This window comes from Bradyrhizobium sp. 63_E2_N1_3 (assembly GCF_052076005.1).
Lineage (GTDB): Bacteria > Pseudomonadota > Alphaproteobacteria > Rhizobiales > Xanthobacteraceae > Bradyrhizobium > Bradyrhizobium barranii.
In genome coordinates this window covers 397697-454496 of sequence record NZ_CP197235.1, presented here as the reverse complement: position 1 = coordinate 454496, position 56800 = coordinate 397697, and the positions used below count along the sequence as shown (strand labels likewise).

Annotated in this window: 53 protein-coding genes, 1 tRNA gene and 2 pseudogenes (1 of these 56 only partly in view); 25 read left to right on the top strand and 31 right to left on the bottom strand. The window is 64.8% G+C overall.

Going from position 1 to position 56800, the window contains the following annotated elements; all coding sequences use genetic code 11:
• Window positions 1–52 precede the first annotated feature (52 nt).
• Window positions 53–841: a hypothetical protein gene (locus tag AB7531_RS02120; RefSeq protein ID WP_063980377.1), complete on the top strand. Its 789-nt coding sequence runs from the start codon at window positions 53–55 to the stop codon at window positions 839–841.
• Window positions 842–998: 157 nt separating this feature from the next.
• Complete coding sequence (locus AB7531_RS02115; protein ID WP_028158592.1) at window positions 999–1385, top strand: hypothetical protein; 387 nt, start codon at window positions 999–1001, stop codon at window positions 1383–1385.
• Window positions 1386–1542: 157 nt separating this feature from the next.
• Here AB7531_RS02115 and AB7531_RS02110 read toward each other — a convergent pair.
• From AB7531_RS02110 to leuB, 3 genes and pseudogenes are all read right to left on the bottom strand, one after another.
• Window positions 1543–1761, bottom strand: a pseudogene (locus AB7531_RS02110) (CatB-related O-acetyltransferase); the annotation flags it as partial.
• Window positions 1686–2093 (bottom strand): hypothetical protein, encoded by a 408-nt coding sequence (locus AB7531_RS02105; RefSeq protein ID WP_371496990.1) that lies wholly within the window; start codon window positions 2091–2093, stop codon window positions 1686–1688. The gene AB7531_RS02105 and the pseudogene AB7531_RS02110, both read right to left, overlap by 76 nt.
• A 141-nt stretch (window positions 2094–2234) precedes the next feature.
• Window positions 2235–3347 carry a 3-isopropylmalate dehydrogenase gene (gene leuB, locus AB7531_RS02100; protein WP_231143761.1) on the bottom strand — a complete coding sequence of 371 codons (1113 nt, stop codon included), beginning with the start codon at window positions 3345–3347 and terminating at the stop codon, window positions 2235–2237.
• 131 nt (window positions 3348–3478) lie between these two features.
• Here leuB and AB7531_RS02095 point away from each other — a divergent pair, with 131 nt between their 5' ends.
• Window positions 3479–4681, top strand: a complete 1203-nt coding sequence (locus AB7531_RS02095) for a YbfB/YjiJ family MFS transporter (RefSeq protein WP_063980375.1) — start codon at window positions 3479–3481, stop codon at window positions 4679–4681.
• Between the two features lie 120 nt (window positions 4682–4801).
• On the opposite strand, the gene AB7531_RS02090 is transcribed toward AB7531_RS02095, so the two are convergent.
• From AB7531_RS02090 to AB7531_RS02075, 4 genes are all read right to left on the bottom strand, one after another.
• Window positions 4802–5584, bottom strand: coding sequence for a molybdopterin-binding protein (locus AB7531_RS02090; protein ID WP_063980374.1), 783 nt, complete (start codon window positions 5582–5584; stop codon window positions 4802–4804).
• Window positions 5585–5598: 14 nt separating this feature from the next.
• Entirely contained in the window at window positions 5599–6228 is a 630-nt protein-coding gene (locus AB7531_RS02085) for a cytochrome b/b6 domain-containing protein (RefSeq protein ID WP_014490675.1), read from the bottom strand.
• A gap of 183 nt (window positions 6229–6411) precedes the next feature.
• Window positions 6412–6966 (bottom strand): fasciclin domain-containing protein, encoded by a 555-nt coding sequence (locus AB7531_RS02080; protein ID WP_063980373.1) that lies wholly within the window; start codon window positions 6964–6966, stop codon window positions 6412–6414.
• Between the two features lie 321 nt (window positions 6967–7287).
• A complete protein-coding gene (locus AB7531_RS02075; RefSeq protein ID WP_063980372.1) occupies window positions 7288–8049 on the bottom strand; it encodes an SDR family oxidoreductase in 762 nt (253 codons plus the stop codon).
• Between the two features lie 95 nt (window positions 8050–8144).
• On the opposite strand from AB7531_RS02075, the gene AB7531_RS02070 reads away from it, so the two are divergent.
• Complete coding sequence (locus tag AB7531_RS02070; protein WP_063980371.1) at window positions 8145–9674, top strand: malonate--CoA ligase; 1530 nt, start codon at window positions 8145–8147, stop codon at window positions 9672–9674.
• A gap of 192 nt (window positions 9675–9866) precedes the next feature.
• Here AB7531_RS02070 and AB7531_RS02065 read toward each other — a convergent pair whose 3' ends face one another.
• Window positions 9867–10727 (bottom strand): sulfite exporter TauE/SafE family protein, encoded by an 861-nt coding sequence (locus AB7531_RS02065; RefSeq protein WP_063980370.1) that lies wholly within the window; start codon window positions 10725–10727, stop codon window positions 9867–9869.
• Window positions 10728–11235: 508 nt separating this feature from the next.
• On the opposite strand from AB7531_RS02065, the gene sdhC reads away from it, so the two are divergent.
• The 10 genes from sdhC to AB7531_RS02015 all read left to right on the top strand — a co-directional run bounded on the left by sdhC (window position 11236) and on the right by AB7531_RS02015 (window position 23092).
• Window positions 11236–11634, top strand: a complete 399-nt coding sequence (gene sdhC / locus AB7531_RS02060) for a succinate dehydrogenase, cytochrome b556 subunit (protein ID WP_028151914.1) — start codon at window positions 11236–11238, stop codon at window positions 11632–11634.
• Complete coding sequence (gene sdhD / locus AB7531_RS02055; RefSeq protein ID WP_063980369.1) at window positions 11631–12035, top strand: succinate dehydrogenase, hydrophobic membrane anchor protein; 405 nt, start codon at window positions 11631–11633, stop codon at window positions 12033–12035. The genes sdhC and sdhD overlap by 4 nt, the downstream gene beginning before the upstream one ends.
• A 3-nt stretch (window positions 12036–12038) precedes the next feature.
• Entirely contained in the window at window positions 12039–13874 is a 1836-nt protein-coding gene (gene sdhA, locus AB7531_RS02050; RefSeq protein WP_063980368.1) for a succinate dehydrogenase flavoprotein subunit, read from the top strand.
• Window positions 13875–13899: 25 nt separating this feature from the next.
• The gene (locus AB7531_RS02045; RefSeq protein WP_028151918.1) at window positions 13900–14682 is read left to right on the top strand and encodes a succinate dehydrogenase iron-sulfur subunit; all 783 of its coding nucleotides are present in this window, start codon (window positions 13900–13902) and stop codon (window positions 14680–14682) included.
• Between the two features lie 165 nt (window positions 14683–14847).
• Window positions 14848–17004 (top strand): hybrid sensor histidine kinase/response regulator, encoded by a 2157-nt coding sequence (locus AB7531_RS02040; protein WP_063980367.1) that lies wholly within the window; start codon window positions 14848–14850, stop codon window positions 17002–17004.
• 52 nt (window positions 17005–17056) lie between these two features.
• Window positions 17057–19015: an ABC transporter ATP-binding protein/permease gene (locus AB7531_RS02035; RefSeq protein ID WP_063980366.1), complete on the top strand. Its 1959-nt coding sequence runs from the start codon at window positions 17057–17059 to the stop codon at window positions 19013–19015.
• A 165-nt stretch (window positions 19016–19180) separates the two neighbouring features.
• Window positions 19181–20005, top strand: coding sequence for an FkbM family methyltransferase (locus AB7531_RS02030; protein WP_063985985.1), 825 nt, complete (start codon window positions 19181–19183; stop codon window positions 20003–20005).
• Window positions 20006–20027: 22 nt separating this feature from the next.
• Entirely contained in the window at window positions 20028–20414 is a 387-nt protein-coding gene (locus AB7531_RS02025) for a VOC family protein (RefSeq protein WP_028158603.1), read from the top strand.
• A gap of 83 nt (window positions 20415–20497) precedes the next feature.
• Entirely contained in the window at window positions 20498–20740 is a 243-nt protein-coding gene (locus tag AB7531_RS02020; RefSeq protein ID WP_063980365.1) for a hypothetical protein, read from the top strand.
• Window positions 20741–20926: 186 nt separating this feature from the next.
• Window positions 20927–23092: an OmpA family protein gene (locus AB7531_RS02015; RefSeq protein WP_084794918.1), complete on the top strand. Its 2166-nt coding sequence runs from the start codon at window positions 20927–20929 to the stop codon at window positions 23090–23092.
• Window positions 23093–23146: 54 nt separating this feature from the next.
• Here AB7531_RS02015 and AB7531_RS02010 read toward each other — a convergent pair whose 3' ends face one another.
• From AB7531_RS02010 to AB7531_RS01975, 8 genes are all read right to left on the bottom strand, one after another.
• The gene (locus tag AB7531_RS02010; protein ID WP_063980361.1) at window positions 23147–24103 is read right to left on the bottom strand and encodes a homocysteine S-methyltransferase family protein; all 957 of its coding nucleotides are present in this window, start codon (window positions 24101–24103) and stop codon (window positions 23147–23149) included.
• A gap of 104 nt (window positions 24104–24207) precedes the next feature.
• Entirely contained in the window at window positions 24208–25965 is a 1758-nt protein-coding gene (locus tag AB7531_RS02005) for an alkaline phosphatase (protein ID WP_441279875.1), read from the bottom strand.
• Between the two features lie 163 nt (window positions 25966–26128).
• Entirely contained in the window at window positions 26129–27466 is a 1338-nt protein-coding gene (gene argG / locus AB7531_RS02000) for an argininosuccinate synthase (RefSeq protein ID WP_063980359.1), read from the bottom strand.
• Between the two features lie 93 nt (window positions 27467–27559).
• Window positions 27560–28336 carry a phosphatase PAP2 family protein gene (locus AB7531_RS01995; RefSeq protein ID WP_063980358.1) on the bottom strand — a complete coding sequence of 259 codons (777 nt, stop codon included), beginning with the start codon at window positions 28334–28336 and terminating at the stop codon, window positions 27560–27562.
• 54 nt (window positions 28337–28390) lie between these two features.
• Window positions 28391–28885 (bottom strand): hypothetical protein, encoded by a 495-nt coding sequence (locus AB7531_RS01990; RefSeq protein ID WP_063980357.1) that lies wholly within the window; start codon window positions 28883–28885, stop codon window positions 28391–28393.
• A gap of 169 nt (window positions 28886–29054) precedes the next feature.
• The gene (rlmN, locus tag AB7531_RS01985; RefSeq protein WP_063980356.1) at window positions 29055–30257 is read right to left on the bottom strand and encodes a 23S rRNA (adenine(2503)-C(2))-methyltransferase RlmN; all 1203 of its coding nucleotides are present in this window, start codon (window positions 30255–30257) and stop codon (window positions 29055–29057) included.
• Window positions 30258–30474: 217 nt separating this feature from the next.
• Window positions 30475–31122: an invasion associated locus B family protein gene (locus AB7531_RS01980; RefSeq protein ID WP_063980355.1), complete on the bottom strand. Its 648-nt coding sequence runs from the start codon at window positions 31120–31122 to the stop codon at window positions 30475–30477.
• Window positions 31123–31227: 105 nt separating this feature from the next.
• A complete protein-coding gene (locus tag AB7531_RS01975; protein ID WP_063980354.1) occupies window positions 31228–32067 on the bottom strand; it encodes an SDR family oxidoreductase in 840 nt (279 codons plus the stop codon).
• 235 nt (window positions 32068–32302) lie between these two features.
• On the opposite strand from AB7531_RS01975, the gene AB7531_RS01970 reads away from it, so the two are divergent.
• The 3 genes from AB7531_RS01970 (at window position 32303) to AB7531_RS01960 (ending at window position 35706) form a co-directional block, all read left to right on the top strand.
• Window positions 32303–33277: an NADPH:quinone oxidoreductase family protein gene (locus tag AB7531_RS01970; protein ID WP_014490699.1), complete on the top strand. Its 975-nt coding sequence runs from the start codon at window positions 32303–32305 to the stop codon at window positions 33275–33277.
• A 395-nt stretch (window positions 33278–33672) separates the two neighbouring features.
• Window positions 33673–34533 carry a hypothetical protein gene (locus tag AB7531_RS01965; RefSeq protein ID WP_063985984.1) on the top strand — a complete coding sequence of 287 codons (861 nt, stop codon included), beginning with the start codon at window positions 33673–33675 and terminating at the stop codon, window positions 34531–34533.
• Between the two features lie 18 nt (window positions 34534–34551).
• On the top strand, window positions 34552–35706 hold the full coding sequence (locus AB7531_RS01960) for a TAXI family TRAP transporter solute-binding subunit (protein WP_028152802.1): 1155 nt from the start codon (window positions 34552–34554) through the stop codon (window positions 35704–35706).
• A gap of 253 nt (window positions 35707–35959) precedes the next feature.
• Here the strand turns inward: AB7531_RS01960 and AB7531_RS01955 are convergent, their stop codons facing one another.
• Window positions 35960–36343, bottom strand: coding sequence for a YkvA family protein (locus AB7531_RS01955; RefSeq protein WP_063980352.1), 384 nt, complete (start codon window positions 36341–36343; stop codon window positions 35960–35962).
• Between the two features lie 91 nt (window positions 36344–36434).
• Window positions 36435–36737, bottom strand: a complete 303-nt coding sequence (locus AB7531_RS01950; RefSeq protein ID WP_028152804.1) for a 4a-hydroxytetrahydrobiopterin dehydratase — start codon at window positions 36735–36737, stop codon at window positions 36435–36437.
• Window positions 36738–36888: 151 nt separating this feature from the next.
• Here AB7531_RS01950 and AB7531_RS01945 point away from each other — a divergent pair, with 151 nt between their 5' ends.
• Window positions 36889–38334, top strand: coding sequence for a TAXI family TRAP transporter solute-binding subunit (locus tag AB7531_RS01945; protein ID WP_084794917.1), 1446 nt, complete (start codon window positions 36889–36891; stop codon window positions 38332–38334).
• A 165-nt stretch (window positions 38335–38499) separates the two neighbouring features.
• On the top strand, window positions 38500–40041 hold the full coding sequence (locus tag AB7531_RS01940) for an alkaline phosphatase D family protein (RefSeq protein WP_063985982.1): 1542 nt from the start codon (window positions 38500–38502) through the stop codon (window positions 40039–40041).
• Window positions 40042–40065: 24 nt separating this feature from the next.
• Here the strand turns inward: AB7531_RS01940 and AB7531_RS01935 are convergent, their stop codons facing one another.
• Window positions 40066–40500 carry a response regulator gene (locus tag AB7531_RS01935; RefSeq protein WP_231143759.1) on the bottom strand — a complete coding sequence of 145 codons (435 nt, stop codon included), beginning with the start codon at window positions 40498–40500 and terminating at the stop codon, window positions 40066–40068.
• Window positions 40501–40636: 136 nt separating this feature from the next.
• Between AB7531_RS01935 and AB7531_RS01930 the strand changes: the two genes are divergently transcribed.
• The 3 genes from AB7531_RS01930 to AB7531_RS01920 all read left to right on the top strand — a co-directional run bounded on the left by AB7531_RS01930 (window position 40637) and on the right by AB7531_RS01920 (window position 44993).
• The gene (locus tag AB7531_RS01930) at window positions 40637–41413 is read left to right on the top strand and encodes a Crp/Fnr family transcriptional regulator (protein ID WP_135213906.1); all 777 of its coding nucleotides are present in this window, start codon (window positions 40637–40639) and stop codon (window positions 41411–41413) included.
• Window positions 41414–41702: 289 nt separating this feature from the next.
• Window positions 41703–43529 (top strand): translational GTPase TypA, encoded by a 1827-nt coding sequence (gene typA / locus AB7531_RS01925; protein WP_063980349.1) that lies wholly within the window; start codon window positions 41703–41705, stop codon window positions 43527–43529.
• A gap of 216 nt (window positions 43530–43745) precedes the next feature.
• The gene (locus AB7531_RS01920) at window positions 43746–44993 is read left to right on the top strand and encodes a flavin monoamine oxidase family protein (RefSeq protein WP_063980348.1); all 1248 of its coding nucleotides are present in this window, start codon (window positions 43746–43748) and stop codon (window positions 44991–44993) included.
• Between the two features lie 12 nt (window positions 44994–45005).
• On the opposite strand, the gene AB7531_RS01915 is transcribed toward AB7531_RS01920, so the two are convergent.
• The 4 genes and pseudogenes from AB7531_RS01915 to AB7531_RS01900 all read right to left on the bottom strand — a co-directional run bounded on the left by AB7531_RS01915 (window position 45006) and on the right by AB7531_RS01900 (window position 48164).
• Window positions 45006–45413: a thiol-disulfide oxidoreductase DCC family protein gene (locus AB7531_RS01915; RefSeq protein ID WP_063980347.1), complete on the bottom strand. Its 408-nt coding sequence runs from the start codon at window positions 45411–45413 to the stop codon at window positions 45006–45008.
• A gap of 60 nt (window positions 45414–45473) precedes the next feature.
• A pseudogene (locus tag AB7531_RS01910) lies at window positions 45474–46792 on the bottom strand (SDR family oxidoreductase).
• Window positions 46793–46800: 8 nt separating this feature from the next.
• Window positions 46801–47268, bottom strand: coding sequence for a DUF2269 family protein (locus AB7531_RS01905; protein ID WP_063980345.1), 468 nt, complete (start codon window positions 47266–47268; stop codon window positions 46801–46803).
• Window positions 47265–48164, bottom strand: a complete 900-nt coding sequence (locus AB7531_RS01900) for an alpha/beta hydrolase family protein (RefSeq protein WP_063985981.1) — start codon at window positions 48162–48164, stop codon at window positions 47265–47267. Before AB7531_RS01900 ends, AB7531_RS01905 begins: the two co-directional genes overlap by 4 nt.
• A 261-nt stretch (window positions 48165–48425) precedes the next feature.
• Between AB7531_RS01900 and AB7531_RS01895 the strand changes: the two genes are divergently transcribed.
• Window positions 48426–48935: a GNAT family N-acetyltransferase gene (locus AB7531_RS01895; RefSeq protein WP_014490714.1), complete on the top strand. Its 510-nt coding sequence runs from the start codon at window positions 48426–48428 to the stop codon at window positions 48933–48935.
• A 178-nt stretch (window positions 48936–49113) separates the two neighbouring features.
• Window positions 49114–49650, top strand: coding sequence for an inorganic diphosphatase (gene ppa, locus AB7531_RS01890; protein WP_014490715.1), 537 nt, complete (start codon window positions 49114–49116; stop codon window positions 49648–49650).
• Window positions 49651–49835: 185 nt separating this feature from the next.
• On the opposite strand, the gene folD is transcribed toward ppa, so the two are convergent.
• The 3 genes from folD to AB7531_RS01875 are packed head-to-tail and all read right to left on the bottom strand — an operon-like array spanning window position 49836 to window position 51396.
• Entirely contained in the window at window positions 49836–50720 is an 885-nt protein-coding gene (gene folD / locus AB7531_RS01885; protein ID WP_231143756.1) for a bifunctional methylenetetrahydrofolate dehydrogenase/methenyltetrahydrofolate cyclohydrolase FolD, read from the bottom strand.
• A 1-nt stretch (window position 50721) separates the two neighbouring features.
• Window positions 50722–51090: a DUF167 domain-containing protein gene (locus AB7531_RS01880; protein ID WP_063980343.1), complete on the bottom strand. Its 369-nt coding sequence runs from the start codon at window positions 51088–51090 to the stop codon at window positions 50722–50724.
• 15 nt (window positions 51091–51105) lie between these two features.
• The gene (locus tag AB7531_RS01875) at window positions 51106–51396 is read right to left on the bottom strand and encodes a YggT family protein (RefSeq protein WP_007598721.1); all 291 of its coding nucleotides are present in this window, start codon (window positions 51394–51396) and stop codon (window positions 51106–51108) included.
• Between the two features lie 184 nt (window positions 51397–51580).
• Between AB7531_RS01875 and AB7531_RS01870 the strand changes: the two genes are divergently transcribed.
• Window positions 51581–51656 (top strand) — tRNA-Ala (locus AB7531_RS01870).
• A 242-nt stretch (window positions 51657–51898) separates the two neighbouring features.
• Here the strand turns inward: AB7531_RS01870 and AB7531_RS01865 are convergent.
• From AB7531_RS01865 to AB7531_RS01845, 5 genes are all read right to left on the bottom strand, one after another.
• The gene (locus AB7531_RS01865) at window positions 51899–52711 is read right to left on the bottom strand and encodes an enoyl-CoA hydratase (protein ID WP_063980342.1); all 813 of its coding nucleotides are present in this window, start codon (window positions 52709–52711) and stop codon (window positions 51899–51901) included.
• Window positions 52712–52823: 112 nt separating this feature from the next.
• Window positions 52824–53618 (bottom strand): glutamine amidotransferase, encoded by a 795-nt coding sequence (locus AB7531_RS01860; protein WP_063980341.1) that lies wholly within the window; start codon window positions 53616–53618, stop codon window positions 52824–52826.
• A 191-nt stretch (window positions 53619–53809) separates the two neighbouring features.
• On the bottom strand, window positions 53810–54589 hold the full coding sequence (locus AB7531_RS01855; RefSeq protein WP_063980340.1) for an SDR family NAD(P)-dependent oxidoreductase: 780 nt from the start codon (window positions 54587–54589) through the stop codon (window positions 53810–53812).
• Between the two features lie 231 nt (window positions 54590–54820).
• Complete coding sequence (locus tag AB7531_RS01850) at window positions 54821–55309, bottom strand: TerB family tellurite resistance protein (RefSeq protein WP_063980339.1); 489 nt, start codon at window positions 55307–55309, stop codon at window positions 54821–54823.
• A 121-nt stretch (window positions 55310–55430) separates the two neighbouring features.
• Window positions 55431–56800, bottom strand: partial view of an adenylate/guanylate cyclase domain-containing protein gene (locus AB7531_RS01845; RefSeq protein WP_063980338.1) — the 3' portion only. 40 nt of this gene lie beyond the right edge of the window; the window shows 1370 of its 1410 coding nt (coding positions 41–1410); its start codon lies beyond the right edge, outside the window — the gene reads right to left on this strand; it ends in the stop codon at window positions 55431–55433.

The following is a 56800-nucleotide window of genomic DNA, read 5'->3' as shown; positions in this document are numbered from 1 at the left end:
CTATGCGAGAACCGGCCTCAAGACAACGTTGGACCATGCCTGAAGGCCGTGGATGCAGTCGCCAGAGGCCAGCACGGCCGCAACCCCTACCCAGATCCATCTGGCGCTCGCAGCCCTCGCCGACGAAATCGTCGGCACGCTGGCGCGCCTGTTCGCCTATGTGGGGGCGCTGGTCCTGTTTGCCATCCTCGCCCTCGCCGCGCTCGACCAGCTGCCCAGCCTGCGTGACGATGAGCCCGCCGAGAAGCTGGGGTGGAGCGTGGCCGACCGCTCGCAACCGGCCTTCGCCCTCAGTCGGCTCGATTCATCAGAAAAAACAGCCTCTTACGTCATTCTCAGGCATCCCGAAGGCGGTCGCCGGGACGTGATGCGCTGGACCGGCGAGGCGGACAAGCCCGTGGCGGAGCTCGAGATCTACCGCGAAGGCGGCGAATTCGACGTGACCCGCCCGGCGACAGCGGACCTGGCGGTCCAAATGGGCCTGGGTGACGCAACGCCGCTCGAGCAGGCCGGCCTGATCGACACGAAATTCGGTCCCGTCGCCCTGTTCCGGCCCACCGGCACGGCGGAGGCCGCGCGGGCGTGCCTCGGCTACCTCAAGCGCAGCGAAGAGCCGGCGCTCCAGATCTCCGGCTTCTCCTGCCAGGGCGACACCCTGCCCGCCCGGCGCGCGGCGATCGCCTGCACGCTGAACCGGCTGACGCTCCTGACCTCGGGCAACGAGCCGAAGCTGGCGGAATTGTTCGCCCATGCGGAGCTGAAGCGCCGCTCCTGCGCTCCCCAGGGTTCGTCGGACTGGCTGCTGGGCGCGGCGAACGCGCAATTGCGCGGCGCGCTCTAACCGGCATCAAGCTCAAGTGGCTGGTATTGATGCAACTTTTGCCAGCGCGCACGATTATTCCGAGCTGGTGTGACCCAATAGACCTAGTTGCGGCCACCCTTGCCGGGCTAGTATGGGGATGAAATCGATTGGCGGCTTGCCGCCTGAAGGGGACGTGATGAGCTCGAATTTCTCCGCCGCGAACAAACTGGCGATGTGGCTTGCGGCCGGCGCCGTGGTTGCCATGTCCTCAGCCCTCGCGACACCCGCCTCGGCAGACACCAAGAAACAACGTTACGACAACAGCCGGCCCTATTACGGTCCGAGCGGCCCCAACGCGGTCTATCAGCAGGGTCGCACCCGCCTCTATGTGAGCAAGCGCTCCTGGCTCGACGGCGGCACCGAGGTCAATCCGGGCGACCGCAAGTTCTCCGACTACGCTTTCCCGCCGGCGATCGGCTATCCGACCTTCGCCCGCGAGAACAACAACCGCCCGATCGATCGCCAGCCGCTGAGCACGCCGGCCGACGTCGGCGGCTATCCGCGGAATTTCCCGCTGTACTGAGCGGAATGATCGACCGAATCAAAATGGCCGGGCTCGCGCCCGGCCATTTTTGTTTGTGAGAGATGCGTCCGCTTCAGGCGTTGGCTGCCGGGTCGTAGCGCCTGCAAAATTCTTCAATCGCCTCGGAGCGGAAATCGCCCAGGCGCTCGAAGATCAGTTCGTCCGGCCAATCCCACCAGGCTATGCGGCGCAGGCTTTCGGCGACCGAATCGTCAAATCGCTTGCGGATGGGGCGCGCGGGAACGCCACCGACGATCGTGTAGGGCTCGACATCGCGGCTGACGACCGCGCCCGCGGCAATCACCGCGCCGTCGCCGACCGTGACGCCCGGTAGCAGGATGGCGGCGTGCCCGATCCAGACATCATTGCCGACGATGACGCGGTCACTGCGGCGATCCGCGAAGAAGTCGCGGTCACGACTCGCAGTCGCGTCGTAATATTCAGGGCAATAGGTGAAGCGATGCTGGGACGGCCCATCGGATGATTGGGCGCGCCGATCCGCACCGAGTTAGCGATGGCGGTGAATTTTCCGATCACCGCGTCGGCGACCTCGCAGTTCTCGCCGAGATAGGAGTAGTCGCCGAGCGCGGCATATTCGATGCGGGTGTTGGCGAGGATTTCGCAGCGCCGCCCGATCTGGGCTTCGCGCTGGCGGACCGTTTCATGGATGATGGTTTCCGCGATCTTGGGGCGGGGCGAGGCATCCATGAGGTGGCTTCCCTGAGGTCGTCGGCAGAGCCGTAGGGTGGGCAAAGGCGCGAAGCGCCGTGCCCACCATCTCGCGGCAATCGCGATCGAAATGGTGGGCGCGCTATCGCTTAGCCCACCCTACGATTGCAGTGTTTGTGGCTACGCGTGCAGCTTCTGCAATTCCTTCAGGATCGCTTCGCCCATCTGCGTGGTCGAGGCGGCCGTGGTGCCTTCCGACTTGATGTCGGCGGTGCGCAGGCCACTCGCCAGCACCGCGGCGATCGCGGCATCGACCTTGTCGGCGAGATCGCCCATGTCGAAGGAATAGCGCAACGCCATGCCGAAGGACGAGATCATCGCGATGGGATTCGCGAGGCCTTGGCCTGCGATGTCAGGCGCCGAACCGTGCACGGGCTCGTACAGCGCCTTGCGCTTCTTGCTCTTCACATCAACCTCGCCGAGCGAGGCCGAGGGCAGCATGCCGAGCGAACCGGTCAGCATCGCCGCGATGTCGGACAGCATGTCGCCGAACAGGTTGTCGGTGACGATGACGTCGAACTGCTTCGGCGCCTTCACCAGCATCATGCCGCCGGAATCGGCGAGCTGGTGCTCGAGCGTGACGTCGGGATATTCGCGCTTGTGGACCGCCGTCATGACCTCATTCCAGAGCACGCCCGACTTCATGACGTTGCGCTTCTCCATCGACGTCACCTTGTTCTTGCGCTTCCTCGCAAGCTCGAAGGCGACGCGGCCGATGCGCTCGATCTCATAGGTGTCGTAGACCTGGGTATCGACGGCACGCTTCTGGCCGTTGCCGAGATCGGTGATGGTCTTGGGCTCGCCGAAATAGACGCCGCCGGTGAGCTCGCGCACGATGACGATGTCGAGACCCTCGACCGCCTCACGCTTCAGACTGGAGGCATCGGCCAGCGCCGGATAACAGACGGCGGGACGGAGGTTGGCGAACAGGGCGAGATCCTTGCGCAGGCGGAGCAGGCCGGCTTCGGGGCGCACCTCGTAAGGAACGGCATCCCACTTCGGGCCGCCGACCGCGCCGAAGATGATGGCGTCGGCGGCCAGCGCCTTGGCCATGTCGCCCTCGGAGATCGACACCTTGTGGGCGTCATAGGCGGAGCCGCCGACCAGGCCGGTATCGGTCTCGAATTTGGCGATCCCTGCCGAATTGAGCCAGTCGATCAGCCGCTTCACCTCGCCCATCACCTCGGGGCCGATACCGTCGCCGGGGAGCAGCAGCAATTTGTGGGTCGCCATGGTCGTTTCCTCTGAGATCGAATTCGGCCGGAGTGCTAGAGCGGCGTTGCGCGCTTGGCAAGACACCATTGCCGCCTCGCGGCTGTGCAAGACCCGCAGGGCCTGCCACACTGCGCACGCCGGAGTATCCCTTGCGCGCCCCTGATCGTCCCCCGCCCGACGCACACCCCGCGCGGCTGATCCTGACCCTGTCGCTGGCGGCGACGGTCGGGCTCGGCATCGGCCGCTTTGCCTATGCGCTGGTGCTGCCCGATATGCGGGAGGACCTCGGCTGGTCCTACTCGGCCGCCGGTTTCATGAACACCATCAATGCCGTCGGCTACCTCGTGGGCGCGCTTGTCGCGTCCCGGCTGATCCAGCGCGTCGGCTGGTCGGCGGCGATCCGCGGCGGAACCCTCGCCTGCGTCGCCGCGCTCGCCACCTGCGCACTGACCGGCAATTTCGTTGCGCTGAGCCTCGCACGTCTCGTGCTGGGCTTAGGGGCCGCGGCCGGCTTCGTCGCCGGCGGCGCGCTGGCCGCTGCTATCGCGCAGTCGCGCCCGGAACGGGCCAATTTCCTGCTGAGCCTGTTCTACGCCGGGCCCGGCATCGGGATTCTCGCCTCGGGGCTGATCGCCCCGTTCACGCTGCAATATTTCGGGCCGGGCTCGTGGTGGCTGGTGTGGTGGGCGCTGACGCTGCTGTCCGTCGTGATGACCGTGCCGCTGTTCCTGATCCGCATCGAGAGCGGGGTGCGTTTCTCGGAAGGCAGCCACGCCACCTTCGCGATTCTGCCCGTGCTGATCTATCTCGCCGGCTACTTCCTGTTTGGCGCCGGCTACATCGCCTACATGACCTTCATGATCGCCTATGTGCGCGACGGCGGCGGCGGGGCCGCGGCGCAGGCCGCGTTCTGGAGCCTGATCGGCCTCAGCGCCTTCGTCACACCCTGGGTCTGGCGCGGCGTGCTGGCGCTCGACCGCGGCGGACTTGCCACCGCCATCATCCTCGGCACCAACGCGCTCGGCGCGGCGTTGCCTATGCTGGGGCATTCGCCGGCGTGGCTCGCGGTCTCGGCGGTCGTGTTCGGCGTTGCCTTCTTCGCCGTGGTCGGCTCGACCACGGCCTTCGTGCGCTTCAACTATCCGCCCGAGATGTGGCCGACCGCGATCGCGGCCATGACGATCTCGTTCGGCGTCGGCCAGACGCTCGGCCCGATCGTGGTCGGTGCGATCACCGATGCACTGGGCAGCTTGAGTTACGCGCTGAATGTGTCGGCGGCGCTGCTGGCGTTGGGGGCGGTGGCCGCGTTGTGTCAACGCAAGGTGGGGCCGGCCAAGCAATCGGTGCCGTAGGGTGGGTTAGCCGAAGGCGTAACCCACCACTTCTGCCACTGCGGAAACGAAAGAGGTGGATTACGCCGTGCGACCGCGCTTCGCGCAGCCGCAGGGCTAATCCACCCTACAGCAGCGTGCCTAACTCCCGCTGAACGAATTGTACCCCTGGTCTTCCCAATAGCCGCCCTTGTAGTCGTTGGTGACTTCCATCGAGACCACGTATTTCGGGTTCTTGAATCCGAGTTTCGTCGGCACGCGGATCTTCATCGGGAAGCCGTAGGCGCGCGGTAATATCTCGTTGGCGTATTTGAACGTCATCTGGGTTTGCGGATGCAGCGCGCTGCGCATGTCCAGGGGCGAGTTGTAGCCGTCCTTGTCGGCGCACTGGAACCAGACATACTTTGCGCGCGTGTCGGCGCCGATCAGCTTGAGGAAATCGCGCAAGGGCGTGCCGGTCCAGCTTCCGATCGCGCTCCAGCCCTCGACGCAGATGTGTCGGGTGATCTGCGTGACCTGCGGCAGCTTGTAGAGCTCGTCCAGCGTCCAGGACTTCTTGTTGTCGACGAGACCGCGCACCTCGAGCTTCCAGTCGGCGCCGTCGACATCGGGCGCGTCGTCGAGATCGTAATAGGCGTTGAACGGAAACGGTTTCGTGATCGCGCTTTCCGGGAAGGTCGGCGCCAGCGCGTCGGGATTGAACATCCAGGCCTGCACGGCGTCGTTGAACTTCGAGACCTTCGCGAGCAGGGTATCGGCCGACGAGGAATCGACGACGTCGCAGCCGGTGAGCAGCGTCAGCGCGCCGAGGCTGGCGCCGCCGGCGATGAAGCGGCGGCGGGTGAAGTCCGGCATGGACTTGATGGAGTCCTTGATCAGCAGCCGCTTGTCGACGCCGGGGATGAGGAATGAGCGCTTGGCCATAACGGGTCTCCTAATCAGCGGCCAATGATCATCGCACGCAGGCTCTTGGGCACCAGCAGCGCGAGCAAGACGTGAATGACGAGGAAGGCGCAGATCGCGGCCATGCAGAAGAAATGGACGTAGCGCGCGGTCGGATAGTCGCCGAACAGCATCACGAGATAATAGAGCTGCACCGGCTTCCACATCGACAGGCCCGACAGCACGATCAGCACGCCGACCACGATGATGCCGGCATAGAGCAGGCGCTGCACGTAATTGTAGACGGTGAGATCGTCGTGGCCGAGCTTGAAGGTCAGGGCAGCCCTGACGTCGTGGAGCACACCGGACGGCGTGATCGGCAGCAATTTTTTGCGGAAGCGGCCGGTGGCGAAGCCGGTGACGAGATAGGCGAGGCCGTTGACCATCAGCAGCCACATCGCCGCAAAGTGCCAGAGCAGGCCACCGCCGAGCCAGCCGCCAAGCGTATACTCGCGCGGAAAACTGAAGCCGAACAGCGGCGAGGCGTTGTAGATCTGCCAGCCCGACAGGATCATCAGGATCATGGCGACCGCGTTGGTCCAGTGCATGACACGGACCCAGGCCGGCTGGATCACTTTGGCGGGGGTGGCGCTGACCTGCTCGTCGCTGACTGTGAGGCTCGACATGATGGTTCCGTCCTGAAGGTCGTCTGACACCGAATATACGCCGATACTTCCGCTTTCGTTACGCCCCCGCACGACGGCGAATCGAGTCTGCGGGCGACCTTGGTCACAATAAAGCGAGCCGGGTGCCCCCGGCTCGCCGTTTCGTCGCATCCTGCTTGCGGGATGAAACAGGGACGCGCGGTGTTACGTCGCCGGCATCAGCACGGTATCGACCACATGGATCACGCCGTTCAACTGGTTGACGTTGGAGATCGTCACCATCGAGGTGCCGCCCTTGGCATCGACGATCCAGACCTTGCCGTCCTGCTTCTTCACGGTCAGTTCCTCGCCTTCGGCGGTCTTCATCTTCTTGCCGTCGGTGAGGTCGGAGGCCTCGAGCTTGCCGGGCACGACATGGTAGGTGAGGATCTTGGTCAAGGTCGCCTTGTTCTCGGGCTTGACCAGATTGTCGACGGTTCCGGCCGGCAGCTTGCCGAAGGCGGCATTGGTGGGCGCGAACACCGTGAACGGGCCCTTGCTTTCCAGCGTCGGCACCAGGCCGGCCGCCTTCACCGCCGCGACCAGCGTGGTGTGATCCTTGGAGTTGACGGCGTTCTGGACGATGTTCTTGGACGGGAACATCGCGGCGCCACCGACCATGACGGTCTTCTCCTCGGCGCGGACAGGCGCGACGACGGTCGCGGTGATGGCCAGGGCGCTGAAAGCGGCGGCAGCGAGATAGGCAATACGCTTCGACATGGAGAGTCTCCCGATTGGATTGTGACCGGCAATGGCCGGCGTTTGCGTTGGGGCAACAACGGCGCCTGCGACCTTTTGGCGTGAAGCAGCAGTGCCGTCGTTGGACCGAACTACGGGAGGGTTCGCGATGGGGTTTCGGGAAATAATTTATCGTGATGCGTGAAACTATGTAGCGGCGCATCCGTGTATGAGCGCGGGCTCAGCACCCGGTGCCGTAGGGTGGGCAAAGCGAAGCGTGCCCACCAACTTCATTCGCGATCGAGGGTAGATGGTGGGCACGGCGCGTCGCGCCTTTGCCCACCCTACGGCAGTGTGCTCGTCTCAATCCCTGTTGTTCGGCGTCTGAATGAATCCGCGATTATGCGTCGGGCTGATCAGCAGCTCGTTGATGCAGACGCGCGGCGGCATCGATGCGATGAACGCGATGGTGCGGCCCAGATCTTCCGATTGCAGCATCTTGGCCTGCTCCTCCTCGCTCGGCACCACCGGGCGCAGTTTCAGGATGGGAGTAGCCACCTCGCCCGGCATCAGGCAGCAGGCGCGCAGGCCGTTGACGCATTCGTCCATGTTGAAGGAATGAGTCAGCGCCAGCACCGCATGCTTGGTGGTGGTGTAGGCCGGGCCCGGCATCTTCGAGACGTGGCGGCCGGCCCAGGACGAGACGTTGATGATCGAGCCATCCTGCTGCTTGCGCATCGTGGGCAACACTGCGCGCATGCAATACAGCACGCCGTTGAGGTTGACCTGGACGAGCTCGTCCCAGCCCTCCAGTTCCATGTCCTTCCAGCTCCGCTTGGGGACATTGATACCGGCATTGTTCACGAGCAGGTCGATGCGGCCGTGTTTCGCGACGATTTGATCGGCCGCCTTCTGGGCTTCGGCGGCGTTGGACACATCGAGCGCAATGGCCTCGGCCGCCCCGCCTGCCTTGGCAATCCTGGCAACCACGGTATCCAGGGCGTCCTTGCGGCGGCCCGAGACCACGACTATCCAGCCGTCGGCCGCGAGCGCCTCGGCGCCGGCCTCCCCGATGCCGCTGCCACCGCCCGTCACCCAGGCCACGCGTTTCCCGTTTTTGGTCATGCAAACTGTCTCCGTTGCTTCATTGGGGCGGTTTTTGCTAATCCAGCCCTCGGTTTTGACCGGCCTTGTTTGCCTTGCGGTCGAGGAAATCTTGCATGAACCAAGCTGCCAACGCCAACCTGTTTTCCCGCCTGTTCGACGGTCTGGACGATCCCAAACGCCTCGCGGTCGAGACGCAGGACGGCGCCCATATCAGCTATGGCGACCTGATCGCGCGGGCCGGGCAGATGGCGAACGTGCTGGTCGCGCGCGGCGTGAAGCCCGGCGACCGCGTCGCGGTGCAGGTGGAGAAATCGGTCGCCAATATCGTGCTGTATCTCGCCACCGTGCGGGCCGGCGCGGTCTATTTGCCGCTGAACACGGCCTATACGCTGAACGAGCTCGATTACTTCATCGGCGATGCCGAGCCGTCGCTGGTGGTCTGCGATCCCTCCAAGGCCGAGGGCCTCGCCCCGATCGCCGCCAAGGTGAAGGCCAAGGTCGAGACGCTCGGGCCCGACGGCAAGGGCTCGCTGACGGAAGCCGCCGACAAGGCCAGCAGCGAATTCGCGACCGTCTCACGGGCAAACGACGATCTCGCCGCGATCCTCTACACGTCAGGCACCACCGGCCGCTCCAAGGGCGCGATGCTGACGCACGACAATCTCGCGTCGAACTCGCTGAGCCTGGTCGGCTATTGGCGCTTCACCGACAAGGACGTGCTGATCCACGCGCTGCCGATCTACCATACGCACGGCCTGTTCGTGGCGACCAACGTCACGCTGTTTTCGCGGGCGTCGATGATCTTCCTGCCGAAGCTCGACCCCGATCTCATAATCAAGCTGATGGCGCGCGCCACGGTGCTGATGGGCGTGCCGACCTTCTACACGCGGCTGCTCCAGAACTCCGCGCTGTCGCGCGAGACCACAAAGCACATGCGGCTGTTCATCTCGGGCTCCGCACCGCTGCTCGCCGAAACCCATCGCGAATGGTCGGCGCGCACGGGCCATGCGGTGCTCGAGCGCTACGGCATGACCGAGACCAACATGAACACGTCGAACCCGTATGACGGCGAGCGCGTGCCCGGCGCGGTCGGCTTTCCCCTCCCCGGCGTCTCCGTGCGCGTGACCGAGCCCGAGACCGGCAAGGAGCTGCCGCGCGACGAGATCGGCATGATCGAGGTGAAGGGCCCGAACGTCTTCAAGGGCTATTGGCGCATGCCGGAGAAGACCAAGTCCGAATTCCGGCCCGACGGCTTCTTCATCACTGGCGACCTCGGCAAGATCGACGACAAGGGCTACGTCCACATTCTCGGCCGCGGCAAGGATCTCGTGATCTCCGGCGGCTTCAACGTCTACCCCAAGGAAATCGAGAGTGAGCTCGACGCCATGCCCGGCGTGGTCGAATCCGCCGTGATCGGCGTGCCGCATGCCGATTTCGGCGAAGGCGTCACGGCGGTTCTGGTCTGCAACAAGGGCGCCGACGTCACCGAGGCCGCGGTGCTGAAGGCGCTCGACGGAAGGCTGGCAAAGTTCAAGATGCCCAAGCGCGTGTTCGTCGTCGACGAATTGCCGCGGAATACGATGGGCAAGGTGCAGAAGAACGTGCTGCGGGATACGTACAAGGATATTTACGCGAAGAAATGAGTGGGGGAGCTCTGCTCTCTCGCCGTCATTGCGAGGAGCCTCTACCCGGTACGCTGTCATGCCCCGCGAAGGCGGGGCATCCAGTACGCCGCGGCCTCTCGGATCAATCACCGGCGCTGGTGGAATACTGGATCGCCCGCCTTCGCGGGCGATGACAGCGGAGGATGTGGCGCGGAGTTCAGCCGAAGCCGTTCACTGTCCGCCCACCAAGCTCATCACAAACCGGCTTCCGACGATGAACAGATAGCAGCCGAACGCCACCTCCAGCGTTCGCTTCGACATCGCATGCGCGGCTCTCACGCCGAGCGGCGCTGTCACGAGGCTCATCGGCATCACCAGCACGGCGCCGATCAGCGAGACGTAGCCAAGCGCGAACGGGACTTGCAGCGCTGCGACGGCCGGATAGGTCGCCGCCGCCGGCCAGCCGGCATAAATGTAGCCGAGCGCGCCGGGGATCGAGATCAGGACCGCGAGTGCCGACGAGGTCGCCACTGCCTGGTGGATGGGCCGGCCGTAGAACGTCATCAGCAGGTTCGAGAACAAGCCGCCGCCGATGCCCATCAGCGTCGAGAGGATACCGACGCAGAAGCCGTAGACGCGCATCAGCGGGCCTTTGGGCAGATCATCGCCGAACTTCCAGCCCTCGCGCGCGAAGATGAGACGCGCCGACGCGGAATAGGCGACGCAGACGAACACGATCTTGAACAGCTTCTCCGGCGCGTAACGCGCGATGACGCTGCCGGCGACGACGCCGATCACGATCGGCAGCCACCACACGCGCAGGATCGTCATATCGACGGCGCCGCGCTTGTAGTGCGCCTGGAACGAACGGATCGAGGTCGGAATGATCACCGCGAGCGAGGTGCCGATGCAGAGCGGCATGCGCACTTCGAGCGGCACGCCGGCGATCCGGAAGCATTCGTAAAACACCGGCACGAGAATCGCGCCCCCGCCAATGCCGAACACGCCGGCCAGGAATCCCGAGAGCGCGCCGGTTGCGATCAGCAACAGCGCGAGCTCGACGATCTCCTTGATATCAAGACCTGCAATCACCCCTGACCTGCCCCGGCGACTGGTCGCAACTTCTCCGAAACATGCCTTCGGAAAGCTGCGTGCGGAGCTTTAGGCGATCTGATTCTCGCGGTCGACACGCCACATCTTGCGGCTGGGGTGGAATGCAAGGTGCGCATATCCGGACAGGGGCCAAAACGGGCCGGGGCGGGAGCTGTTTGGTGCCGTCCGAAAGGCGTTAGCGGCTCAAAAGACCGGCCCCGGGCGGGTTTGGACGGCATGGTCCGTTTAGAGGCGTTCCAATAGCAATTTCAACGCGCATCGGTCCCTTCAGAACAAATGAATCTATATTCCGTTTTTCGTTGGCGGACAGAAGTGCTGGTATACCAAGCCACTGATTGGCCTTGCATCATCAACGCTCTAGAGCTGAACCGCGGTTCGATTTATGGCGATTTGGTGATTGCGCAGGCGAAATCGACTCCGTAAATAGAGCCGACCTTTCGCGATCCCCGCGTGCCCCCTGCTGGGCCGCAATAAACATCAAAAGCCCATGACCGCACGGATCGAACGACCGCTTTCCCCCCACATGCAAGTCTACCGCTGGACGCTGACGATGGCGCTGTCCATCGTCCATCGCGCCACCGGTATCGCGCTCTACGTCGGAACCCTGCTGCTGGCCTGGTGGCTGATCGCGGCGGCTTCCGGCCCCGCCGCCTATTCCCACGTCCAGGCCTTCACCGGCAGCATCATCGGCCGGCTGATCGTGTTCGGCTACACTTGGGCGCTGATGCACCATATGCTGAGCGGTATCCGGCACTTCGTGTGGGACCTCGGCTACGGCTTCAAGCCCAATGAGCGCGAGGCCCTGACCTGGGGCGCGCTGATCGGCGGCATCGTGCTCACGGTCCTGATCTGGATCATCGCCTATGCGATCGGAGGCGGACGATGAGCGCGACCGATACGCCCAAGCGCAGCATGCGCACCCCGCTCGGCCGCGTCCGCAATCTCGGTGCGGCGCATTCGGGTACGTCCGATTTCTGGCGCCAGCGCATCACCGCCGTCGCCATGACGCTGCTGATGATTCCGGTGCTCGTGATCATCATGATGCTGCTCGGCCGCAACCAGGCCGGTGCCGCACAGATCCTCGGCTCGCTGCCGATCGCGGTGATCCTGCTGCTCTTCATCGCCGCCAGCGCCTGGCACATGAAGATCGGCATGCAGGTGGTGATCGAGGACTACATCCATAACGAGAAGCTGAAGCTCATCTCGATCATGCTCAACAATTTCTTCTCGATCGCTGTGGCGCTCGCCTCGACCTACGCGATCCTCAAGCTTTCATCCGGAGTGTAACCCATGGCCACAGCGACGAATGGCAAGGGCAACGGCGCTCCCGCCACCAACGGCAAAGCCTATCCGATCGAAGACCACACCTATGACGTCGTCGTGGTCGGCGCCGGCGGCGCGGGCCTGCGCGCCGTGGTCGGCTGCAGCGAAGCCGGTCTGCGCACCGCCTGCATCACCAAGGTGTTTCCGACCCGCTCGCATACGGTCGCGGCCCAGGGCGGCATCTCGGCTTCCCTCGGCAACATGCACAAGGACGACTGGCGCTGGCACATGTACGACACCGTGAAGGGGTCGGACTGGCTCGGTGACCAGGACGCGATCGAATACATGGTGCGCAACGCGCCCGAGGCGGTCTACGAGCTCGAACATTGGGGCGTGCCGTTCTCGCGCACCGAGGACGGCAAGATCTACCAGCGCCCGTTCGGCGGCATGACCATGGACTACGGCAAGGGCCAGGCGCAGCGCACCTGCGCCGCCGCCGACCGCACCGGCCACGCCATGCTGCACACGATGTACGGCCAGTCGCTGCGTCACGCGGCCGAGTTCTTCATCGAGTTCTTCGCCATCGATTTGATCATGGACGACCAGGGCACCTGCCGCGGCGTCATCGCGCTCAAGCTGGACGACGGCACGCTGCACCGCTTCCGCGCCCAGACCGTGATCCTGGCAACGGGCGGCTACGGCCGCGCCTACGCCTCCTGCACCTCGGCACACACCTGCACCGGCGACGGCGGCGGCATGGTGCTGCGCGCCGGCCTGCCGATGCAGGACATGGAGTTCGTGCAGTTCCACCCGACCGGCATTTACGGCTCGGGCTGTCTCGTCACCGAAGGCGCGCGCGGCGAAGGCGGCTATCTCGTCAATTCCGAGGGCGAGCGCTTCATGGAGCGCTATGCGCCGTCCGCGAAGGACCTCGCCTCGCGCGACGTCGTCTCGCGCGCGATGACCATCGAGATCCGCGAAGGCCGCGGCGTCGGCAAGAAGAAGGACCACATCTTCCTGCATCTCGACCATCTCGATCCCGCGGTGCTGGCCGAGCGCCTGCCGGGCATCTCCGAATCCGCAAAAATCTTCGCCAATGTCGACGTGACGCGCGAGCCGATCCCGATCGTGCCGACCGTGCACTACAACATGGGCGGCATCCCCACGAACTATCATGGCGAAGTGCTGACCAAGCGGGACGGCGACGACAACGCCGTCATCCCAGGCCTGATGGCGATCGGCGAAGCGGCTTGCGTCTCCGTGCACGGCGCCAACCGCCTTGGCTCCAACTCGCTGATCGACCTCGTGGTGTTCGGCCGCGCCGCCGCTTTGCGTCTTGCCGAAAAGCTCACGCCCAACGCCAAGCAGCCGGAGCTGCCGGCGAACTCGTCCGAGCTCGCGCTCGGCCGCCTCGACCATTACCGCTACGCCTCCGGCGGCACGCCGACCGCGAAGCTGCGCGAAGGCATGCAGCACGTGATGCAGAACAATTGCGCGGTGTTCCGCACCGGCGACATCCTGAGCGAAGGCCAGAACCTGATCGAGAAGGTCCACAGCGGCATCACCGACATCGCCGTGTCCGACCGCTCGCTGGTGTGGAATTCCGACCTGATCGAGACGCTCGAGTTCGACAATCTGATCTCGCAGGCAGTGGTGACGATGGACTCCGCCGCCAACCGCACCGAGAGCCGTGGCGCCCACGCCCGCGAGGACTTCTCCGCGCGCGACGACAAGAACTGGATGAAGCACACGCTGGCCTGGCTGGACGATGCCGGCAAGGTCAAGATCGAGTACCGCCCCGTTCACGACTACACCATGACCAACGACGTGCAGTACATCCCGCCCAAGGCGCGCGTGTACTGAGCGAACAGCGAAGGCCTTAATCGAAATGGTTGAATTCGCACTTCCGAAGAACTCCAAGATCACCGGCGGCAAGACCTGGCCGAAGCCGGCGGGCGCGACAGACGTTCGCGAATTCCGCGTTTATCGCTGGAATCCGGACGACGGCAAGAATCCGAGCGTCGACACTTATTACGTCGACACCCATGATTGCGGTCCGATGGTGTTGGACGGCCTGATCTGGATCAAGAACAACATCGACCCGTCGCTGACCTTCCGCCGCTCCTGCCGTGAAGGCGTCTGCGGCTCCTGCGCGATGAACATCGACGGCCAGAACACGCTCGCCTGTACGCGCTCGATGCATGACGTCAAGGACGGCGCGGTCAAGATCAACCCGCTGCCGCACCAGCCGGTCGTGAAGGACCTCGTTCCTGACCTCACCAATTTCTACGCGCAGTACGCCTCGGTCGAACCGTGGCTGAAGACGACCTCGCCGACGCCGCAGAAGGAATGGCGCCAGAGCCATGAGGACCGCGAGAAGCTCGACGGCCTCTACGAGTGCATCCTCTGCGCCTGCTGCTCGACCTCGTGCCCGAGCTATTGGTGGAACAGCGATCGCTATCTCGGCCCGGCCGCCCTGCTCCAGGCCAACCGCTGGGTCTCCGACTCCCGCGACGAGGCGACCGGCGAGCGGCTCGACAATCTCGAGGACCCGTTCCGCCTCTACCGCTGCCATACCATCATGAACTGCGCCAAGGCCTGCCCGAAGGGCCTGAATCCGGCGGAAGCCATCGCCGAGCTCAAGCTCAAGATGGTCGAGCGCCAGATCTAGGCCTCATTCATGCTACGGCTCCCCGGCCGCGACGGCCGGGGCATTCTACGCCATAGCCCGCACCACGCGCGAACGTCCGGATTACAACCTCCGGTTCCATCGACAGGCCACTTCCTTCCCAGCGGGAATTTCAAGTAAGCTCTCCGGTCAGGGACCGGAGCGACTGTGCAGGGTGCGCAACGCAACTCGCTGAGACTGTTGCAGTGGATGATGGCGGCATCCCTGGCGCTGCCGATTGCACTGTTCGTCTTCACCTCCACGATCTCCTACACATCGACGAAGGACATCGCCGACCGCGAGATCGAGCGCACGCTCGATGTCGCCCATGAGCACGCGCTCAAGGTGTTCGAGACCATCGACCGCAGCTTGGCCGAACTCAACGAAGTCGTGCGCGGCCTTCCCGACGAGGTCATCCGCTCGCGCGAACCGGCGCTGCATCGCCGCCTGAAACGGCTGACCGATGCGCTGCCGCAGCTCAAATCGGCCTGGATCTTCGACTCGAACGGGAAATCGCTGGTCAACAGCCTCGCCTCGCCACCGCAGGATCTGAGTTTTGCGGACCGCGATTACTTCTACGCCCATGTCGACCAGAACATTGGCACGTTCGTCGGCGCAGCCCTGACGCCGCGTCCGCCCTATCAGGGGGCACGCTTCTTCGGCATGAGCCGGCGCCGCGAAACCGACGATGGCAGCTTCATCGGCGTCATCCAGGCCTCCGTCCTGCCGGAATATTTCGAGAGCTTTTATGCCAGGATCGGCTCCGATCCCGGCAGCTTCTTCGCCATGGGACGCACGGACGGCGTGGTGCTCACTCATTTTCCCCGGCTCGACCGCGACTTCCGGCTCGATCCGACCGGACCGGTCGGGCAGCAGATCGCCGCTCACCCCGAGCACGGCCTCATCACCATCGCCTGGCCCTCGGACGGAATCGAGCGGCGCGTCGGCTACAGGCGCGTCGCCGAATATCCGATCTATGTCAGCGCCGGGCTCGAGACCTCGGCGATCCGCGCGCGCTGGCTCGCCACCATGGGCCAGCATCTGGTGTTCGGCATTCCCGCCACGGCGCTGCTGTTTCTGCTGCTTGCGCTCGCGTTCCGGCGCACCCAGCATCTCCACGCCGAGGCCACGGCGCGACGCGAGGCCGAGGAGGCGCTCAAGCACAGCCAGCGGCTGGAAGCGCTCGGCCAGCTCACCGGTGGTGTCGCGCACGACTTCAACAATCTCCTCACCGTGATTCGTGCCTCGGTCGACTTGTTGAACCGGCCGCAGCTGAGCGAGGAGCGGCGGCAGCGCTACATCAATGCCATTGCGGACGCGGTCGCGCGCGCCGCCAAGCTGACCTCGCAGCTGCTGGCGTTCGCGCGGCGCCAGACCCTGAAACCGGAAGTGTTCGACGTCGGGGAGCGGATGCAGTCGCTGCACGACATGCTCGCCACGCTGCTCGGGCCGGCGATCGAGATCGGAATCCGGCTGCCGACCGAGTCCTGCCTCGTCAAGGCCGATGCCGGCCAGTTCGAGACGGCTCTGATCAACATGGCGACCAATGCGCGCGACGCCATGCAGGGCAAAGGCAGGATCACCTTCGCCGTGCAGGCGGCGGCGACCGTACCCGATACATTGGTGCACGTCTCGGGCAGCCATGATCTTGCAGGCAACGATGGCTTCGTCAGTGTCGCCGTCAGCGACACCGGCATCGGCATTCCCGCCGCACGATTGGGCCGCATCTTCGAGCCGTTCTTCACCACCAAGCAGGTCGGCCAGGGCACCGGTCTCGGCCTGTCGCAGGTGTTCGGCTTCGCCCGCCAATCCGGCGGCGAGGTGACCGTCGAGAGCGAGGTCGGCCAGGGCAGCACCTTCTCACTCTATCTGCCGCGCGTGCCGGCGGACCTGCTGCCGCAGCGGCAGGCGCCCAACACCGCGCCGGCGGTGGCCGGCAGCGGCATGTCGGTGCTGTTGGTCGAGGACAATATCGAGCTCGCCAATTTCGCTGCCGACGGTCTCACCGAGCTCGGTTACAGCATCACTTTGGTGGACAACGCCACCGACGCACTTGCCGAGCTCACCGTGGACACAGATCGCTTCGACGTCGTGTTCTCCGACGTGGTGATGCCCGGGATGACCGGGCTCGATCTGGCGCAAGCGATCCGCGAGCGCGGCATCCGCGTGCCGATCGTGCTGACCACGGGCTACAGTCAGGCCCTGTCACAAGATGGCGCCGCCGGCTTCGATCTCGTGCAAAAGCCCTATTCGATCGAGGAATTGTCGCGGGTTCTCCATCGGGCCGCGAGGCTCCGGCCGGTCCGCGACGGCGCCGCCGAGTGAGGGCGGCACGGAACCAACGGGAACCGATTGATTTGGTTCGCGTTATCCGCTCATGCACAAGCCGGCCGCAAAGCGCGAACAGGGCAGGAAGCCCCCCATTGTCGAGATCAAGGGCGAGAACGGCGACGAGGTCACGCCGCCGCCGCCGGAGGTTATTGAGCCCGATCCCGCACTCTCGCCCGAGGAGGCCGAGCAGGTTCGCAAGGACTATCTGCTGACGCGCTTCTGGATCAGCGCACGCGGCTTCTGGGGCCGCAACGGCGACCGGCTGGCGTGGCTCTATTCGATCGGCCTCGTCGTGCTGATCGTCCTCACCGTCGGCTTTCAATACGGCATCAATGTCTGGAATCGCGCGATCTTCGACGCCATCGAGAAGCGCGAGGCGACCACCGTCTTCCATCTCACCGCGGTGTTCTTCCCGCTCGCGATCGGCAGCATCGTGCTCGGCGTCGCGCAGGTGTTCGCGCGCATGGGCATTCAGCGCCGCTGGCGCGCCTGGCTCACGGCAAGCGTGCTGACGCGTTGGCTGGCCAACGGGCGCTATTATCAGCTCAACCTGGTCGGCGGCGACCACAAGAATCCAGAATACCGGATCGCCGAGGATCTGCGCGTGGCGACCGATTCCCCGGTCGATTTCCTCGCCGGCGTCACGTCGGCGCTGTTGTCGGCTGCGACCTTCATCATCGTGCTCTGGACCATCGGCGGCGCGCTCACGGTCACGCTCGGCGGCTCCGCCATCACCATCCCCGGCTTCCTCGTCATCGCCGCGATCCTTTACGCCGCGATCGCCTCCGGTTCGATCCTGGTGATCGGCCGGCGCTTCGTGCAGGTCTCCGAGGACAAGAACCAGGCCGAGGCGGATTTCCGCTACACGCTGACGCGCGTGCGCGAGAACGGCGAGAGCATCGCGCTGCTCGGCGGCGAGGAGGAGGAGCGCGGCGGCATCGACCGCAATTTCACCAACGTGCTGCGGCAGTGGGCGCGTTTGGCCGGCCAGCACATGCGCACAACGCTGGTCTCGCAAGGCTCGAGCCTTGTCGCTCCCGTGGTCCCTCTCCTGCTCTGCGCGCCAAAATTCCTCGACGGCAGCATGACGCTCGGACAGGTGATGCAGGCGGCCTCCGCCTTCACCATCGTGCAGAGCGCGTTCGGCTGGCTGGTCGACAATTATCCCAGGCTCGCCGACTGGAACGCCTGCGCCCGGCGCATCGCCTCGCTGATGATGTCGCTCGACGGCCTCGAGCGCGCCGAGCAGGGCGACGGCCTCGGCCGCATCAAGCGCGGCGAGACCAGCAACGACGCCATGCTGGAGATGAAGGATCTCTCCGTCACGCTCGACGACGGCACGGCCGTGGTCGGCGAGACCGAGGTGGTGATCGAGCCGGGCGAGCGGCTGCTGGTCGCGGGCGAATCCGGCACCGGCAAGAGCACGCTGGTGCGCGCCATCGCGGGGCTCTGGCCATGGGGCGGCGGCAGCGTCAATTTCCATCCCGACCGGCGCCTGTTCATGCTGCCGCAGCGGCCTTACGTGCCGTCCGGCAGCCTGCGCCGCGCCGTCGCCTATCCCGGCGCCGAGGACGACTGGACCGTGGAGGAGATCGGCGAAGCCCTGCACAAGGTCGGCCTCGACCACCTCAAGGAGAAGATCGAGGAAGAGGGACCGTGGGATCAGACGTTGTCAGGCGGCGAGAAGCAGCGCCTCGCCTTCGCGCGGCTGCTGCTGCACAATCCCGACATCGTCGTGCTCGATGAAGCGACCTCCGCGCTCGACGAGAAGAGCCAGGACAAGATGATGCAGATGGTCACCGACGAGCTGCCGAAGGCGACCATCGTCAGCGTCGCCCATCGCGTCGAACTGGAAGCCTTCCACAGCCGCAAGATCGTGCTGGAACGCCGCAAGGGCGGCGCCAAGCTCGTCAGCGATATCGACCTGATCCCGCGCAAGGGCAAGCGCAAGCTGCTCGGGCGATTCCTGAGGCAGCGCAAGGCCGCGCCAAAAAAGGCGGCGTGAGGTCCGTAGCCCGGATGGAGCGAAGCGCAATCCGGGACGGTCCATCAGAGCGGCGAGAACCCCGGATTTCGCTGCGCTCCATCCGGGCTACATTCTTTTCCCGCAACATTGGAGTCCTCATCAAAACCGGCTATGCATGCGCCGCCTGCAACGAGGACCACCTGCTTGACGCCCGACAACGCCCCTTCGTCCGCGCCGTTTGGCGCGTTTGCGCCGAACGCGGCACAGGCTGCGATCATCCGCCTTGCGCAACAGTCGGGGCTGAAGCGCGGTGCGTTCCGCCCGTGGATGTCGCGGCTGGTCAACCTGATACGCGGCGGGCCGATCGATGTGCAGTACCAGGGCGCCTCGTTCCGCTTCTATCACCAGGGCAGCGCGACCGAGCGCGGCGCGCTGTTCAATCCCGACTACAATCTCGACGAGCTCGACTTCCTGCGCCGACACACCCCGGCAGGCGGCGTGTTCGTCGACGTCGGCGCCAATGTCGGCACCTTTGCCCTGGTGATGGCGCAGCAGGTCGGCACCAATGGCAAGGTGGTCGCGATCGAACCGCATCCGATGACGTTTGGACGGCTCTCGTTCAACCACGCCGCGTCGAAGACGACGCAGGTGCGCCTGGTGCAGGCTGCCGCCGGTGACAGCGACGGCGAGCTCATGATCGAGAGCGGCGGCGGCAATCTCGGCGCCACGCACGTCGTCACCGGCACGGCCAGCGCGGAGGCCATCAAGGTGCCGTCGCTGCGGCTGACACGCATTCTGGACGAGGCCGGCGTCGGCCAAGTCGATTCGCTCAAGATCGACGTCGAGGGGTTCGAGGACCGCGTGCTGATCGGCTTCTTCCGCGACGCGCCGCAATCGCTGTGGCCGCGCGCGGTGGTGATCGAGCATCTGTCACAAAACGAATGGCAGCAGGATTGTATCGCTGACATGGTCGCGCGCGGCTTTGCGATCGCGCGCAAGACACGGAGCAATACGTTCCTGTCGCGCTAGCCGTGAGCAAGGGAGATTTGCGATGATCGACCATCTGGGTTTTTCGGTCTCCGACTATGAGCGCGCGAAAGCGTTCTACGCCAAGGCGCTGGCACCACTCGATTACAGCCTGATCATGGAGGTAACGGCGGAGCAGACTGGCCACGCTGCGGCGGCAGGCTTCGGCGCCAACGGCAAGCCGGACCTCTGGTTCGGTGCGGAAGGCGCGATGAACAAGCCGGTGCATATCGCGATTCTCGCCAAGGATCGCGCCACGGTCGACGCCTTCTACAAGGCGGCGATTGCCGCCGGCGGCCGCGACAACGGCGCACCCGGCATCCGCCCGCATTATCATGCGAACTATTACGGCGCGTTCGTGCTCGACCCTGACGGACACAACATCGAGGCCGTCTGCCACGCGCCGGAATAGCGCGCGTTCAGGCACGACACGACAAGGAACATCGGCGCGGCATCATCGTTGTCATTCTCCAGACAACTGACCTCGATGATGTGATGCCGATCGAACCGCCCGAGATTCCACCGTCGACGCCCGGCACGCCCACCGAGCCGCCGCCTGGAATTCCGCCGGGCAATCCGCAGCCTGAAATCGCGCCGCCCGTGCGCGAGCCCGGCGAATCACCGCGGCCCGACGAATTGCCGGGCCACGTGCCGGAAGAGATTCCATCGCGCGGACAGAACGGACCGCTCACGCCGAATCCCGCGACGGATGCAAGTTCGCTGCGCGATCACATGTGAGGCGAAGCATCACATGTGAGGCAATTGCAACCTGCGTCTGAATGCGCAATGAACGTCACCATAGTGAGGTGATTTGCGTGCAGAAATAAATCGGCCCGCGACCTCTTCGCCCGCCACATTCCGGCCTAACGCGTAGCTGTTCATCCCGACACTTCGTCAAAGAACCTTCCGGGGAAGTTCACCATCATGACCAACCTTCGTTTCGTGCTGCTTGCAACGACGGCTCTGACCGCGATGCAATTCGCAAGCTCCGCATCGCATGCGCAAAGCGCGCCGCCGCTCGTGGTCGCGCAAGCGCAGACACAACCACCAGAGACCGACAAATCGAAGCAGCCTCCGAAGGAAGCGCCGAAGGGACCGCCGCCTGGCGCACGTCCTGCCGCACCACCTCCTCCTGCCGCGGCACCGCCTGCAGCTCCTGCGCGCCCCACGGCGCCGCCGCCCGCAGCTGCACCTCCGCATCCTCCCGCTCCGCCGCCGCCGGCTGCCGCGCCATCGCGCCCGACCCCACCACCGCCTCCTCCGCCTGCGGCACGTCCGACACCTCCGCCTCCGCCGCCACCCCCACCGCCGGCAGCTCCCAAGCAGCCGTCGCCGCCTCCGGCTGCGGCACCCCAGCAGCATGCGCCTGCGCCAACTCCGCCGCCCCCGGCCGCGCAGCAGCACACGCCGACGCCGCCTCCCGCCGCAGCTCCGCCTGCCGCGCGTCCCGCTCCGACTCCGCCGGCAGCAGCAACGCCGCCCGCAGCAGCACCCGCACGTCCGGCGCCGGCACCTGCGGCTACGCCGTCGCCTTCACCGGCCGCGCCTGCGGCCCGCCCTGGCGCGGCTGCACCGACCGCCACGCCTGCTCCGACGGCAACACCTGCTCCGACGGCAACGCCGGCACCGGGCGCCACGCCCGGCGCACCGCCGACTGGACGCCCGGGCACCCCGCCGCCCGGCGGACGTCCCGGCACGCCTCCGGCTGCAGGATCACCGACACCGGCCCCCGGTGCCGCGCCCGCTCCAACGGCCACGCCGGCCCCCGGTGGCGCTCCGACGCCGCTGCCGGGCCGTCCCGGTGCAGGACCGACGCCCGCCCCCGGCACAGCTCCAGCGGCGACGCCGACCCCTGGTCAACAGGGCGGAACGCCTCCCGCGGGCGCGCCCGCAGCCGGAACTCCGGCTGCGCCGCCCCAGGCCGGCGGCCTCCCGCCGCGGCCCGCGGCGCCCGCCGGTGCCGCTGCGCCGAGCACAGTCCCAGGCTCGGCGGCCGCAACGCCGCCGCCCAACCGGGCGCAATTCGCTCCGCCGACGGTTACGCCTGCCTTCCAGGCCAGGCCGACAGTCGTCGCACCGCTGCCACCTCCGCCGCGCCCGCCGCAGCGTGACCTGACACCGCTCGCGATCGGTGCGGGCGTGGTGGCCGGCGCCGTAATCGGAGCCACCATTGCCGACCTGCACAACCAGCGACGCGAGGCCATCGAAGGCGGCCGCACCGTCTACACCGAACCGGATCGCATCATCATCCGCGATCCGGGCGGACAGGCCTACGTCCGCGGCAACGACCTCTATCGCTTCCGCTATGGCGCCCGCGACATCCGCACCGACACCGTCGGCGGCGAGACCCGCACGGTCGTGATCCGTCCTGATGGCAGCGAGGTCATCACCGTGGTCGGTCCCGACGGTTCGTTGCTGCGGCGAATCCGCAGGGACCCCGGCGGGCGCGAGATCATCATCATCGACAACAGCTACCGCGATCCGCGGTCGGTCGGCGGCTTCTATGTCGATGCGCCGCCGCCGGTCGTGAACATTCCCTACGATCGCTACATCGTCGACGCCGAGGAAGCATCGCCGGACGTGATCTACCAGACCATGGAGGCACCGCCGGTACAGCGGATCGATCGGCGTTACACGCTCGACGAGATCCGCTACAGCCCCAATGTTCGCATGCAGATGCCGAGCATCGACGTCAACACGATCACCTTCGAGACGGGCTCGTGGACCATCCCGCCGGACCAGGCGGCCCGGCTGCAGGGGATCGCCGACGGTCTCAACCGTGCGATCCAGCGCAACCCGCGTGCGGTGTTCCTGATCGAGGGACACACCGACGCGGTCGGCAACGAGGTCGACAATCTGTCATTGTCGGATCGCCGTGCGCAGTCCGCGGCCGAATTGCTGACCCAGCAGTTCGGGGTGCCCGCCGAGAACCTGACCTCGCAGGGCTATGGCGAGCAGTATCTGAAGGAGCAGACGCAAGGACCGAGCCTGATCAACCGGCGCGTCACCGTCCGCAACATCACGCCGCTGCTCAACGGTGGCCAGGCCTCGCTGCCGCCGCCCCCGCCCGGCACCGCGCCGCCGCGCTGAGGCGAAGCACAAATGCAAAATGGCCGGGAGCAATCCCGGCCATTTTTGTTTGGATCAGGCGCCCGCTGCCTGAAGCGGCACGCAGGCAGCGCAGATGGCTGCGGCATGCCTGTGATCGGTACCGCAGCAGCCGCCGAGCAGTTGCATGCGCGGGAATGCCCGCCTGAGCGCCACATAACGGCGGCCGAGATCGGCGGGATCGCCGCTGTCGAGCACCTCGGACTCATCGAGCTCGGCATGGCTCTTGGCCGACGCATTGGCCCTGACGCCATGAATGCGTTCGACCCATGGCTCGCCGGCTTGGAGGGCACTCTCGAAGTGGGTCGGATGAGCGCAGTTGATCAGGAAATATTCGCAGGCGCTTTCCGTTGCACGATCGACGACTTCGATCGCCTCCCGCAGGGTCTCTCCCCTGACCAGGCAACCGTCAGTTTCGACCGTGAAGGAGATGGCAACCGGGATCGCGTGCATCTTTGCAGCACGCACCACGCCGATGGCTTCATTGACGCTGTTCAGCGTGAACGCGGTCACCATGTCGGCGCCGGCCTCGGCGAAGGAGGCGATCTGGGACGAATGATAGTCCATCGCCTCCGTCGCATCCATGTTGCCGGCCTTGTAGCCGTCGCCCCGCGGACCGATCGCACCGTTGATCACACAGGGCAGGCCGGAGGTCTCCCATGTGCCGCGCAATTCCTCGAGAAAAAGAATTGCCCGCACGTTGATCGCCGTGAGCGCGTCCATATCGTAGCCGAGCTTGACACCCCAATCAGGATTGGCGCGCCAGGTCGGACTGTCGAGCACGAAGCCGAGCCCATGCTGACGCGCGATCGCAAGATAGGCCTCGTAATACTGCCTCAGATGCGAGCGGCCGGCCTCGCTCTCGAGCAACACGAAGGCAGCAAAGTGAGGAAGCTCCAGACCTTTGTGAAAGATCAGGGTCGTCTCCATGCCGCCGTCGGTCAGGAAGATACCGCCGCGGCGCTGAGGCAGATTGTCTCTGTACTTCGCCATTGGTCGCTCCGTCGCTGCGAGGCCCCACTCATTCGGTCGTTTCAACCTCCTTCCGGTCTCATGCGAGATGGTGCCGCATAATGTCGCGCGGTACGCGACTGCTCCTACTGCCCTGCGGCGAGCCCAAGCGCATCGACCATCACGCGAAACACCTCGGTGTTGTCCATCGAGCCGTGCACGCGCTCGCTGCCCGGCCCGGTCGCCGTCAGGATGACGTCCTCGCCCGAATGCACGCTGGCGCCGATCATCGCCGACAGATTGCCCGGGCGCAGCACCGCGCCGGGGACGTCCTTGTATTTGTCGTTGGCCTTGAAGGTCCCGTCGTCACCGGCCTTGACGGTCGGCTCGTTGGGATTGTCGAGCTTCGGGCGGAACGTCTCGTAGTGATCCGGCAGGCTGGCCGAGAAGATGGCGAGCCGGCGGCTCACATCGACGCGTGACGGATAGCCCTCGGCATCCGGCGCCGGATAATTGGGAAATCCAGCCTGCTCGTAGACGCCGACACGCTCGCGCAGCGGCACGTTGGGCGTGGTGCCCATGTCGTCATTCACTGTGCCGACAAGGCTGTTGGGATGATTGTGGTCCGCCAGCACCAGGATGAGGGTGTCGTCGCCGCGCGCCCGTGCCCATTCGCGCGTCTGGCGCACTGCGTTGTCGAGCATGATCGTATCGTAGACGGCGCGCTCCATGTCGAGGACATGCGCATATTTGTCGATCAGTCCGGATTCGACCATCAGGAAGAAGCCGGTCTCGTTCTTCGAGAGCATGTTCAGCGCCGCCCGCACCTGCTCGGTCAAATCAGGTTGCTCGGGAAATTTCTTCACGCCGCCGCCCTTGAGGAATTTGCGGTCGAGCACGCCATCCATGTTGCCGGTCGCGAACAGGCCGAGCAGCTTGCTTGTCTCCGGCTTTGCGGCAGAAGCGCCGAGCTCGCTCGCGGTCGTCGCGACCTGATAGCCTGCTTCGCGAAATTTCGCGATGTAGTCGGCTTCGTCCTTGCGTTTGGAGCCGGCCGCGGATTTCGGCAGAAAATTCGCGCTGCCGCCGCCCATCAGCACATCCGGCTTCGCCGCGAAGAACTGCTCGACGATCTCGTCATAGGCGGCGCGCCGGCGGGTGTGCGCGACCATCGCGGCCGGTGTTGCGTCTTCGATCTCGATGTTGGTGACGACACCGATCGCCATGCCGTGCCTCCGCCTGGCAAGACTCGTGATGGTTTCGACGCGGGGATCGTCGAACGGACTTGCGGTGCGGTCCGCATAGACGCCCAGGGCGTTGACGGCGCTCTTGTGGCCGGTCGCATAGGCGCTGGCCGAGTTCGCGGAGTCCGTGATGATCGAGTCCGAGCCCGCGGTCGCCACCAGCGCCATATGGGGCATGTCGTCGATTGCGAGCTTGCCGCGGCTCTTGCCTTCCGCAATCCCCTTGGACAGGATTCGCGCTGCGACCCGATGCGCTGGCGACATGCCGTCGCCGATAAACAGGATGACGTTCTTCGCCTTGCGCGGACCGGTGTCGTAAACCGTCCATGCGATGCTGCGCTGCTGCGTGCCATCGCTGACATCCACCGTGACGGTGCCGGGCTTGGCCAGCGTGACGTCGCGCAAAATCAGCGCCGACTGGTCCTTGCCGTCCTCGCGATCGATGAAGGTCCCGCTACGTCCGAACGCGGCAGCATAGTCCGCGCCGTTCACGGTCACCTTCAGCCTGGCCGGATCGACCGGCCCGGGAAACTCGACCTTGAAGTCGAACCGGGCGCCAGCCAGGATCTCGGCACGATCGATCGGATAGATCGTCTGCGCCGACAGCGACGTTGTCCAACAGAGGACGATGAGTGAGGCGAGTGCCGATCCCTTGACCATGCTCGATGCTCCGCAATCCCGTTCACAACAGGAGCGGAACCCTAGCGGTCGCGCATGACATCGTCATTAAGCGCGTAGCCCGGATGGAGCGAAGCGCAATCCGGGAATCTAGCGGCTGGACGAGAGGCCCCGGATTTCGCTTCGCTCCATCCGGGCTACAAGATCAACCCTTGTCGCTCTCGAGCTTGAAGATCTGCGAGCCTTCGCTGCCCGACAGCAGGCCGGTATCCGTGTAGAGCTTCAGCTTGGTGCGCGTGTCAGCGATGTCGAGGTTGCGCATGGTGAGCTGGCCGATGCGATCGGCCGGCGTGAATGCGGCGTCTTCGACCTTCTCCATGCTGAGCCGTTCCGGCGCATAAGTGAGGTTCGGGCTCTCGGTGTTGAGGATCGAATAGTCGTTGCCGCGGCGCAGCTCCAGCGTCACCTCGCCGGTGACGGCGCGTGCGACCCAGCGCTGCGCGGTCTCGCGCAGCATCAGGGCCTGCGAATCGAACCAGCGACCCTGATACAGCAGGCGTCCCAAGCGCATGCCGCTGATGCGGTACTGCTCGATGGTGTCCTCGTTGTGGATGCCGGTGACGAGGCGCTCATAGGCGATGTGCAGCAGCGCCATGCCGGGCGCCTCGTAGATGCCGCGGCTCTTCGCCTCGATGATGCGGTTCTCGATCTGGTCGCTCATGCCGAGTCCGTGGCGGCCGCCGATCGCATTGGCTTCGAGGAACAACGCGACGGGGTCGCTGAAGGTCTGGCCGTTCAGCGCCGTGGGCTGGCCTTCCTCGAAACGCACCACGACCTTCTCGGCCTTGACGTTGCAGTCGTCACGCCAGAACGGCACGCCCATGATGGGGTTGACGATCTTGATGCCGCTGTCGAGGCTTTCGAGATCCTTCGCTTCGTGCGTGGCGCCGAGCAGGTTGCTGTCGGTCGAGTACGCCTTCTCCGCGCTCATCTTGTAGGCAAAGCCCTGCGCGGTCATGAACGCCGACATTTCGGCGCGGCCGCCGAGCTCGTCGATGAACTGCTGGTCGAGCCAGGGCTTGTAGATGCGCAAGGATGGATTGGTCAGCAGGCCGTAGCGATAGAAACGCTCGATGTCGTTGCCCTTGAAGGTCGAGCCGTCGCCCCAGATGTTGACGCCGTCTTCCTTCATCGCCGCGACCAGCATCGTGCCGGTGACGGCGCGCCCGAGCGGCGTAGTGTTGAAATAGGTGATGCCGCCGGTCGAGATGTGGAAGGCGCCCGACTGGATCGCGGCGATGCCCTCGTGGACGAGCTGCGTGCGGCAATCGACGAGCACCGCCTTCTCGGCGCCGAACGCCTCGGCCTTGCGCGGGATCTCGTTGTAGTCGGCTTCATCGGGCTGGCCGAGATTGGCCGTGTAGGCGTAGCAGCGCGCGCCCTTCTGCTTCATCCAGAGCAGCGCCGCGCTGGTATCGAGACCGCCCGAAAAAGCGATGCCGACTTTCTCACCCTTGGGCAGGCTTTTCAGGATCGTGGTCATGGGGCTTCCAATCGGGTCTCAAGGGGCGGATGGCGTTCGTGGGTTGACCGCGCGAATATCAAATTTCGCGCGCCTCGGCACGCATTTAATGGCTCAAATCGACGGCTCGGGGCCTGTCTTGCGGCCGAACAGGCGCTGGCGGAGCCGGTAGGCGGGCATGTTCAGCCGGGTCAGGGCGGCATCGACCGCCTCGTCCGAGAACCGGGTCCGCGGCCAGCGGTAAATCAGCGCGTAGGCGAACCAGATCACGACGAAGGTGACGAGGCCGGCGATCGAGACGTCCGTGAAGAAGTGGCCGCCGAAGGCCATCCGCAGCCCGCTGGTGACCATGCCGAACATAACCGCACCGGCATAGGCGAGCGGCCGCCATGCCGGCGGCGCCAGCGCAGCCGGCGCCAGCGTCCAGAACGCGGTCGCGCCCTCGCCCGAGAAGAACGAGCAGTTGCGCGCGCAATCGCCGCGCGGATCCCACCACGGCACGAATTGCTGGTCGCCGGCAAACTCAGTCACCACCACCGGACGCGGCCGTCCCCAATAGGTCTTGAAGGTGAGATTGGTGAGGATGCCTGCCGACATGATGATGGTGACCAGCAGGAATACGATCGCGCGCCCCGATACCATCAGCGGCCGGTCGGGTCGGATCATCTTGACCACAAGCGCGACCAGCGGCGGCAGCACGAATGCCCAGGCGACCCACATGGCGGCGTCGCGCGCGACGCCCGCCCACTCATTCAGCTTGAGCGGAAACGTCTTCGTCTCGGGGTCGAAGAACAGCGCGGCGAGCTTGAGATCGAGCTCGGGATAGAGGCCGAAAACGACGCCGATCACAAGCCACAGCGCCAGGGCGATGAAGAGTCCAGTCCGGTTCATGGCGCGCGGTTTAGCGGAGTGGGGAGGAGATGAAAACCCCGGAAGCGGCGCGACTCATCGCGCATCCGGCCGCGAATTCGACGGCAGCGGCGGAGGCGGCTTGTGCGGGGGCGGCGGATTGCGCCAGGCGCCGGCATTGCGGCCGGCAATCAGCCAGTAGACCACGCCGGAGACGATGCCCGCGCCTGTCATGATCTCCAGATGCCGCCGCACGATGCCTTCGAACTGGAGTGTATCGGAGTGGAAGGGGATGAGGCCGAGATAGCAGGCTAGGCCAACTACGCCGCCACCCACGGCATAAGCGAGCGCGCTGCGGATATAGAGCGCTTCGGTGATCGCGACGATCACCGCCGCCGGAACCAGCGCAAAGCCCGAGACGAAGATGAAGCCGAAGCCGAGCAGAATGTCGATCGCGCCCTGGTCGACCGGACCGGCGCCGAGATCGGCAAACTCCGGAAACAACAGCGCGACGACGACGATCATGCCGCCGACGAAGCAGGCGGCGAGGAAGCCGATGAAGATGACGATGAGGCGGCCGATCAGGGACATGACAGAAATGCCAATTCCGCCGTCATTGCGAGGAGCCACCCGGTCCCGCCTTCGGCGGGCCGGATGACAGGCTCCACGACGAAGCAATCCAGACTGTCTCAACGGAAAGATTCTGGATTGCTTCGCTGCGCTCGCAATGACGAGGATGCGAGAGCGAAGGCATGAACTATCAATCCGTCATCGCCATGGCGCGGAGCGCCTGACGTTCGCGGGCCGAGAGCTTCTCGGTCTCCGACTTGAGCTGGCCGCAGGCGGCGAGGATGTCGCGGCCGCGCGGGGTGCGCACCGGCGAAGAATAGCCGGCATTAAAAATGTATTCGGAGAATTTCTCGATCTGGTCCCAGTCCGAGCATTCATAGGCCGTGCCGGGCCAGGGATTGAAAGGGATCAGGTTGATCTTGGCGTGAATGCCCTTGAGCAGCTTCACCAGCAGCTTCGCATCGTCGAGCGAATCGTTGACGCCCTTGAGCATCACATATTCGAAGGTGATGCGGCGTGCGTTCGAGGCGCCGGGATAGTCGCGGCAGGCCTGCAGTAGCTCCTTGATCGGATATTTGCGGTTGAGCGGCACCAGCTCGTTGCGCAGCTCGTCGCGCACCGCATGCAGCGAGATCGCGAGCATGACGCCGATCTCGTCGCCCGCGCGCACGATGTTCGGCACCACGCCCGAGGTCGACAGCGTGATGCGGCGACGGGAGATGCCGATGCCTTCATTGTCGCCGACGATCAGCAACGCATCGCGCACCGCGTCGAAATTGTAGAGCGGCTCGCCCATGCCCATCATCACGATGTTGGTGACGCGGCGCGTGCCGTCTTCGCGATCGGCCCAGTCATTGAGGCGGTCGCGTGCGACCATCACCTGTCCGACGATCTCGCCGGCGGTGAGATTGCGCACCAGCCGCTGCGTGCCGGTGTGACAGAAGGAGCAGTTCAGCGTGCAGCCGACCTGGGAGGAGACGCAAAGCGTGCCGCGATCGGTCTCGGGAATGTAGACGCACTCGACTTCATGCGCGCGCTCGACGTTGTCGCCGCTCGGCAGCCGCAGCAGCCATTTGCGGGTGCCGTCGTTCGAGATCTGCTCGGCCACGACTTCGGGACGGTCGACGGTGAAGTGCTGCGCGAGCTCGCCGCGAATGCCCTTCGAGATCGACGTCATATCGTCGAAGCTTTGGGCGCCGCGGAAATAGAGCCAGTGCCACAGCTGCTGGACGCGCATCTTGCGCTGCGCGGGCGCGACGCCGATCTCGCCGAGGCGGTCGGCAAGCTCGCTGCGCGACAGGCCGATCAGCGAGGGCCTGGCCGGCGGCACATAGGTTTCGAGCGGAGTCTTCTCCACCAGTATTGCGTTGTGCGGCTCGGTCGTCGGTTGCATTGGTTGCCTGATATCTCTCGTCATGCCCGGGCTTGTCCCGGGCATCCACGTTCTATTCCGCCCGTTGCTAGCGCGTGGATGGCCGGGACATCTGGTGCGAAGACGCGCTTCGCGCTTTAGCCCGGCCATGTCGGCTGCACCTTTGGGATACCCCAATATAGCAACCGGAACCGCCGATTGCGACCGTGATACCGACCGCAGCCTTAACGCGGCTGGTTTACCGCCTGCAATCCTGGGAAATCCGGTCCAGCGCCTGGGCGAGGCCCTTCAACGAGAAGGTATCGGTTGTCTCCGTTCCCTTGGCCGAGACGCCCTTGACCACAAGATCGGCGGATTTGCGCATGGCCTCGACCATCCGCTCTTCCTCGGCCGCGTTCTTGATCCAGAGGCCGTCGCCCTGCGTGTACATCGCGAAAGCGGCGCCGCCGACCTCGACCGAGGATTCCGAGCCCGGCTTCAGCGCATAGCCGATCATGACCGAGACTTCGTTGTTCACCTTTTCCGCCGGCCGGGTCGAAACGAAGGCATAGGCGGGATCGCGCGGGCGGTTCGGCGGGTTGGTCTTCGACGACGACGGCTTGGCCAGCGCGAAGCAGACCTTCTTGCCGTTCGGTGTGGCCGAATAGGCGCCCCAGGTGCCGAACTGGCCGATCAGGGTCGGCTCCGCGCCGCCCGCAACTGCGGTGGCTGGAGCCACCGGCTTGCTCTCGGGCTTTGCTACTGTCTTTGCAGCCGGATTGGCCGCCGGTGCAGCCGCCTTTGGCGCGGCTTTGGGCGCCGGTTGCGCCGTCTGCGCCCGCGCGGAATCGGTGATTCCCACGGCCATAACGCCCGTCATCAAGGCTAAAATCAGCACCCGCCACATGCTGGAGTGGTTCCCTCAATATTGTGACTGGAAGATGGCCCGGCCGCGCTTTGTCCCCCGGCAGGGATAACCGGGAAAGTCCAATTTGGGAAGGCAGTTAGCGGCTTAGCCTTTGGATCGCGCAGCCCGCTGCTCGGCCCATTGCGCGTCGGTCCAGCGCAACAAATCCTCGGCGCCCGAGCTGCGCAAATGCGCGCCACCGTCGATCACGACCATCTCGCCATTGATGTAACCGGCACGGTCCGAGACCAGGAAGCTGGCGAGGTCGGCGAGCTCACTGTGCTCGCCGGTACGCCCCATCGGGTTCCGGGCGGTCCAGCCTTCGTCGCGGCCCTCAGGACGGAGCTGCCCCGAGGCGCCAGCGGTCGGGAACGGGCCCGGGGCGATCGCGACGGTACGGATGCCCTTCGGGCCCCACTCGACCGCGAGACTCCTGGTCATCGCCAGCACCGCCGACTTCGCCATCGCCGAGGGAACCGTGAAGGCGCGGCCGGTGATGGTCGAGGTCGAGAGGATCGAGAGCACGACACCGCCATGCTTGCCGTCGATCCAGCGCTTGCCGGCGGCGAGCGTGCAATACATCGCGCCATGCAGCGTCGGCGCGAGGATCGCGTCCGCGGCGCGAAACGACAGATGCTCGCTCTGCGCGATGAAGGTTGCGGCAGCGTTGTTGACGAGAATATCGAGTGGCGCCTCGCGCCAGATCGCGTCCATCATGCTCTCGACGGCGCCACCGTCACGGACATCGCAGGCGATCGTGGTGACCTTGCCGCCGGTCTGCGCGCGCATCTCGCTCGCCGTCGCTTCCAGCCGGTCGAGCTTGCGGCCGCAGATCACGAGCTCGGCGCCAAGCGCGAGAAAGCGACGTCCCATCGCGGCGCCAAGGCCGGAGCCGCCGCCGGTGACGAGGATGCGCTTATCCCTGAGCAGACCCGTTTCAAACATCGTTTGAATCCTTCTTTTTCTTCTTACTTCGTCATTGCGAGCGCAGCGAAGCAATCCAGACTATTTCCGCAGGACGGATTCTGGATTGCGTCGCTGCGCTCGCAATGACGCGAGGATAGGCCTTCACGCTGCGCTAGACAAAGAAACCGGATTGTCGGACCGCACTAAATCCGGCAGAAACGGACCAACTATAATTCCGCCTCGAAACGCCCAGTATTCTCAAGAAGGTGCCGCCATGAAAGCCATCCTCTGCTCGCAATATTGCCAGCCCGATGATCTCGTGCTTGCCGACGTGCCGGATCCGGTGGCAGGTCCCGGCGAAGCGGTGATCGCGATCAAGGCGGCGGCGCTGAACTTCTTCGACATCCTGATGATTCAGGGCAAGTACCAGATCAAGCCGCCGTTCCCGTTCTCGCCCGCCGCCGAAGTCGCCGGCGTGATCGAGAGCATCGGTCCCGGCGTGACTGATCTGAAGGTCGGCGATCGCGTCGTTGCGTCCTGCGGCCACAACGGCGCGCGCGAAAAGATCGCGCTGCCGGCGGCATCGATCGTGAAGATTCCCGACAATCTCGACTATGACCGCGCGGCCGGCATCATCATCATCTACGGCACCGCGCTGCATGCGCTGGAAGACCGCGCGAGCCCGAAGCCGGGCGAGACGCTCGCGGTGCTGGGAGCAGCCGGCGGCACCGGCTTGGCTGCCTGCGAGCTCGGCAAGCTGATGGGCCTGAAGGTGATCGCCTGTGCCTCGTCGGACGAGAAGCTCGAATTCGCGAAAGCGCATGGCGCCGAGCTGACGCTCAACTACGGCAAGGAAGATTTGAAAGAGGGCCTGCGCAAGCTCACCGGCGGCAAGGGCGTCGACATCATCTTCGATCCGGTTGGTGGCGCCTATGCCGAGCAGGCACTGCGCTCGATCGCCTGGGAAGGCCGCTTCCTGGTGATCGGTTTTGCCGCCGGCGACATTCCGAAGATGCCGCTGAACCTCGCGCTACTGAAGGGCTGCGACATCCGCGGCGTGTTCTGGGGTGCATGGACCCGGCTCAACCCGGCCAAGAACCGCGCCAATCTCGAGAAGCTCGTGAAGTGGACCGCGGAAGGAAAGATTTCCTCGCATGTCGACCGCACCTTCCCGCTGGCACAAACCGCCGACGCACTGAAGGTTCTGGCGGGACGCCAGGCCATGGGCAAGGTGATCCTGCATCCGTGATGGTGTGAGCCGCAGCGCTTGCCTGCCACACGCACTCGCCACATATGCGACCGTCGTCGCCCGCCTTCTGCGCAATTGCGTACTGAGGCGGGCGGTCCAGATTTCAGAGACGCCAGAGATTTCAGCCGAGACGCCGCGGCCCACTGGATGCCCCGGGGTCAAAGTCAGCGGAGTCTAGGAAAACCTTCCTCAACCATCACCGCCAAAATCGTGGTGCATTCCTCCGCTCCGCCTCAATCAAACCCAAATATTTCCTAATTCGCGCAAACCGTCGTCGTTTTTTGGGCTGATTCCAACTGCGTTTTACCGGTTCCATTTGCGGGACACTTTGGACAAAAGCAAGAAGACTTAAGCCGAATTGCCCCTGCGTTGCGTTGGTAATGGGGAGCATGACCATGGAGACGACGGCACATCGCCCGTCGAAGGAGTCGAAGGCGTTCGACTCCGATCGAGCCACATCACATCCGCCGACCGCGTCCTTTATCCGTGCGCGCGCCGCGCGGGCCGATCTTTCGCAGGACGATCCAATTCCACTCTTCCTGTCCGATCCGCTCGGTGCGCCGGACCCAGGCGAATATGCGCCCATTGAGGTGCGCTCCAGAATTGTCCCGCGCGTTCTCGCGGCCGTTCTGACGGCATCCACCCTGGCAATTCTGGTCACACTGTATCAGTCCGACTTTCGCGGCCTCTTCCCCGCCAATGCCGTTAGCTGGATGGGCATCGCGCCGGAGCAAGCCATGGCGTCGGCCAACACGCCGGCCATGACGCAGAGCTCGCTGAAGGATTCGGACCGCGCGACCAACACGACGCTGGCGAGCGCCGACACGCAGGTTCCCCCTGCACCGTCAACGCCGAGCCGCGAAGCGATCGCGACCGCCTATCAGACGGCGCTGCAAGCCCAGGCACCCATACCTGCGCCCGCACCCGTCGCGGCGCCGCCGGCGCCCACTCCGCCCGCCAAGACGCTAGCCAAGACGCTCGATGCCGACACGCTGGCCGGGCTGATGACACGCGCGAAGAGCCTGTTGAGGATCGGCGATATTGTTGCAGCCCGCCTGCTGCTCGAGCGCGCGGCCAATGCACAGGATGCAACGGCCGCGTTTCTGCTGGCGCAGACCTATGACCCGGCCGTGCTGGGCACCAGCGACGCGCGGAGCATCGCCGGCGACGCGACCGTCGCGCGTGACTGGTACCAGAAGGCCGCGGCACTCGGATCGGCGGAGGCGCGGCAGCGCCTCGCTCAGCTTCAGAACTAGAACTTTTCAGAGGGTATTATGCGTAACGCTTTGGGAATGGCGGTTGCCGCCATCATGACGATTTGCGCCTTCGCGGCACGCGCCGAGCAGACCGAGTACGATCCGGCCAAGGTCTCGGACGGCCTGAAGGCCATCTTCCAGTTCGGCTCGACCTCGACCAAGCAGTCGCTGAACGCCAATACGGTCACGCTGATCACCGGCACGATCGGCGGCACCTACGTGCAGTTCGGCGCCGACCTCGCCTCCGTGCTCGACGACGGCAACAAGATCCGCGTGCTACCGATCGTCGGCCGCGGCTCGGTGCAGAGCGTCGCCGACATTCTGTTCCTGCAAGGCGTCGATCTCGGCATCGTGCGGGCGGACACGCTCGACTATCTCGAGCGCAAGGGCTTTGCCAAGGACATCAAGAAGCAGTTCACCTATGTGACCAAGCTCTACAATGAAGAGATGCAGGTGATCGCGCCGAAATCGGTCGCGACGCTGAAGGATCTCGAGGGCAAGAAGGTCAGCGTCGATCTGCCCAATGGCGGGACCTTCGTCACCGCGCTGACGGTGTTCGAACGGCTCGGGATCAAGGCGAACTTCGTCTATGTCGAGCAGCGCATCGCGATGGAGAAGCTGAAAGCCGGCGAGATCGACGCCGTCATCGTGGTCGGCGGCAAGCCGTACAAGTCAGTGTCGACCTTCAGCAATGACGGCCGCTTCCACCTCGCGGGGGTCGACTATGCAAAGCCGCTCCAGAGCGACTATCTGCCGGCGACGCTGACCGCCAAAGACTATCCGAACCTGATCAAGGAAGGCGAGAACGTGGACACCATCGCGGTGCCGGCGGTGCTCGCGGCCTACAACTGGGCGCCCAACACCGACCGTTACCGTAAGCTTGCGCTGTTCGTGGATGCGTTCTTCACGAAATTCCCGACCCTGCAGAACCCGCCTTTCCATCCCAAGTGGAAGGAAGTCTCGCTCCCGGCACCTCTGACGGGCTGGAACAGATTGCCGGTGGCGCAGCAATGGCTCGACAAGCACGGCGTCGAACCGGTGACCCGGGAGCGCTTCGAGGCGTTCCTCAAGCAGAACCCCGCGGCCCAGAAGGTGTCCGACGCAGACAGGGAAGCGCTGTTCAAGCAATTCCAGGCGTGGGACGCGGGGAACGCGCGGGCGGAGAAGAAGTAACGAGCGGCATTGCGGCCGATGGTGTCGCAAGCGGCACCCACACACTCGCTGTCATCGCCCGGCTTGACCGGGCGATCCAGTACTCCGTGACGTCAGTGATTGAATCGAGAGGCCGCGGCCTACCGGATTCCCCGCCTGCCACCTACGCTAAAGCTTCGGCTGCCCTGGACCGCAACCCCGGCGAAGCCTTGGCGTGGCCGGGTCGCGGGGAATGACAGCGGTGGGCGTGGCTACGGCGTGTAGCCAACAACGCCTACTGCGCCGCCTCCGCACCATCCACCCCACGCTTCAGCACGGCGCGGGCGGCTTCGCGGTGCTCCGTCGTGATGTGGCTGGCGACCATGCGGATGGCGGTGGCGAGCACGGCGGCGTCATCGGTGAAGCCGAGGATCGGCATCACGTCGGGGACGAAATCGAACGGCAGGATGAAATAGGCGATCGCTCCGAGCAGCGACGCCTGGACATGGCGCGGCGTCTGCCGGTCGAACGCACAGTAATAGGCCGCGAGCAGGTCTTCCGCGAACGGCAATTGCGCGGCGACACGCTTCAGCTTGCGCCAGAAACCGCGGCGCACGCTCTCATGATCCTCCGCGAGCCGATCGGCCGGCTCGAAGCCGACGCTGTGTTCGGCAGCCATGTTCGACAAACTCCCCATTCAGCCAGGGGCGGCAGATGGCCGCATCTCCTGCTGATCACAACATGGGGATGCAGCCGATCCTCGCAAGGTGTCAGGTAGCTGTCAGCTTGGCGATCGTGTTCATCGTCCTGGCCAGCTCGATGTCGAGCTTGGTGACGCCGCCGGCGTCATGGGTCGACAGCACCACCTCCACCGTCTTGTAGACGTTGCGCCATTCGGGGTGGTGATCCATTTTCTCGGCAACCAGCGCCGCGCGGGTCATGAACCCGAACGCCTCGTTGAAATCCTTGAAGACAAAGGTCTTCCCGATGGCGTCGCGGCCCTGAACCTCGGTCCAGCCCGGTATGGCGCCCAGTGCCTGCTTGCGTGCTTCCGGCGTCAGCCGCTCTGCCATGATCGCCTCCATTTTCAGGGGAACTTTACCCTAACACCGTGCGTATGGCCCTGGTTCAGACCGGATTTCGTCCATCCGCTAACCATGACGGAGATGTAACCCCGCGGGACAAGAAATTTGCTATGATTGCAGGTGTAAATCGCCGGCCAAGATGAAACTGAGCCTCAAGCGCCTGTTTGGGAGATCGATGACCGGGGGATTGGACCTGGCCGAAGCGCCCACCCCGCCTTCGCCGCGATCAGCGGCGCGGAAGACGGCGCTTGTGTCTCTGGCGCTGGTGCTTGCGATCATCGGCGCGCTCGTCGGCGGATACTATTTCGCGATGCGGCCGGTGACGTTGAAGATCGCGGTCGGTCCGGCCAATAGCGACGACCTCAAGGTGGTGCAGGCGCTGACGCAGGCTTTCGCGCAGCACAAGAGCTTTGTGCGGCTACGCCCGATCCAGACCGACGGTGCCACCGCCAGCGCCGATGCGCTCGCGGAAAACAAGGTCGATCTCGCCATCGTGCGCGGCGACGTCGACGTGCCGAAGAACGCGCAAGCCGTCGCGACCCTGCGCAAGAACGTCGTGGTGCTGTGGACCGTGCCCGGCAAGGGCAAGAAGAAGGGCGCGAAGATCACCAAGATCGCGCAGCTCGCCGGCCATCGCGTCGGGGTGATCGGCAGAACCCAGGCCAACGTCAATTTGCTCAAGGTGATCCTCCAGCAATACGGCGTCGATCCCGCCAAGGTCGAGGTCATACAGTTCCCGGCCAATGAAGCCGCCGAGGCGATCAAGGCCCAGAAGGCCGATGCCTATCTCGCAGCCGGCCCCGTCAACAGCAAGATCACGTCGGATGCGATCGCGGCTTCCGCCAAGGACAGCGGCACGCCGACCTTCCTCGCGATCGATTCCGCGGACGCGATCGCGCAAAACCATCCCGTCTACGAAGCATCGGAGATTCCCGCCGGCACCTATGGCGGCTCGCCCGATCGCCCCGATGACGAGGTCAAGACCATCAGCTTCTCGCACCACATCGTGGCGCGCAAAGGGGTGTCCGATACCACCATCGCGGCATTCACGCGCCAGCTCTTCGCCGTGCGCCAGCAACTGGTGGCGGAATTCCCGATGGCGGCGAAGATCGAGACGCCCGACACCGACAAGGATGCGGTGATCCCCGTGCATCCGGGCGCCGCCGCCTTCGTCGACGGCGAGGAAAAGACCTTCCTCGACAAATACAGCGATTACATCTGGTGGACCCTGATGGCGCTCTCGGCGATGGGCTCGATCGGCGCCTGGTTCGCGGGCTACCTGAAGAAGGACGAGCGCGACAACAACAGCCATTTGCGCGACCGCCTGTTCGACCTGATCGCGGCGGCGCGCAAGAGCGAGACGACCGACGAGCTCGACCAGATGCAAACCGAGGCTGACGAAATCCTGCGCGACACGCTGCGCTGCTTCGATCACGGCGCGATCGAAGAGGGCGGGCTCACCGCCATCAACATCGTGCTCGACCAGTTCCACGCCGCCGTCGCCGACCGCAAGGCCGTGCTGTTTGCCATGCCGCAAAGCCTGCAGCGCGCAGGCGCGCAATTCAGGGCCGCCGGCAACGCGTAAACGCTTGCCGCGTTATTGCTGCGTCATACTGTCTCAGTATAGCTTTCGCTGTCATTCCGGAGCGCGCGCAGCGCGAGTCCGGAATCTCGAGATTCCGGGTCCGGTCGTTCGGACCGTCCCGGAATGACGACGCGAGATGCGCACGAGACAAAAAGCGAAGCCGCCATGAACATCAAATTCTCCCGCCGCCGCTTCCTCACCACCAGCGCCGGCGCACTCGGCGCGATCGCGATGCCCCATCTCTCGCGCGCGGCCGACCGGCCGGCGGTTACGCATGGCGTGCAGTCCGGCGACGTCACGGTCGACGGTGGCGTGGTCTGGGCGCGCACTGACCGGCCATCGCAGATGCTGGTCGAGGTGGCCACGACCGAGTCCTTCAAGGATGTCCGCGCACTGCCGCCGATCGCGGCACTGCCGGAGAGCGACTTCACCGCGAAGATGCTGATCGAGAACCTGCCGGGCGGACAGGACATCTTCTATCGCGTCCGCTTTCGCGATCTCTCGCATACCGCGATCGAGGGCGAGCCGGTGGTCGGCCGCTTCCGCACCGCTCCGGCCGACCGTCGCGACGTCAGCTTCGTCTGGGGCGGCGACGTCGCAGGGCAAGGCTGGGGCATCAATCCCGATGATGGCGGCATGTTCACTTTCTCCGCGATGCGCAAGCATCGCCCGGATTTCTTCCTGCATTCCGGCGACACGATCTATGCCGACGGTCCGATCGAATCCGAGGTGAAGCTCACCGACGGCAAGACCTGGAAGAACGTCACCATCCCCGAAAAGGCCAAGGTCGCGGAGACGCTGGACGAGTACCGCGCCGCACACAAATACAATCTCACCGACGACAACGTCCGCGCCTTCAATGCCGAAGTGCCGATCTTCGTGCAGTGGGACGACCATGAAGTGACCAACAACTGGTCGCTGTCGAAGGAGTTGCCGGCATCCTACAAGGTGCGCGACATCTCCCTGCTGGCAGCCCGCGCCGGCCGCGCCTTTCACGAGATGTATCCGATGCGGGAGAGCATCGTTGAGCCGGGCCGCGTCTATCGCCAGATCTCCTACGGCCCGCATCTCGACGTGTTCGTGCTCGACGAGCGCAGCTATCGCGGCCCGAACGGCGCCAATCTCGAAACCGCTTACGGGCCCGCGAGCTATTTTCTCGGCCCGGACCAGGTCGCCTGGCTCAAGCGCGGCCTTCTGAATTCGCGTGCGACCTGGAAAGTGATCGCCTCCGACATGCCTATCAGTCTCGTCGTGTCGGACACGCCGAAGGGCGGATCGGAAGCCATTGCGCAGGGCGACGGCCCGGTGCGCGGCCGCGAGTTCGAGATCGCCGACATCCTGCGCTTCATCAAGATGGCGCCGATCAACAACACGGTGTGGCTGACCGCGGACGTGCACTACGCCGCCGCGCATTATTACGATCCGAACAAGGCGCAATTCCAGGAGTTCGAGCCGTTCTGGGAATTCGTCTCGGGCCCGCTGCATGCGGGCACCTTCGGTCCGAACGCGCTCGACAACACCTTTGGGCCAGAGGTGCGCTTCGTCAAAGCGCCGGGCAAGGACAACCAGAACCTGCCGCCGTCCGCAGGCATGCAGTTCTTCGGTCACGTCAAGATCGACGGCGCATCCGGCCAGATGACGGTGACCTTGCGCGACCGCGCCGACGTCGCGCTGTGGTCGACCACGCTCGATCCGAAATTGGCCTGAAGCCGGGAGAACGCCGACGGGCGATCAGGAGCCGCCCGAGCGCAGCGCGGCCTCCAGCGCTTCGCTCGAACACGGCTTTTGCAGCCGCGGCCGCGTCTTGAATTCGGGAGCGATCCGATCCTCGGCGCCGTAGCCCGTCACGAAGACGAAGGGAATTTGCGCAGCCGCCAGCCGGTCGGCGACGGCAAAGCTTTTCTCGCGGCCGAGCTCGACGTCGAGCAGCGCGAAATCCGGCGCGCGCGCTGCGATCGCCGCCAGCGCCTGCGCCACCGACCCCACGGTGCGCACGCTCCTCACGCCAAATCCGAGCAGGCGATCCTCGAAATCGATCGCAATGATCGGATCGTCCTCAACGATCAGAACATCGGCGGGCATGCCGGTCGAGCCGTCCGGGGGAGCAGGTATCATGATGGTGGATATCGAGGGCTGCATGTTCTTACCGATCGAGGACAGCCTCATCCCGACGCCTGCGCCCAGCGCATCGGAGGGTTCCCGGAACGAAACTCACCACAGAACAGTTTTCACGTCTGTCCACTTGTGCACATAGCCCATGATCGGACCTCGCTAGTGTTGAAAGGAGAGCAGGGGATTTACGATGGACGCGCGTATCAGCAAGACAACCGAAGTCGGCAGCCGGCCGGCCAACAATCTGCTGCGGCGCTTGAGTCCGGCTGACTACGCGCTGCTGGCACCGCACGTCACCCTGGACACCGCCGGGGCCAACGAGCTGCTCTACAGTCCCGGCGACGATGTCCAGGTCGTGCACTTCCCCTGTGGGCCGTCGCTCGCGACATTTCTCGTTCCCAATGAGGACGGCCGCGACGTCGAGACCATCCTGGTCGGCCGCGAAGGCGCAGTGGGCGGCATCGTCAGCGAGGGATTTTTGCCGGCCTATACCCGCATCTGCGTGAAATTCGGCGGACCATTCGCGCGCATTCACGTCGCCAAGCTGGACGCTGCCAAGATGCGCTCGGCCTCGCTGCGCAACATCTTCGCCCGCTATGCCGACTGCATGCTGGCGCAGATGTTCCAGTCCACCGCCTGTAACGCCATCCACTCCATCGAGCAGCGTACGGCCAAGTGGATCATTGCGGCGATGGAGCGGACCGGCGACGAGAGCAGCGTGCCGCTGACGCATGAGCAACTCGCGACGCTGCTCGGGGTCGGCCGCAGCTATGCGAGCCGCGTGCTCCAGTCGTTCAAGGCCGAGGGCGTGCTCGATACAAGACGCGGCGCGATCCTGGTCCGCAATCTCGACGGCTTGCGCCTGCGCGCCTGCCTGTGCAACGACGCGGTGAAGATGCACTTCGAGGAAGTGCTGCGCGGGGTCTATCCGACCGAGGAGACCAGCCCCGGCTCGGCGCAGGGCTGATCGAGGCCCCGTCCCCGAGCAAAGGCCGGTTTGGTGCTGAATTTACCCTAACCCCCGGAGATTCCCTGACAAAATTCAGTCAACCAACTAGCAAAGAACACATTGTTTTTTGGCGGTTTTTGCATATATTGCGCCGCAACGCGTAGGGTGCCTGGTCGAGATGACCGGGCGGCCCTTTTTGGGCGGAAAGCGCCCGTTTCCAGTCTTCCAGCGTTGTTTCGAGAAGAGGTCCCGGTCCGACCGGCGAGATCGCGCTTAACCCATTGTCCGACCGCAAAGAAGCTCACTCATGAACCTTCGTAACGTCGCCATCATCGCCCACGTCGACCACGGCAAGACGACCCTGGTCGACAAACTCCTCCAGCAATCCGGTACGTTCCGCGAGAACCAGAAGGTGACGGATCGCGCCATGGACTCCAACGATCTGGAGCGTGAGCGCGGCATCACCATCCTGGCCAAGGCGGCCTCGGTGCAGTGGAAGGACACCCGCGTCAACATCGTCGACACCCCCGGCCACGCCGATTTCGGTGGTGAGGTCGAGCGCATCCTAAACATGGTGGACGGCGCCCTGGTGCTGGTCGACGCCGCCGAAGGCCCGCTGCCGCAGACCAAATTCGTGGTCTCCAAGGCGCTCAAGGTCGGCCTGAAGCCGATCGTCGTCATCAACAAGGTCGACCGCCCCGACGCGCGCCCGACCGAAGTCATCAACGAGGTGTTCGACCTATTCGCGGCGCTCGACGCCAGCGAGGAGCAGCTCGACTTCCCGATCCTGTACGGGTCGGCCAAGCAGGGCTGGATGGCTGAAAGCCCCGAGGGTCCGCAGGACAAGGGTATGGAGCCGCTGTTCGACCTGATCCTGCGCCACGTCGCGCCGCCGACGGTCGAGGAAGGTCCGTTCAGGATGATCGGCACCATCCTGGAAGCCAACCCCTATCTCGGCCGCATCATCACCGGCCGCATCTCGTCCGGCGTGCTCAAGCCGAACCAGCAGGTCAAGGTGCTGCATGCCGACGGCAAGCTGGTCGAGTCCGGGCGCATCACCAAGATCCTGGCATTCCGCGGTCTCGAGCGCACGCCGCTCGATGAAGCCGAAGCCGGCGACATCGTCGCCATTGCCGGCCTGACCAAGGGCACCGTCGCCGACACCTTCTGCGATCCGACCGTCGAGGTGCCGCTGCCGGCGCAGCCGATCGATCCGCCGACCGTGTCGATGTCGTTCATCGTCAACAACTCCCCGCTCGCCGGCACTGAAGGCGACAAGGTGACGAGCCGCATGATCCGCGACCGTCTGCTGCGTGAAGCCGAAGGCAACGTCGCGCTGCGCGTCGTCGAAGCCTCCGACAAGGACGCGATGGAAGTCTCGGGCCGCGGCGAATTGCAGCTCGCGATCCTGATCGAGACCATGCGCCGCGAAGGTTTTGAGCTCTCGGTGTCGCGCCCGCGCGTCGTGTACCAGAAGGACGAAGCGACCGGCGCCACCATGGAGCCGATCGAGGAAGTCGTGATCGACGTCGACGAGGAGCATTCCGGCGTCGTCGTGCAGAAGATGAGCGAGCGCAAGTCCGAGTTGGTCGAGATGAAGCCGTCCGGCGGCAACCGCCTGCGCCTGGTGTTCTACGCGCCGACCCGCGGCCTGATCGGTTATCAGGGCGAACTGCTCACCGACACCCGCGGCACGGCGATCATGAACCGCCTGTTCCACGGCTACGCCCCGTACAAGGGCGAGATCCAGGGCCGCCGCAACGGCGTCTTGATCTCCAACGACCAGGGCGAAGCGGTGGCCTACGCCATGTTCAAGCTGGAAGACCGCGGCCCGATGATGATCGAGCCGGGCTGGAAGGTCTACAAGGGCATGATCGTCGGCGAGCACACCCGCGACAACGATCTCGAGATCAACGTGCTCAAGGGCAAGCAGCTCACCAACATCCGCACCACGTCCAAGGACGAAGCGGTGCGCCTGACCCCGCCGATCCGCATGACGCTGGAAAAGGCGCTCGCCTATATCGAGGACGACGAGCTCGTCGAGGTCACGCCGAAGTCGATCCGCCTGCGCAAGAAGCACCTCGACCCGAACGAGCGCAAGCGCGCGGAAAAGTCCAAGGAAGCGGTGGCGTAAGCCGCTCCATACCGTAGTGCCGTAGGGTGGGCCAAGCGTAGCGGGCCCACCACTTGAAATCCCGGTCGACAATGGTGGGCACGGCGCAAGAGCGCCTTTGCCCACCCTACGAAGATGGATCACTCGCCCCAGTGCACAACGTGCGCACAAGGCGGGTGATGACACCTCACTTTGTGGTGGCTTCAGCGCTCTTCGCGAACGTGCTAGAGCCCGCTGATGACCTCCCTGCCCTCCTCCGTCAACGTCGCGATCATCGGCGCCGGCGCAGCCGGCCTCGGCGCGGCGCATGCGCTGCATGGCTCCGGCCTCTCCATGATCGTGCTGGAGGCGCGCGACCGGATTGGCGGACGTGCCTGGACCGTGCAGGCCTCGCCTGAGGTGACCTTCGACGTCGGCTGCGGCTGGCTGCACTCGGCCGACAAGAATTCCTTCGTCGACATCGCCAAGCAGCTCGGCTTCGAGGTCAACAAGGACCTGCCGCCCTGGCGCGAGCGCGCCTTCGGCAACGCGTTTCCGCAGACCGAGCGCGACGATTTCATGCGCGCGATGGACGCATTCTACGAGCGGCTGTGGCAGGCCGCGCAAAAGGGCAAGGACGAGCCCGCAAGCCTGAGCCTCGATCCGGGCAATCGCTGGAATCCCATGATCGACGCCGTCTCGACCTACATCAACGGCTGCGAACTGAAGGACATGTCGACACTGGATTGGGACGCCTACGAGGACAGCGATCTCAACTGGCGCGTCCGCCGTGGCTATGGCGCACTGATCGCGGCCTATGGCGCCCCCTGCCCGGTGGCCCTGGGCTGCAATGTCACGCTGATCGATCATTCCGGCCAGCGCCTCCGCATCGAGACATCGCAGGGTACGCTGACCGCCGACAAGGTGATCGTCACCGTTCCGACCAATCTGATCGCCGATGAGGCGATCCGCTTCTCACCGCCGCTGCCCGCCAAGGTCGATGCGGCAGCCGGCCTGCCGCTCGGCGTCGACGACAAGGTGACGCTGGCGCTCGACGATGCAGAAGCCTTTCCGAAAGAGGGCAATCTGCGCGGCGCCACCATGCGCACCGAGATGGGCACCTATCACATCCGCCCGTTCGGACAGCCCTGCATCGAAGGCTTTTTCGGCGGCAGCTTTGCCCGCGGGCTGGAAGACGCCGGCGACGGCGCCATTGCCGCGCACAGCATCGACGAGATCGCAGGCTTCCTCGGCAACGACATCAGGCGAAAGCTCAAGCCGCTCTACGAGTCGCGCTGGGCCCACGACCCCTTCGCGAGAGGATCGTATTCACACGCACTGCCAGGGCACGCTGGAGACCGCGCGGTGCTGGCCGCGCCGGTGGATGGGCGGCTGTTCTTCGCGGGAGAAGCGACGTCGCCAAGCTTCTTCACGACGGCGCATGGCGCCAGGGACAGCGGGGAGCGCGCGGCGAAGGAAGTGCTGGCGGCTTCAGGCAAGCCGTAAGCGCCGGCTACGTCACTCAATCACCCGCGCCCGCAAATCCGCATCGGGAACGAAGCAGGCGTCGTACTTGCCGAAGATGCGGTAGCGATTGCGCGCGATGAGGCTGTACACGGGGTCTCGCAGCAGTTTTGGCACGGCGAACAACGCGCGCACCCAACGCCATCCCGGCAGATGCGACAGCACGATCAGCGCGGCGTCGGACTTCATAAAGACCTCTCCGTCATGAACCACGGCATTGGTGTCGGGATCGTCAGGATCGATGCCAAACGTACGGGCAAGCCGCGCCCCATAATCCGACTGGATCGGCGTGAAGCGAAACCGCTTCGACGTGTCGCGCTTGGCGACGAAGCGGACCCAGCGCGAGCAGAAGATGCAGACGCCGTCGAACAGAATTACGTCATCATCGGGCCATTTGCTCATCAGTCTCTCTATCTTACGCGTTTTCTGGGCGCGAACCGGGATCCACTTCGCGTGAAAACGCTATCGATTATCCAGCATCATAAGCGCGGCCAGCATCAGCACGATCGCGGGGCCTGTCTTCACCAGCGCGCCGAGCGGCTCGATCCAGAGGTCGGGCGTGAGGATTGCCGCGCCGAACATATAGCCGAGCGAGGCGACGATGCCTGCGAGCAGGCCGATCGCCGCGGTGCGGCGGAAGGCGATCAGCGCGCCGATGCTCATGTCCATCAGGCTGGTGCCGATGGTGATGGGATCGACCAGCGCGGGCGAAAAATTGTGCGCGGTCAGGATGCCGGCGGCGGCGCGGTAGGAGACGAACAGCGCGATGAAGCCGGAGACAAGCCAGAACGCAACGAGGCTGGCGAAGATCAGCGCCTTGATCAGGAACAGCCGCGCGAACCATTTGTCCTGGATGGTGGCGGGATGGCGCCCGATCGCATCAGTCAACGTCTTCGGCGCGATGCCCGTGGCGGCGATCCAGGCGGAGGGATCGCCAGTCACGCCGCGGCGCAGCTCGGCGATGGCGGTGGAGCGCATCGGCGGCACCCAGCCGAGATAATTGGCTAGATCGCCGATCTTCGCGCCGAGATCGAGCATGAAGGATGGCATCACGAGGCGCGGCCAGCCGGCTGTGCCGAAGGCGTGGCGGAACTGTTTGATGACGCCCACCATGGTGACCGGCTCGGCCTGCATCAGGTCCCACGTCACGGCTTTGACTGAGGCGTCGTCGATATCGCGCGCGGCGAGCCAGGCGATGGTGGCCGAAATGTCCTCGACTGCGACGGACTGGAATGGCGTCGACATCTCCTTCTGCGGCAGGTCGAGCGGGAAGGCGGCGAGCGCACGCAGCATGGCGCTGCCGCCATAGGCTGACGGTGCGACGACGAAGCCGGGCCGCAGGACAGCGTGGGGAATGCCGGAGGTTGCAATCAGGCGTTCGGCCTCGCGCTTGGTCGTCGCGAAGGCGGTGCGATCCGCCTCCGCGGTCCCGGGGATCGAGATGTGCACCAGCCGGATCGCGCGGCCGCTGTCGGCGATCGCCTCAAGCAGGCGCGCGACGAAATCGCGATGCACCGCGCCGGTGTCGCTGCCGGGACCATCCTGGAGCACGCCAAGACAGTTCACGACGACGTCGAGGCATGCTCGCGGAAGAGGCGCATCAGCGCGGCTGCGTCGAGCGACAAGATCGGCTGCTCGATGTCCCGTGCGCTCATCTTCTGCGCGGGCGACAGGCTGCGTGCGACGCCGACCACGCGAAATCCCCGCACGCGCAGATCGTCGGTGACGAAGCGCCCGATCAGGCCGGAGGCGCCGAGCACCAAAACGGTTGGCTGGGTCATCGCATCTCTCAAAACGGTTTCGCGATCATCAGCCACAGGATCAACATCGTCGCGCCGAAGCCGGGGAAACCGAACGCGAACCAGCGGCGGTAGAGCACGAAGTAGCGTTCAGGCAGAGCGCCGCGCTGCTCGGCCGCCTTGCGCGCGAGATCGCGCATCTCGATCTGCATGAAGACGACGGGGACCCAGAACAGGCCCGCAAAGACGTAGAGCCCAAGCGAGGCCAGCAGCCAGCGTTCCGTGATCGGCATGGCCGAAAGCATCATCAGCAGGCCGCCCGTCACCGGCTGGAGGATCACGGCCGACAGCGTGAAGATCGCGTCCGCAATCACCACCACCGAAGCGGTACGCGCGATGAATTCGGCGTCGCTCGTGCGGTGCGCCATCAGCATGAAGAAGGCGATGCCGGTGCCAGTGCCGAGAATGACGATGGCGCCCAGCACATGGAGGTATTTGACCAGGAGATACAGCGTCATGGCTTCTTGGCCGCCGCAGGTTTGGACTGGTTCAGCGCAAGCCCGAGCTCGCGGCTGGCGGCTTTGACGCCGGCTTCGCTCTCGATCATCCAATGCCCCTCGCTGCCGACGGCCGGCAATGTGCGGAAGTCCACCTTGCCGCCTCCACCGCGAAACGCATCGGCCAATTGGCGCGAGAACGCCGGCGCAAAATAGCTGTCATTGGTCGCCACGAGCCATGTGACCGGAATGCGCGCCGCCTTGCCGAACTCGGCCACCGCGGCGAGAAGCGTCTGCGGCGCGCAGATCCGGTTCGGTTCGTCGTTGGCGTGGCCACCGCGCCCCGGCGCAAGCGCGATGATCGCGGAGATCGCGTTCGGATCGGCGTTCGCGAGCGCCAACGCCCCCCAACCGCCGGCGGAATGGCCGAGCACGACGGCCGAGTCTTGACGAACGAAATCCTGCTTTCGCAAAAAATCCAGCGCGAGCGAAATTTCGGTGGCCGTCGCGCGACCCGAGCGCGCGTAATCCGCCTCGTCGCAGCCGCCCTGGTCCTCGACATAGCGGCCGCCGGTCGCACCATGGCCGAGCCGCTCCGGCACCAGCACGGCGAAGCCGTGCGCGACGAGAAACGCGACCAGCGCGCGGTATTCAGGCTGCGGCATTTGCGCCCGACGCAGCACATTCTGCGTCGAGGCATGCGCGATCACCGCAAGCCGGAACGGACCGGCGCCAACGGGACGAAACAGCAGCGCATGCGCGGCAACGTCGGTATCCGGCGATGGCACGCGCCATTGTTGCCGGCGAAGCGGCTCGCCCTCCTCACCCGATGACCCAAACGTGACCTGCGCGCACAGAGGGGACGCCATCAACAAGGCCAGCACAGGCACTAGGGCGAAGATGTTGAAGAGGCGCATGAATCGCCGCAGGCGAACACGGACAGCGACGGATCTGCAGGAACGAATCATTTTCGGCGGACTTTTTGCGTTGCCATCGCGGTTCATTGGTTGCCGCAGGGCAGTTTTGCACCGGCAATGGCAGGCCGGTGCCGTTCGAAATGGCGTCTTGTCTTCTTTCGGTACAACATGGTTAAAATACTGATGCACAAAATCCACACGTTAACCGATAATTAACGATAGGTCTTGCCGCCGGCGCGGCGACTTGGTTTGATCGTATCCATGAGCACAACCCTGATCGAGGTCCGGCCGGCCAAAGCTGCAGATGCAACTGCGGTGGCGTCCACCCATGACGAAGCCTGGCGCTCCGCCTATCAGGGCATCATTCCCGGCGGCGAACTGGAAAAGCTGATCAACCGCCGCGGTCCGCAGTGGTGGGACAGTGCGATTCGCAAAGGCAGCCGCGTCAGCGTGCTCGTGTTCGGCGACAAGATCGCCGGCTATGCCAATTACGGCCGCAACCGCGCCCGCAGCCTGCACTTCGACGGCGAGATCTACGAGCTCTATCTGCGTCCGGAATTCCAGGGTCTCGGCTTCGGCCGCCGCCTGTTCACCGCAGCCCGCCGCGACCTGATGCAGAGCGGCCTGAAGAGCATGGTGGTGTGGGCGCTCTCGGACAACGATCCAGCGACCGAGTTCTACCGCGCCTTGGGCGGCCGCATGGTGGCGCGCTCCTCCGAGCGTTTCGGGCCGAAGTCGCTCGACAAGGTTGCCTTCGCTTGGACCAATTGAGCTGCTGAAAGTCTAGCCGGCAGCGCTTCCCATCCGTCGATACCGTTGCCTTTTGAGCCGGTAGTCGCTGGATTCATTATTTCACAAAAACACGATGGATTGGCGCGCCAAGCCCGCGTATGACAGCGCCAAAATCGCTGCCGGGCGCGATTTAACCTCGGCAACAACGGAGCCTTGAATGCGTATCGATGCGGTCTCGATCGGAAAAAACGTACCCCACGACGTCAACGTCATCATCGAAGTCCCCGTGGGCGGCGAACCGATCAAATACGAGATGGACAAGGAAGCCGGCACGCTCGTTGTCGACCGCTTCCTCTACACGCCGATGCGTTACCCCGGTAACTACGGCTTCATCCCGCACACGCTGTCCGATGATGGCGATCCCTGCGACGTGCTGATCATCAACACCCGCGCCATCATCCCCGGCGCCGTCATGAGCGTGCGCCCGGTCGGCGTGCTGTTCATGGAAGACGAAGCCGGCGGCGACGAGAAGATTCTCGCGGTGCCGTCGTCGAAGCTGACGCAGCGCTACGACAAGGTGAAGTCGTACTCCGACCTGCCCGACATCACGCTGCAGCAGATCCAGCACTTCTTCGAGCACTACAAGGATCTCGAGAAGGGCAAGTGGGTGAAGATTCTGCGCTGGGGCGGCCCGGAAGACGCGCAGAAGCTGATCCTCGAAGGCATCGAGCGCGAGAAGAAAAAGAAGGCGTGAGCTCTGCTCCCTCGCCCCGCTTGCGGGGCCGCGACGAGCTTCGCTCGCGCTGAGAGGGTCGGGGTGAGGGGGGAGTCTCCGCAAGGACGGTGAGACTTAGATTCGCGGACAGTCCCCCTCACCCGGAATTCAGGCTACGCTTGAATTCCGACCTCTCCCCGCAAGCGGGGAGAGGTGAAGAAAACCTAACCCGCCGGCTTCGGCAGCCCTGCGATCGCGCACGCCGCGCGCAGCGTATTCACCAGCAGGCAGGCGACCGTCATCTGGCCAACGCCACCCGGCACCGGCGTGATCGCGCCGGCAACGGCGAGTGCTTCCTGATACGCGACATCGCCGACGAGACGGGTCTTGCCGTCGTCCTTGGGGATACGGTTGATGCCGATATCGATCACGGTCGCGCCCGGCTTCAACCAGTCGCCGCGCACCATCTCCGGCTTGCCGACCGCGGCATAAACAAGGTCGGCGCGCTTCACGAGCCCGGGCAGATCGCGCGAGCGCGAATGCGCGATGGTCACCGTGGCATTCTCGTTGAGCAGCAATTGCACCAGCGGACGGCCGACCAGATTGGAGCGGCCGATCACGATGGCATTCATGCCTTCAAGCGAGGCGTGGACGCTCTTGGTCAGGATGATCGAGCCGAGCGGCGTGCAAGGCGACAGCGCTTCAAAGCCGCCGGCGAGCCGGCCGGCATTGTTCGGATGCAGGCCGTCGACATCCTTGGCGGGATCGATGGCGTTGATGACGGCCTCGGTGTTCAGGCCCTTCGGCAGCGGCAGTTGCACCAGAATGCCGTGCACGGCGGGATCGCGGTTGAGTTTTGCGACGACGGCCAGCAGATCGGCCTGCGACACGTCGGCCGGCAGCTTGTGCTCGAACGAGGCCATGCCGGCCGCCTGCGTCTGGGTGTGCTTGGAGCGGACATAGACCTCGCTGGCGGGGTCGTTGCCGACCAGAACCACCGCGAGGCCCGGCACCAGATTGTGTTCGCGCTTGACGCGGGCAACCTCGTCAGCGACGCGCGCGCGGAGTTCCGCAGCGATGACTTTTCCATCGATGATCTTGGCCGTCATGTCAGTTCCCTTGGTCTGTCGGTTTGGCGTCTGCCGATCTGGCTTGGGCGAGCTTGCGCAGGGCTTCGCCGAGTCGCGCCGGATCGCCGTCGACCGCGATCTGCTTCAGCCGCGAGGTGGCACCGGATAGCAGCTTTACACTGGCCTTGGGGACGCCGAGCGATTTCGCCAATAGCACCAGAACGGCCTTGTTGGCCTCGCCGCCATCGGCGATCGCGCGCACCCGCACCTTGAGCACGCTGCGGCCGTCGGCCAATTGCTCGATCCCGTCGATGTCGTCGCGGCCGCCGCGCGGCGTCACCCGCAGCGCGATGCTGATTCCTGCGACCGAATAGCGCCAGGGTTCCTTGAAGGCCTCTTTCGCAACCAAGGCGCTCCCGCCTGCTTAGATCACGTTCGGGTAGATGTAATACAGGATCACCCGCTCGATGAACATGATGAGCAGGATCAGGATGATCGGCGAGATATCGAGGCCGCCGAGGCTGGGCAGGAAATTGCGAATCGGCGCCAGCACCGGCTCGGTGATCCGGTACAGGAACTCCGCCACCGCCGAAACGAACTGGTTGCGGGTGTTCACGACGTTGAAAGCGATCAGCCAGGACAGGATCGCGGAGGCGATCAGCAGCCAGACGTAGAGGTCGAGCACGATGATGACGATGTCGAGAACGGCACGCATTGAAGACTCTGGCTTTCGGTCGGGATTGACGCTTTTTGCTAGATATCGGTTCCCCCCGGCCCAAACAAGGGAAGTCAGTGCCGGGGATGGTTAAAACCGGGTCACACCCGTCCTTGACTTGACCTTGGCGGGGACTTAAATGGCGCCCGGTTGTCGGCCGCATTCACCAGAGCGGCCGCCAAACGGGGCCATAGCTCAGCTGGGAGAGCGCGTCGTTCGCAATGACGAGGTCGGCGGTTCGATCCCGCCTGGCTCCACCAGCCTTCGCTCGCTTCGCGAGCTACGGCTAGGCAAGCCAGCCGAGCTCCCTCGTAGCGAAGCGAGCGAAGGCTGTCCCGCCATAGCCCGAAGGGCGACGGCGGACCCCATCCACCATCACTGACATTCGCGAGCTACCGCTAGGCAAGCCAGCCAAGCTCCCTCGTAGCGAAGTGAGCGAAGGCTGTCCCGCCATAGCCCGAAGGGCGACGGCGGACCTTTTCCCCGAGTTCAGCCAGCCCCCCTACTTCCCCGTGAACCTCGGCGGCCGCTTCTCCATGAAGCTCGCGACCCCCTCCCGGAAATCGCTGCCGTTCAACGCGACCATCATCTCGCGGTTGGCCTCGATCGTGGCCTCCGCCAGGGTCTGGAACGGCACCTCGTAGAGCTGGCGCTTGATCACGGCCATCGCGCTCGGGGAAACCATGTCGGCGAGGTCGCGCGCATAGGCGTAGGTCTCCTCGCGCAGCTTCTCCGGCGAGCAGAGCCGGTTCACCAGGCCGATCCGCAGCGCCTCCTCGCTCGACACGCGGCGGGCCGAGAGCAGCAGATCCATCGCATTGGCGTGGCCGACGATGCGCGGCAGCATCCAGGACATGCCATGCTCGGCGATCAGTCCGCGCCGCGCGAAGGCTGTCGTGAAGACGGTATTGTCGGCGGCAAAGCGCAGGTCGCAATAAAGCGCGTGCACGAGGCCGATGCCGGCGGTCGCGCCGTTGAGCATGGCGATGACGGGTTTTCCGATCGATGGATAGAAGCCGTAACGCGTCTGCCAGTCCGGCCGGCGATTCATGTCGAAGGGCGGCAGGTTCGAGGCACGCCTGACGTCGTTGGGGTCGAGCCCCTTCAGCGCATCCATGTCGGCGCCGGCGCAGAAGGCGCGGCCCGCGCCGGTGAGCACGATGACGCGGACATCGTCATCGGCGCTCGATGCTTCCATCGCATGGCGCACGTCGCGCTCCATCGTCGGCGTCCACGCATTCATGCGATCAGGGCGATTGAGCGTGATGGTCGCGACCTTGTCGCTCACCTCATACAAAATGTGTTCATAGGCCATGACGCTCTCCCTGTGTCTGCCGGCACGCGTTCGCGCGCGCTCGTTAGGAACGAGCCTAGCATATCCAGGGATCAGGCAAGGCCTTGCGCGAAGGCCTTGCGCAGAGGCGCGATCACTCGGCGGCTTGCGCCAGCACCTGCCGGCGCGCCAGCCAGCCATCGATGAAATGATCGAGCCAGGCCCGCTCCGCAACGTCGTACACGGCACGGTCCGCGAAATGATGATGCCGCTCGCGCGCGCCGGGCGCGCTGAGGCCGTCATAGCCGCGCGTGGTCCAGCAATGCATCATCGCGCAGGTCACGTCAGGATGAAACTGCACCCCGAAAGCATTGCCGGTGCGGAACGCCTGGATCGGAAAATCATCGCCTTCCGCAAGCAGCTCAGCGCCGACGGGCAGTTCAAATCCTTCGCGATGCCAGTGATAGACCTGCGCCGGCCAATTCGGGCAGAGCGCGTGGCCCGCCGCGGTCGGGCGGATCGGATAGTAGCCGATCTGGGTCAGCGCCTGCGCATGCGGTGCGACGCGGGCCCCCAACTGCATCGCCAGCATCTGCGCGCCGAGGCAGATACCAAGGAACGGCCGCTGTTCGCGGAGCGGAATTTCGATCCAGTCGATCTCGCGGCGGATGTAGTCGTCGGGATCGTTGGCGCTCATCGGACCGCCGAAAAAAACAGCGCCGGCATGCTGGTCGAGCGTGTCGGGCAGGGGATCGCCGAAGCGCGGCCGGCGAATGTCGAGGCGATGGCCGAGCGCGCGCAGCCCATTGCCGACGCGGCCGGGCGTCGAGGATTCCTGATGCAGGATGATCAGAACCGGCAACCGGGCTTCGGAGGCGGCGGCGCTCGGCGTCCTTCTTGGGAAGGGCACCAATTCTGCGCCACCAAACCTGTCCGTCCGGAACGACATGGCCTCTGCGAGTGCTATCGGTTCAGACCGCCAGCATAACTAAGCGGTAGTTAACATCGTGTGAGTTCGCGCACACGCGTCCCGATATTGAAGCAAGCTCCGGGCCACTACGGAGCTCTGAGCTTTCTTTAAAGCGTTTTCGAGCGAAGTGGGTACCGGTTCGCGTAAAGAAAACGCGTCAAAACAAGGAATCAGTGCCTCTGCCTCTGGAACCGGCTGGTGGCGGACAGGATGAAGCCGCGCGGGAAGAAACGCAGCGCGAACGGCACGATCTTGATGCCGAGACCAGGCAACACTGCCCGTTTGTTGGCCATCAGGCCGCGATAAGCTTGTTGCGCAACTTCGGCGGCAGACACGTTGAGAAGAGCCGTATCATGACCGGACCCGACGCCGGCGCGCGCCTGGAATTCGGTGGGCACCGGACCCGGGCAAAGTACGGTGACGCGAACGCCGCGCGGCGCGAGCTCCGCCCGCAAGGCCTCGGTGAGGGAAATCACATAGGCCTTGGACGCGTAGTACACGGCCATGCCGGGGCCGGGCAGAAAGCCCGCGACCGATCCGACATTGAGAAGACCGCCCTTGTTCCTGATCAGCTGATCGGCAAAGCGCAGCGACAGATCCGTCAGAGCCCGGACGTTGACATCGACGATGCCGACCTGTTCGACGCGGTCGCGCTCGATCGCATCGCCGAACACGCCGAAGCCGGCATTGTTGACGAGATGGTCGAGCTCGACGTCTTCGGCGGCAAGCGCGGCGGCGATCTTCTCGCCCGCATCCGCCTCCTGCAGGTCGCAGGCGATCACGATCGGCTTCTTGCCACCCTTGGCGGCGAGCTCGTTCGCAAGCGCCTCCAGCCGGTCTGCGCGTCGCGCCGTCAGCGCGAGGCGATGCCCGTTGGCGGCGAACACACGCGCCAGCTCCGTGCCGATGCCCGCCGACGCACCGGTGATCAACGTTACCCGCTCAGTCACGATCGAAGTCTCTTGAATTGAAGTTTTTTGGCCCCGCAATGGCGGAACGAGAGCATAGGCCGAGCGCGACAGGCAAGCGTCACCGGCAGCATGGCTGCTTGAGCGGGCAACAGGGAAGCAGGAAAACCACGGATTTTACGGGGAAATCCGGGGCCGGGCTGGCCGACGGGGGTATATTAAAGTTTCGTCATGTAGTCAGCACAACCGCCGATAATACCGCGTCGAGACGGCTCAACCCCCGACGGCGCCGTCCTTGACCTGACCACCGGCGCGATTTGCGACCGCATGCTTGAGGTCGATCCGGTCGCGCTGGGCGATCCCGAGCAGGTCGGACGCGCGCCAGACGACGTTATCCTCGAACTCGGACACCTGGCCATCGGCATAGACCAGCTCCCACATCATCTGGACGATGCGCTTGCGGCCCTCTTCGTCGAGCGAGCGCATGATGACGCTGGTGAAGTGATAGAGGTCGACGGCCTCGCCCTCGACCTGGGTAGCGTCCGCAATCAGGCGATCGGCGGTACCGCGATCCAGCCCGAAATGGCTTTCGATCAGGCTGTGCAGCTTGCGCTGCTCGGTCGCCGTCGGCTGACCGTCCAGCGAGACCACGTGAACCAGCAGCGCGGTGGCCGCAAGCCGGTAATCGCCATCGCCGAAAGCACGATCCGCGGCATGAGGAGCCACAATGTCAGCGATGAATTGGCGCAGGCCGTCGAGCATAGGATCCTACCGAAAACGATGAAGCCGCGGGGGTGCGGCCGCCACCAGCGTTATATGAGTGGGAAACTCAACCGCCGCAACGTGCGTCAGCTCCGCGCGGGCATTACCTTTCGGCAATCTGTCACGGTATCTCGTACACCACCATCTTGTCGGCGATGCCGCGCAGGGCCGCCTGCTTCTGGATCGGCTTGATCGCGCGCTGCTCGAGCACCTCGGCGACTGCGGGCGCATCGAGCACGGGGCCCGTGATGTGGATCTCCTGCGCCGTCGACAGGCTCTGGACGCGAGCGGCGATGTTGACGGTCTGGCCGAAATAATCCTGGCGTTCGTTGAGCATCACCGCAAGGCACGGGCCTTCATGGATGCCGATCTTGACGATGAGATCGTCGGTGCCGCGCTGCCTGTTGAGCTCGTCCATCGCGGACCGCATGCGCAGGCCCGCGACGATGGCGTGCTCGGGGCGGACGAAGGTCGCCATCACGGCGTCGCCGATCGTCTTCACCACCGCGCCCTTCTCGGAGGAGATGATCTCGAGCAGCGCATGGAAATGCGCGCGCACGAGATCGAAGGCGGCGAGATCGCCGACGCGCTCGTAGAGCGCGGTCGAGCCCTTCAAATCGGTGAACAGGAATGTCAGCGACGTGATCTGGAGCCGCTGGTCGAGGCTGAGATTGTCCGCCTTGAAGACATCGCGAAACGTCTGGTTCGACAGCATGCGCTTGGCGGTGAGGAACGGCTTGCGCTTGCCGATGAGATGATGGAGCGCCTCGGCCGCGATGAACACCGACGGCAACACGCGCACGCCGGCCTGGTTCTCCAGCGACAGCCGCAGCGGCCCCGGCCGCATGGTCGTCGTCCCTGTCGGAGCCTGCACCTTGTTGTACATGATCGCGAACTGCTGGCGCTCCTTGGTCGGCTCGCCCTGGACGTCGATGAAATGGGCTGCGTGCGTCACCGGCTCGAAGATGATGATGAAGTCGCCCGGCAGTTGCAGCGACATGGTCGCTTTCTCGCCCGCCGGAAGCTCGAGTGTATCGAGCGTCACCTCGTTGGCGAGCGTCGCGAAGGATTCCTTGTTGAAGTCGACGCCGGAACTCCAGAATACCTGCTTGAAATATTCCCACACCGGAAGCGTATCGGGATCGTGCGCTGCGATGCGCCGCACGCGCGGATTGACGGTGAAGGAGACCTCGACCTGATCGTCGACCGACGCCTTGTAGCCGCAGGCGCAGAGCGCGCAGTGATAATCGTCCGGCTTGAGCGCCTTCAGCGTCGAATGGGCACCCAGCACGCCGCCGCAGCCCGGACAGAGCACATTCCAGCCGAGATCGAACAGTCCGAGCCGCGCCGCATGCAGGAAGGTGGAGATCGTGTGCTCTTCGTCGAGGCCATGCTGCCTGGAGAAATCGAGGACATTGACGCGGTTGAGCTCGTGATCCTCGCCGTTCTCGATGAGGTGTGCAATCGCGTCGACCACCTTGGCGTCGGCGG

Coding starts and splice junctions, on each gene's coding strand:
- sdhC (WP_028151914.1), top strand. CDS start 11,236: ATGACCGCACGGATCGAACGACCGCTTTCCCCCCACATGCAAGTCTAC.
- AB7531_RS02015 (WP_084794918.1), top strand. CDS start 20,927: ATGACCAACCTTCGTTTCGTGCTGCTTGCAACGACGGCTCTGACCGCG.
- AB7531_RS01970 (WP_014490699.1), top strand. CDS start 32,303: ATGAAAGCCATCCTCTGCTCGCAATATTGCCAGCCCGATGATCTCGTG.
- AB7531_RS02045 (WP_028151918.1), top strand. CDS start 13,900: ATGGTTGAATTCGCACTTCCGAAGAACTCCAAGATCACCGGCGGCAAG.
- AB7531_RS01860 (WP_063980341.1), bottom strand. CDS start 53,618: ATGTCGTTCCGGACGGACAGGTTTGGTGGCGCAGAATTGGTGCCCTTC.
- AB7531_RS01990 (WP_063980357.1), bottom strand. CDS start 28,885: ATGTCCCTGATCGGCCGCCTCATCGTCATCTTCATCGGCTTCCTCGCC.
- rlmN (WP_063980356.1), bottom strand. CDS start 30,257: ATGCAACCGACGACCGAGCCGCACAACGCAATACTGGTGGAGAAGACT.
- AB7531_RS01955 (WP_063980352.1), bottom strand. CDS start 36,343: ATGGCTGCCGAACACAGCGTCGGCTTCGAGCCGGCCGATCGGCTCGCG.
- AB7531_RS01930 (WP_135213906.1), top strand. CDS start 40,637: ATGGACGCGCGTATCAGCAAGACAACCGAAGTCGGCAGCCGGCCGGCC.
- AB7531_RS01935 (WP_231143759.1), bottom strand. CDS start 40,500: ATGAGGCTGTCCTCGATCGGTAAGAACATGCAGCCCTCGATATCCACC.
- AB7531_RS02085 (WP_014490675.1), bottom strand. CDS start 6,228: ATGTCGAGCCTCACAGTCAGCGACGAGCAGGTCAGCGCCACCCCCGCC.
- AB7531_RS01940 (WP_063985982.1), top strand. CDS start 38,500: ATGAACATCAAATTCTCCCGCCGCCGCTTCCTCACCACCAGCGCCGGC.
- AB7531_RS01960 (WP_028152802.1), top strand. CDS start 34,552: ATGCGTAACGCTTTGGGAATGGCGGTTGCCGCCATCATGACGATTTGC.
- AB7531_RS02070 (WP_063980371.1), top strand. CDS start 8,145: ATGAACCAAGCTGCCAACGCCAACCTGTTTTCCCGCCTGTTCGACGGT.
- ppa (WP_014490715.1), top strand. CDS start 49,114: ATGCGTATCGATGCGGTCTCGATCGGAAAAAACGTACCCCACGACGTC.
- AB7531_RS01975 (WP_063980354.1), bottom strand. CDS start 32,067: ATGTTTGAAACGGGTCTGCTCAGGGATAAGCGCATCCTCGTCACCGGC.
- argG (WP_063980359.1), bottom strand. CDS start 27,466: ATGACCACGATCCTGAAAAGCCTGCCCAAGGGTGAGAAAGTCGGCATC.
- AB7531_RS01945 (WP_084794917.1), top strand. CDS start 36,889: ATGAAACTGAGCCTCAAGCGCCTGTTTGGGAGATCGATGACCGGGGGA.
- AB7531_RS01865 (WP_063980342.1), bottom strand. CDS start 52,711: ATGGCCTATGAACACATTTTGTATGAGGTGAGCGACAAGGTCGCGACC.
- AB7531_RS02025 (WP_028158603.1), top strand. CDS start 20,028: ATGATCGACCATCTGGGTTTTTCGGTCTCCGACTATGAGCGCGCGAAA.
- AB7531_RS01995 (WP_063980358.1), bottom strand. CDS start 28,336: ATGAACCGGACTGGACTCTTCATCGCCCTGGCGCTGTGGCTTGTGATC.
- AB7531_RS01915 (WP_063980347.1), bottom strand. CDS start 45,413: ATGAGCAAATGGCCCGATGATGACGTAATTCTGTTCGACGGCGTCTGC.
- leuB (WP_231143761.1), bottom strand. CDS start 3,347: ATGGCGACCCACAAATTGCTGCTGCTCCCCGGCGACGGTATCGGCCCC.
- AB7531_RS02120 (WP_063980377.1), top strand. CDS start 53: ATGCAGTCGCCAGAGGCCAGCACGGCCGCAACCCCTACCCAGATCCAT.
- folD (WP_231143756.1), bottom strand. CDS start 50,720: ATGACGGCCAAGATCATCGATGGAAAAGTCATCGCTGCGGAACTCCGC.
- sdhA (WP_063980368.1), top strand. CDS start 12,039: ATGGCCACAGCGACGAATGGCAAGGGCAACGGCGCTCCCGCCACCAAC.
- AB7531_RS02035 (WP_063980366.1), top strand. CDS start 17,057: ATGCACAAGCCGGCCGCAAAGCGCGAACAGGGCAGGAAGCCCCCCATT.
- AB7531_RS02090 (WP_063980374.1), bottom strand. CDS start 5,584: ATGGCCAAGCGCTCATTCCTCATCCCCGGCGTCGACAAGCGGCTGCTG.
- typA (WP_063980349.1), top strand. CDS start 41,703: ATGAACCTTCGTAACGTCGCCATCATCGCCCACGTCGACCACGGCAAG.
- AB7531_RS02005 (WP_441279875.1), bottom strand. CDS start 25,965: ATGGTCAAGGGATCGGCACTCGCCTCACTCATCGTCCTCTGTTGGACA.
- AB7531_RS02010 (WP_063980361.1), bottom strand. CDS start 24,103: ATGGCGAAGTACAGAGACAATCTGCCTCAGCGCCGCGGCGGTATCTTC.
- AB7531_RS01905 (WP_063980345.1), bottom strand. CDS start 47,268: ATGACGCTGTATCTCCTGGTCAAATACCTCCATGTGCTGGGCGCCATC.
- sdhD (WP_063980369.1), top strand. CDS start 11,631: ATGAGCGCGACCGATACGCCCAAGCGCAGCATGCGCACCCCGCTCGGC.
- AB7531_RS01920 (WP_063980348.1), top strand. CDS start 43,746: ATGACCTCCCTGCCCTCCTCCGTCAACGTCGCGATCATCGGCGCCGGC.
- AB7531_RS02105 (WP_371496990.1), bottom strand. CDS start 2,093: ATGGATGCCTCGCCCCGCCCCAAGATCGCGGAAACCATCATCCATGAA.
- AB7531_RS01850 (WP_063980339.1), bottom strand. CDS start 55,309: ATGCTCGACGGCCTGCGCCAATTCATCGCTGACATTGTGGCTCCTCAT.
- AB7531_RS01950 (WP_028152804.1), bottom strand. CDS start 36,737: ATGGCAGAGCGGCTGACGCCGGAAGCACGCAAGCAGGCACTGGGCGCC.
- AB7531_RS02115 (WP_028158592.1), top strand. CDS start 999: ATGAGCTCGAATTTCTCCGCCGCGAACAAACTGGCGATGTGGCTTGCG.
- AB7531_RS01980 (WP_063980355.1), bottom strand. CDS start 31,122: ATGTGGCGGGTGCTGATTTTAGCCTTGATGACGGGCGTTATGGCCGTG.
- AB7531_RS01875 (WP_007598721.1), bottom strand. CDS start 51,396: ATGCGTGCCGTTCTCGACATCGTCATCATCGTGCTCGACCTCTACGTC.
- AB7531_RS02080 (WP_063980373.1), bottom strand. CDS start 6,966: ATGTCGAAGCGTATTGCCTATCTCGCTGCCGCCGCTTTCAGCGCCCTG.
- AB7531_RS01900 (WP_063985981.1), bottom strand. CDS start 48,164: ATGCGCCTCTTCAACATCTTCGCCCTAGTGCCTGTGCTGGCCTTGTTG.
- AB7531_RS02075 (WP_063980372.1), bottom strand. CDS start 8,049: ATGACCAAAAACGGGAAACGCGTGGCCTGGGTGACGGGCGGTGGCAGC.
- AB7531_RS01895 (WP_014490714.1), top strand. CDS start 48,426: ATGAGCACAACCCTGATCGAGGTCCGGCCGGCCAAAGCTGCAGATGCA.
- AB7531_RS02020 (WP_063980365.1), top strand. CDS start 20,498: ATGCCGATCGAACCGCCCGAGATTCCACCGTCGACGCCCGGCACGCCC.
- AB7531_RS01965 (WP_063985984.1), top strand. CDS start 33,673: ATGGAGACGACGGCACATCGCCCGTCGAAGGAGTCGAAGGCGTTCGAC.